The sequence below is a fragment of the Halobacillus sp. B23F22_5 genome (assembly GCF_043497085.1).
Classification (GTDB): Bacteria; Bacillota; Bacilli; order Bacillales; family Halobacillaceae; genus Thalassobacillus.
Genome location: NZ_JBIEKI010000002.1, coordinates 287,647 through 344,775, shown reverse-complemented (window position 1 = coordinate 344,775; position 57,129 = coordinate 287,647). Strand labels below are relative to the sequence as shown.

67 protein-coding genes (2 of these 67 cut by a window edge) are annotated in these 57,129 nt (G+C 41.7%); 6 read left to right on the top strand and 61 right to left on the bottom strand.

What is annotated here, in order from left to right:
- From dinG to ACGTN9_RS05095, 10 genes are all read right to left on the bottom strand, one after another.
- Positions 1-243 carry the 5' portion of an ATP-dependent DNA helicase DinG gene (gene dinG, locus ACGTN9_RS05140; protein WP_499591168.1) on the bottom strand. Its footprint begins 2,544 nt before the window's first position, so 243 of the gene's 2,787 nt are visible here — the first part of the coding sequence; its start codon is at positions 241-243; its stop codon lies off the left edge, out of view.
- Positions 244-1,101: 858 nt separating this feature from the next.
- Positions 1,102-1,491 (bottom strand): aspartate 1-decarboxylase, encoded by a 390-nt coding sequence (gene panD / locus ACGTN9_RS05135; RefSeq protein WP_499591166.1) that lies wholly within the window; start codon positions 1,489-1,491, stop codon positions 1,102-1,104.
- A 19-nt stretch (positions 1,492-1,510) separates the two neighbouring features.
- Positions 1,511-2,377 carry a pantoate--beta-alanine ligase gene (gene panC, locus ACGTN9_RS05130; protein ID WP_499591164.1) on the bottom strand — a complete coding sequence of 289 codons (867 nt, stop codon included), beginning with the start codon at positions 2,375-2,377 and terminating at the stop codon, positions 1,511-1,513.
- Positions 2,374-3,210, bottom strand: coding sequence for a 3-methyl-2-oxobutanoate hydroxymethyltransferase (gene panB, locus ACGTN9_RS05125; protein WP_499591162.1), 837 nt, complete (start codon positions 3,208-3,210; stop codon positions 2,374-2,376). The genes panC and panB overlap by 4 nt, the downstream gene beginning before the upstream one ends.
- Positions 3,197-4,198 carry a biotin--[acetyl-CoA-carboxylase] ligase gene (locus ACGTN9_RS05120; protein ID WP_499591159.1) on the bottom strand — a complete coding sequence of 334 codons (1,002 nt, stop codon included), beginning with the start codon at positions 4,196-4,198 and terminating at the stop codon, positions 3,197-3,199. Before ACGTN9_RS05120 ends, panB begins: the two co-directional genes overlap by 14 nt.
- Complete coding sequence (locus ACGTN9_RS05115; RefSeq protein ID WP_499591157.1) at positions 4,174-5,397, bottom strand: CCA tRNA nucleotidyltransferase; 1,224 nt, start codon at positions 5,395-5,397, stop codon at positions 4,174-4,176. Before ACGTN9_RS05115 ends, ACGTN9_RS05120 begins: the two co-directional genes overlap by 25 nt.
- Entirely contained in the window at positions 5,394-6,515 is a 1,122-nt protein-coding gene (gene bshA, locus ACGTN9_RS05110; protein ID WP_499591156.1) for an N-acetyl-alpha-D-glucosaminyl L-malate synthase BshA, read from the bottom strand. The genes ACGTN9_RS05115 and bshA overlap by 4 nt, the downstream gene beginning before the upstream one ends.
- A gap of 7 nt (positions 6,516-6,522) precedes the next feature.
- Positions 6,523-6,936: a methylglyoxal synthase gene (locus tag ACGTN9_RS05105; protein ID WP_499591154.1), complete on the bottom strand. Its 414-nt coding sequence runs from the start codon at positions 6,934-6,936 to the stop codon at positions 6,523-6,525.
- Positions 6,937-6,947: 11 nt separating this feature from the next.
- Positions 6,948-7,748 carry a 4-hydroxy-tetrahydrodipicolinate reductase gene (gene dapB, locus ACGTN9_RS05100; RefSeq protein WP_499591152.1) on the bottom strand — a complete coding sequence of 267 codons (801 nt, stop codon included), beginning with the start codon at positions 7,746-7,748 and terminating at the stop codon, positions 6,948-6,950.
- On the bottom strand, positions 7,735-8,064 hold the full coding sequence (locus ACGTN9_RS05095; RefSeq protein WP_499591303.1) for a nucleotide pyrophosphohydrolase: 330 nt from the start codon (positions 8,062-8,064) through the stop codon (positions 7,735-7,737). The genes dapB and ACGTN9_RS05095 overlap by 14 nt, the downstream gene beginning before the upstream one ends.
- 190 nt (positions 8,065-8,254) lie before the next feature.
- Between ACGTN9_RS05095 and ACGTN9_RS05090 the strand changes: the two genes are divergently transcribed.
- Positions 8,255-9,124, top strand: coding sequence for a YitT family protein (locus ACGTN9_RS05090; RefSeq protein WP_499591301.1), 870 nt, complete (start codon positions 8,255-8,257; stop codon positions 9,122-9,124).
- Positions 9,125-9,174: 50 nt separating this feature from the next.
- Here ACGTN9_RS05090 and ACGTN9_RS05085 read toward each other — a convergent pair whose 3' ends face one another.
- The 32 genes from ACGTN9_RS05085 to ACGTN9_RS04930 all read right to left on the bottom strand — a co-directional run bounded on the left by ACGTN9_RS05085 (position 9,175) and on the right by ACGTN9_RS04930 (position 36,679).
- Positions 9,175-9,858, bottom strand: a complete 684-nt coding sequence (locus ACGTN9_RS05085; RefSeq protein WP_093044696.1) for a zinc metallopeptidase — start codon at positions 9,856-9,858, stop codon at positions 9,175-9,177.
- Positions 9,859-9,923: 65 nt separating this feature from the next.
- Positions 9,924-10,670, bottom strand: a complete 747-nt coding sequence (locus ACGTN9_RS05080; RefSeq protein WP_499591150.1) for a sporulation protein YpjB — start codon at positions 10,668-10,670, stop codon at positions 9,924-9,926.
- Between the two features lie 62 nt (positions 10,671-10,732).
- Positions 10,733-11,320 (bottom strand): lipoprotein heptaprenylglyceryl N-acetyltransferase LhaT, encoded by a 588-nt coding sequence (gene lhaT / locus ACGTN9_RS05075; RefSeq protein ID WP_499591148.1) that lies wholly within the window; start codon positions 11,318-11,320, stop codon positions 10,733-10,735.
- An 88-nt stretch (positions 11,321-11,408) separates the two neighbouring features.
- A complete protein-coding gene (locus tag ACGTN9_RS05070; protein ID WP_499591146.1) occupies positions 11,409-12,224 on the bottom strand; it encodes a c-type cytochrome in 816 nt (271 codons plus the stop codon).
- Between the two features lie 32 nt (positions 12,225-12,256).
- Positions 12,257-12,931, bottom strand: coding sequence for a menaquinol-cytochrome c reductase cytochrome b subunit (qcrB, locus tag ACGTN9_RS05065; protein ID WP_093044692.1), 675 nt, complete (start codon positions 12,929-12,931; stop codon positions 12,257-12,259).
- 2 nt (positions 12,932-12,933) lie between these two features.
- Complete coding sequence (locus ACGTN9_RS05060; RefSeq protein ID WP_499591144.1) at positions 12,934-13,443, bottom strand: QcrA and Rieske domain-containing protein; 510 nt, start codon at positions 13,441-13,443, stop codon at positions 12,934-12,936.
- Between the two features lie 131 nt (positions 13,444-13,574).
- Entirely contained in the window at positions 13,575-14,030 is a 456-nt protein-coding gene (locus tag ACGTN9_RS05055) for a DUF2487 family protein (protein WP_499591142.1), read from the bottom strand.
- 85 nt (positions 14,031-14,115) lie between these two features.
- Positions 14,116-14,682, bottom strand: coding sequence for a ReoY family proteolytic degradation factor (locus ACGTN9_RS05050; RefSeq protein WP_499591140.1), 567 nt, complete (start codon positions 14,680-14,682; stop codon positions 14,116-14,118).
- 21 nt (positions 14,683-14,703) lie between these two features.
- A complete protein-coding gene (locus ACGTN9_RS05045; RefSeq protein ID WP_499591138.1) occupies positions 14,704-15,972 on the bottom strand; it encodes a tetratricopeptide repeat protein in 1,269 nt (422 codons plus the stop codon).
- A gap of 18 nt (positions 15,973-15,990) precedes the next feature.
- Positions 15,991-16,866 (bottom strand): hypothetical protein, encoded by an 876-nt coding sequence (locus ACGTN9_RS05040; RefSeq protein WP_499591136.1) that lies wholly within the window; start codon positions 16,864-16,866, stop codon positions 15,991-15,993.
- Positions 16,867-16,932: 66 nt separating this feature from the next.
- Entirely contained in the window at positions 16,933-18,222 is a 1,290-nt protein-coding gene (gene aroA / locus ACGTN9_RS05035) for a 3-phosphoshikimate 1-carboxyvinyltransferase (protein WP_499591134.1), read from the bottom strand.
- 12 nt (positions 18,223-18,234) lie between these two features.
- Positions 18,235-19,335 (bottom strand): prephenate dehydrogenase, encoded by a 1,101-nt coding sequence (locus ACGTN9_RS05030; protein WP_499591132.1) that lies wholly within the window; start codon positions 19,333-19,335, stop codon positions 18,235-18,237.
- Positions 19,332-20,438 carry a histidinol-phosphate transaminase gene (gene hisC, locus ACGTN9_RS05025; RefSeq protein ID WP_499591130.1) on the bottom strand — a complete coding sequence of 369 codons (1,107 nt, stop codon included), beginning with the start codon at positions 20,436-20,438 and terminating at the stop codon, positions 19,332-19,334. Before hisC ends, ACGTN9_RS05030 begins: the two co-directional genes overlap by 4 nt.
- Positions 20,435-20,815 carry a chorismate mutase gene (aroH, locus tag ACGTN9_RS05020; protein WP_499591128.1) on the bottom strand — a complete coding sequence of 127 codons (381 nt, stop codon included), beginning with the start codon at positions 20,813-20,815 and terminating at the stop codon, positions 20,435-20,437. Before aroH ends, hisC begins: the two co-directional genes overlap by 4 nt.
- Positions 20,815-21,891, bottom strand: a complete 1,077-nt coding sequence (gene aroB / locus ACGTN9_RS05015; protein ID WP_499591126.1) for a 3-dehydroquinate synthase — start codon at positions 21,889-21,891, stop codon at positions 20,815-20,817. Before aroB ends, aroH begins: the two co-directional genes overlap by 1 nt.
- A 1-nt stretch (position 21,892) precedes the next feature.
- Positions 21,893-23,059 (bottom strand): chorismate synthase, encoded by a 1,167-nt coding sequence (gene aroC / locus ACGTN9_RS05010; protein WP_499591124.1) that lies wholly within the window; start codon positions 23,057-23,059, stop codon positions 21,893-21,895.
- A gap of 213 nt (positions 23,060-23,272) precedes the next feature.
- On the bottom strand, positions 23,273-24,076 hold the full coding sequence (locus ACGTN9_RS05005) for a CheR family methyltransferase (protein ID WP_499591122.1): 804 nt from the start codon (positions 24,074-24,076) through the stop codon (positions 23,273-23,275).
- A gap of 650 nt (positions 24,077-24,726) precedes the next feature.
- Entirely contained in the window at positions 24,727-25,173 is a 447-nt protein-coding gene (gene ndk, locus ACGTN9_RS05000; protein WP_499591120.1) for a nucleoside-diphosphate kinase, read from the bottom strand.
- Between the two features lie 90 nt (positions 25,174-25,263).
- Positions 25,264-26,238 (bottom strand): heptaprenyl diphosphate synthase component II, encoded by a 975-nt coding sequence (hepT, locus tag ACGTN9_RS04995; RefSeq protein ID WP_499591118.1) that lies wholly within the window; start codon positions 26,236-26,238, stop codon positions 25,264-25,266.
- 16 nt (positions 26,239-26,254) lie between these two features.
- Positions 26,255-26,962 (bottom strand): demethylmenaquinone methyltransferase, encoded by a 708-nt coding sequence (locus tag ACGTN9_RS04990; protein WP_499591116.1) that lies wholly within the window; start codon positions 26,960-26,962, stop codon positions 26,255-26,257.
- A 2-nt stretch (positions 26,963-26,964) separates the two neighbouring features.
- Positions 26,965-27,759: a heptaprenyl diphosphate synthase component 1 gene (locus ACGTN9_RS04985; RefSeq protein ID WP_499591114.1), complete on the bottom strand. Its 795-nt coding sequence runs from the start codon at positions 27,757-27,759 to the stop codon at positions 26,965-26,967.
- A gap of 107 nt (positions 27,760-27,866) precedes the next feature.
- Positions 27,867-28,091, bottom strand: coding sequence for a trp RNA-binding attenuation protein MtrB (mtrB, locus tag ACGTN9_RS04980; protein ID WP_028783039.1), 225 nt, complete (start codon positions 28,089-28,091; stop codon positions 27,867-27,869).
- Between the two features lie 320 nt (positions 28,092-28,411).
- Positions 28,412-28,684: a non-specific DNA-binding protein Hbs gene (locus ACGTN9_RS04975; RefSeq protein ID WP_037985717.1), complete on the bottom strand. Its 273-nt coding sequence runs from the start codon at positions 28,682-28,684 to the stop codon at positions 28,412-28,414.
- A 379-nt stretch (positions 28,685-29,063) separates the two neighbouring features.
- Positions 29,064-30,542, bottom strand: coding sequence for a stage IV sporulation protein A (gene spoIVA / locus ACGTN9_RS04970; RefSeq protein ID WP_499591112.1), 1,479 nt, complete (start codon positions 30,540-30,542; stop codon positions 29,064-29,066).
- 186 nt (positions 30,543-30,728) lie between these two features.
- Entirely contained in the window at positions 30,729-31,448 is a 720-nt protein-coding gene (locus ACGTN9_RS04965) for a YphF family lipoprotein (protein ID WP_499591110.1), read from the bottom strand.
- A 23-nt stretch (positions 31,449-31,471) separates the two neighbouring features.
- A complete protein-coding gene (locus ACGTN9_RS04960; RefSeq protein WP_093044665.1) occupies positions 31,472-31,669 on the bottom strand; it encodes a DUF2768 domain-containing protein in 198 nt (65 codons plus the stop codon).
- 287 nt (positions 31,670-31,956) lie between these two features.
- Positions 31,957-32,217, bottom strand: coding sequence for a stage VI sporulation protein F (locus tag ACGTN9_RS04955; protein ID WP_499591108.1), 261 nt, complete (start codon positions 32,215-32,217; stop codon positions 31,957-31,959).
- Positions 32,218-32,294: 77 nt separating this feature from the next.
- Positions 32,295-33,329, bottom strand: a complete 1,035-nt coding sequence (locus tag ACGTN9_RS04950; RefSeq protein WP_499591106.1) for an NAD(P)H-dependent glycerol-3-phosphate dehydrogenase — start codon at positions 33,327-33,329, stop codon at positions 32,295-32,297.
- Between the two features lie 15 nt (positions 33,330-33,344).
- Positions 33,345-34,655, bottom strand: a complete 1,311-nt coding sequence (gene der, locus ACGTN9_RS04945; RefSeq protein ID WP_499591104.1) for a ribosome biogenesis GTPase Der — start codon at positions 34,653-34,655, stop codon at positions 33,345-33,347.
- Positions 34,656-34,998: 343 nt separating this feature from the next.
- The gene (locus tag ACGTN9_RS04940; RefSeq protein ID WP_499591102.1) at positions 34,999-35,190 is read right to left on the bottom strand and encodes a capping complex subunit for YIEGIA; all 192 of its coding nucleotides are present in this window, start codon (positions 35,188-35,190) and stop codon (positions 34,999-35,001) included.
- A complete protein-coding gene (locus tag ACGTN9_RS04935; protein ID WP_499591101.1) occupies positions 35,187-36,080 on the bottom strand; it encodes a YIEGIA family protein in 894 nt (297 codons plus the stop codon). The genes ACGTN9_RS04940 and ACGTN9_RS04935 overlap by 4 nt, the downstream gene beginning before the upstream one ends.
- Positions 36,077-36,679, bottom strand: a complete 603-nt coding sequence (locus ACGTN9_RS04930; protein ID WP_499591099.1) for a YphA family membrane protein — start codon at positions 36,677-36,679, stop codon at positions 36,077-36,079. Before ACGTN9_RS04930 ends, ACGTN9_RS04935 begins: the two co-directional genes overlap by 4 nt.
- Positions 36,680-36,786: 107 nt before the next feature.
- Between ACGTN9_RS04930 and ACGTN9_RS04925 the strand changes: the two genes are divergently transcribed.
- Positions 36,787-36,894: a YpzI family protein gene (locus ACGTN9_RS04925; RefSeq protein ID WP_499591097.1), complete on the top strand. Its 108-nt coding sequence runs from the start codon at positions 36,787-36,789 to the stop codon at positions 36,892-36,894.
- Positions 36,895-36,981: 87 nt separating this feature from the next.
- Here ACGTN9_RS04925 and fni read toward each other — a convergent pair whose 3' ends face one another.
- From fni to prsW, 9 genes are all read right to left on the bottom strand, one after another.
- Entirely contained in the window at positions 36,982-38,004 is a 1,023-nt protein-coding gene (fni, locus tag ACGTN9_RS04920) for a type 2 isopentenyl-diphosphate Delta-isomerase (protein WP_499591095.1), read from the bottom strand.
- A gap of 14 nt (positions 38,005-38,018) precedes the next feature.
- Positions 38,019-39,161, bottom strand: a complete 1,143-nt coding sequence (gene rpsA, locus ACGTN9_RS04915) for a 30S ribosomal protein S1 (protein ID WP_499591093.1) — start codon at positions 39,159-39,161, stop codon at positions 38,019-38,021.
- Between the two features lie 90 nt (positions 39,162-39,251).
- Positions 39,252-39,842 carry a lysophospholipid acyltransferase family protein gene (locus tag ACGTN9_RS04910; protein ID WP_499591091.1) on the bottom strand — a complete coding sequence of 197 codons (591 nt, stop codon included), beginning with the start codon at positions 39,840-39,842 and terminating at the stop codon, positions 39,252-39,254.
- A 12-nt stretch (positions 39,843-39,854) separates the two neighbouring features.
- A complete protein-coding gene (cmk, locus tag ACGTN9_RS04905; protein ID WP_499591089.1) occupies positions 39,855-40,526 on the bottom strand; it encodes a (d)CMP kinase in 672 nt (223 codons plus the stop codon).
- Positions 40,527-40,708: 182 nt separating this feature from the next.
- The gene (locus tag ACGTN9_RS04900; RefSeq protein WP_499591299.1) at positions 40,709-40,855 is read right to left on the bottom strand and encodes a hypothetical protein; all 147 of its coding nucleotides are present in this window, start codon (positions 40,853-40,855) and stop codon (positions 40,709-40,711) included.
- A gap of 60 nt (positions 40,856-40,915) precedes the next feature.
- Positions 40,916-41,581 carry a flagellar brake protein gene (locus ACGTN9_RS04895; RefSeq protein ID WP_499591087.1) on the bottom strand — a complete coding sequence of 222 codons (666 nt, stop codon included), beginning with the start codon at positions 41,579-41,581 and terminating at the stop codon, positions 40,916-40,918.
- A gap of 90 nt (positions 41,582-41,671) precedes the next feature.
- A complete protein-coding gene (gene ypeB, locus ACGTN9_RS04890; protein WP_499591085.1) occupies positions 41,672-43,015 on the bottom strand; it encodes a germination protein YpeB in 1,344 nt (447 codons plus the stop codon).
- A gap of 13 nt (positions 43,016-43,028) precedes the next feature.
- Positions 43,029-43,865 (bottom strand): spore cortex-lytic enzyme, encoded by an 837-nt coding sequence (gene sleB, locus ACGTN9_RS04885; protein ID WP_499591083.1) that lies wholly within the window; start codon positions 43,863-43,865, stop codon positions 43,029-43,031.
- A 563-nt stretch (positions 43,866-44,428) separates the two neighbouring features.
- A complete protein-coding gene (gene prsW / locus ACGTN9_RS04880) occupies positions 44,429-45,097 on the bottom strand; it encodes a glutamic-type intramembrane protease PrsW (protein ID WP_499591081.1) in 669 nt (222 codons plus the stop codon).
- Positions 45,098-45,183: 86 nt separating this feature from the next.
- Here prsW and ACGTN9_RS04875 point away from each other — a divergent pair, with 86 nt between their 5' ends.
- Entirely contained in the window at positions 45,184-46,155 is a 972-nt protein-coding gene (locus ACGTN9_RS04875; RefSeq protein ID WP_499591079.1) for an asparaginase, read from the top strand.
- Between the two features lie 82 nt (positions 46,156-46,237).
- Here ACGTN9_RS04875 and ACGTN9_RS04870 read toward each other — a convergent pair whose 3' ends face one another.
- The 7 genes from ACGTN9_RS04870 to ACGTN9_RS04840 all read right to left on the bottom strand — a co-directional run bounded on the left by ACGTN9_RS04870 (position 46,238) and on the right by ACGTN9_RS04840 (position 53,330).
- Positions 46,238-47,215 (bottom strand): YpdA family putative bacillithiol disulfide reductase, encoded by a 978-nt coding sequence (locus tag ACGTN9_RS04870; protein ID WP_499591077.1) that lies wholly within the window; start codon positions 47,213-47,215, stop codon positions 46,238-46,240.
- Positions 47,216-47,393: 178 nt separating this feature from the next.
- On the bottom strand, positions 47,394-48,665 hold the full coding sequence (locus ACGTN9_RS04865; RefSeq protein WP_499591075.1) for a Glu/Leu/Phe/Val family dehydrogenase: 1,272 nt from the start codon (positions 48,663-48,665) through the stop codon (positions 47,394-47,396).
- A 149-nt stretch (positions 48,666-48,814) separates the two neighbouring features.
- Positions 48,815-49,741, bottom strand: coding sequence for a D-alanine--D-alanine ligase (locus ACGTN9_RS04860; protein ID WP_499591297.1), 927 nt, complete (start codon positions 49,739-49,741; stop codon positions 48,815-48,817).
- Between the two features lie 249 nt (positions 49,742-49,990).
- On the bottom strand, positions 49,991-50,587 hold the full coding sequence (locus tag ACGTN9_RS04855) for a genetic competence negative regulator (protein WP_499591073.1): 597 nt from the start codon (positions 50,585-50,587) through the stop codon (positions 49,991-49,993).
- A gap of 136 nt (positions 50,588-50,723) precedes the next feature.
- Complete coding sequence (locus ACGTN9_RS04850; protein WP_499591071.1) at positions 50,724-51,626, bottom strand: MerR family transcriptional regulator; 903 nt, start codon at positions 51,624-51,626, stop codon at positions 50,724-50,726.
- Between the two features lie 97 nt (positions 51,627-51,723).
- A complete protein-coding gene (locus ACGTN9_RS04845) occupies positions 51,724-52,503 on the bottom strand; it encodes a metallophosphoesterase (RefSeq protein WP_499591069.1) in 780 nt (259 codons plus the stop codon).
- 161 nt (positions 52,504-52,664) lie between these two features.
- The gene (locus ACGTN9_RS04840; protein ID WP_499591067.1) at positions 52,665-53,330 is read right to left on the bottom strand and encodes a CBS domain-containing protein; all 666 of its coding nucleotides are present in this window, start codon (positions 53,328-53,330) and stop codon (positions 52,665-52,667) included.
- A 108-nt stretch (positions 53,331-53,438) separates the two neighbouring features.
- Here ACGTN9_RS04840 and ACGTN9_RS04835 point away from each other — a divergent pair, with 108 nt between their 5' ends.
- Genes ACGTN9_RS04835 through ACGTN9_RS04825 form a run of 3 tightly spaced genes read left to right on the top strand, consistent with a single transcriptional unit; the run spans position 53,439 to position 54,522 of the window.
- Entirely contained in the window at positions 53,439-53,663 is a 225-nt protein-coding gene (locus tag ACGTN9_RS04835) for a spore coat associated protein CotJA (RefSeq protein ID WP_499591295.1), read from the top strand.
- Entirely contained in the window at positions 53,663-53,923 is a 261-nt protein-coding gene (locus ACGTN9_RS04830; RefSeq protein ID WP_499591065.1) for a spore coat protein CotJB, read from the top strand. Before ACGTN9_RS04835 ends, ACGTN9_RS04830 begins: the two co-directional genes overlap by 1 nt.
- 29 nt (positions 53,924-53,952) lie before the next feature.
- A complete protein-coding gene (locus tag ACGTN9_RS04825; RefSeq protein ID WP_093044621.1) occupies positions 53,953-54,522 on the top strand; it encodes a manganese catalase family protein in 570 nt (189 codons plus the stop codon).
- 157 nt (positions 54,523-54,679) lie between these two features.
- Here the strand turns inward: ACGTN9_RS04825 and ACGTN9_RS04820 are convergent, their stop codons facing one another.
- The 3 genes in view from ACGTN9_RS04820 to ACGTN9_RS04810 are tightly spaced (each overlapping or abutting the next) and all read right to left on the bottom strand, a layout consistent with a single transcriptional unit that may run on beyond the window.
- The gene (locus tag ACGTN9_RS04820) at positions 54,680-55,261 is read right to left on the bottom strand and encodes a CPBP family intramembrane glutamic endopeptidase (protein ID WP_499591062.1); all 582 of its coding nucleotides are present in this window, start codon (positions 55,259-55,261) and stop codon (positions 54,680-54,682) included.
- On the bottom strand, positions 55,254-56,789 hold the full coding sequence (locus tag ACGTN9_RS04815; RefSeq protein WP_499591060.1) for a RecQ family ATP-dependent DNA helicase: 1,536 nt from the start codon (positions 56,787-56,789) through the stop codon (positions 55,254-55,256). Before ACGTN9_RS04815 ends, ACGTN9_RS04820 begins: the two co-directional genes overlap by 8 nt.
- A protein-coding gene (locus ACGTN9_RS04810; protein WP_499591058.1) for a YpbB family protein crosses the window boundary here: on the bottom strand, positions 56,786-57,129 show its end. The gene runs 721 nt beyond the window's last position; the window shows 344 of its 1,065 coding nt (coding positions 722-1,065); its start codon lies beyond the right edge, outside the window — the gene reads right to left on this strand; it ends in the stop codon at positions 56,786-56,788. Before ACGTN9_RS04810 ends, ACGTN9_RS04815 begins: the two co-directional genes overlap by 4 nt.

Below are 57,129 nucleotides of genomic sequence, written 5' to 3'. Positions count from 1 at the left end.
AAACATTCGGTAAATCTCTGGGGCAATTTCTGAAAAGAGAGGGGCATTTTCCACATGCTCATTTGTAATCCCGGTCAAGTTTGTAATAAACGGTGGAATATCTTGCTCTGGATAGACTAACGATGAGAACTCTTCCACTACTTCTCCATCTTCCCAGATTACGATCCCGACTTCGATGATTCGATCGTTTTTCAGTGGTGCGTTACCGGTGGTTTCTAAATCAACGACTGTAAATCTTGCCATCCCTTACCCCTCTTTTCATTCGTTTACATCCTTTATGTAAATAAGATTTCGCAATTATTTTTACACATAATCTGTTAATGTTGTTGTTGATTTTTTCATTAGCGGTGTATTCAACTATATGGCCGTTTAATGGAATACTCAGTTTCAAGGTAAAAGGGGCTCTTTACCATAAAAGAGTAAGGATTGGTTGGGAATCTACTCGCTTTCCAGCTTCATCGCCTAGACACTCGCGACATAAGCAGTCCATCAACGGGAAGAAAGAACACTTCCCTTTTGCTGTTCTGCTTATGCGTGTCGTGTCTCCCAAGGCGATTACGCATTTATTTCTTTCCTGCGGGGGACCTGGCAAGCTTCCTCGGGCTAAAGCCCTGCGGGATCTTGCCTAGCCCCTTCTCCCGCGGGAGTCTCGCAGTTCCCCAACCATCCCATCCGAAGGATGAGAGAAACGAACCCCTGCCATAATTGTATGTTTTCTACGATTGTTGAATAATAAAGCCAGTTATAAGCCATCCTTCGAAGTGCAGTTATCCATATATTTGAAGTGCGTTATAAGATGTTTCCGTATTCTCATAAACGCTAGGAGGGCCGGGAAATTGCGAGACTCCAATGGGAAGATAGTACATGGTGAGATCCCGCAAGGCGAAGCCTGAGGAAGCTCACGGTACGCCCATGGAAAGCGAGTGATTTCCCGGACCTCCAGAAGCTTTTAATCTTAACGGAAACAGTTTCTCTCGAAACTGAGTCTTCAAGTAAAGGGAGCTTAACTGTAAAGTCAACACTACTACAATAATAAAGGATTCCGCTTGGTTGTAAGCGAGAATCCCCTGTTTAGCGTTATTCGAAACAACCTGTCCTATACTAATTAGTGACTGCTGTCAACGGTGGTTCTTCTTCAATAACCTGTTTCACTTGATTATTTTCATCCATCAAGGCGATTTTTGGTTTGAAATCAGCTAACTCTTCCTGTGAAAGCATAGCATACGATACAATGATGATGACATCCTCCGGCTGTACCAGACGAGCCGCTGCCCCATTCAAACAAACAACACCGCTTCCCCGCTCGCCAGCAATTACATAAGTTTCGAGACGAGCTCCGTTATTATTGTTGACTATTTGAACTTTCTCATGAGGAAGGATTCCTACTTCTTCAATAATATCTTGATCAATCGTAATGCTCCCTACGTAATTCAAGTTTGCTTCCGTTACGCGGGCGCGATGAATTTTTGCTTTCATCATAGTCAGGTACATGGTGTCTCCTCCTATTATGTCATCCTATGGTTATTTCACCATTGCTGTCAAAAACCAAATTATCAATTAACCTGGCTTTTTCAAACTTTACAGCAGTGGCTAAAATCATTTTTCCTGCTGGTCTGTCGACAGGTTCTAAGTTTGGATAAGATAACAATTCAATATAATCTATTTTACCATGAGTATTGTTTTCAATAAATGTATTTACAGCAGTCTTTACGGATTGGATGTCTTTTTCACCATTTTTAATCATTTTTCGCCCTTTTTGTAACGCCTTCTGAATAGCAGGAGCTTCCTCCCGTTCATGCGGACTCAAATTAACATTCCTGCTGCTTTTTGCTAAACCATCCTTCTCTCTCACCGTTGGTACGGGAACGATCTCCACAGGAAAATTCAAATCATCAACCAACGCTTTCACTACAGCTACTTGTTGAGCATCTTTCATTCCAAAATAAGCTGCTGATGGCTGGCATAAGTGAAACAGCTTCGCTAACACTGTGACCACTCCGTCAAAATGACCAGGACGGCTTTTCCCACAAAGTACATTTGTCCTTTTGGTAACTGACAACTTAATCGCAGGTTCTGATGGATACATGCTCTTTACTGTAGGAAAAAATATAATATCTACACCAAGCCTTCGTGCTACTTCCCTGTCATGCTTTTCATCTCTTGGGTAATGATCTAAGTCTTCTCCTTCACCAAATTGCAGCGGATTGACAAAGATGCTTAAAACGACAATTTCGTTTTGCTTTTTAGCCTGACTGATAAGCTGTTCATGACCTTCATGTAAAAAGCCCATGGTAGGTACAAACCCAATCTTTTTACCCTGAACACGATAATTGCTGGTTTCTTTCTGTAATTCCTCAGGTGATTCGATGATTTTCATGATTCATCACCTTTACTATCCGGCAGACTTGAAGGGTCCATGGTAAACGTATGTGACTCCTTAGGAAAATCTCCGGTTTTAACTTCTTTTACATATTTTTCAATCGCACCTGTAAAAGTCCTGTTAGCATCCTCGTAGGTTTGGACGAATTTTGGCAGTCGATTCACGCCGTAGTTCATAATATCATGATAAACTAACACCTGACCATCACATGAGGCGCCTGCACCAATCCCGATTGTAGGAATGGTAAGTTGTTCAGTTATTAAAGCAGCCAGTTCCTTTGGCACACATTCCAGCACCAGCGCTATTGCTCCGCTTCTTTCAACCGCTAAAGCATCCTGTAATAACTGTTCTGCTGCTTCCTTTTGTTTGCCCTGGACTTTATAGCCTCCTAATACGTTAACCGATTGCGGAGTCAGTCCGAGATGTCCTACTATCGGTATACCGCCTTCTGTCAATCGCTCAATCGTAGGAAGCAGGCTGCCTGCTCCCTCTACCTTTAATGCCTGTGCCTGGGTTTCCTGATAAATTCTCATCGCATTCTTCAGAGAATCTTCAAGAGATATATGATAAGACATGAATGGCATGTCCACAACGACATAGGTGTCCCTCGCTCCACGAACTACAGCTTTCCCATGGTGAATCATATCATCCACTGTAACAGGGATAGTAGAATCATATCCCAAAACGACCATGCCTAAAGAATCACCTACTAAAATCATTTCAACTCCCGCTTGTTCCGCAATCTTGGCTGAAGGATAATCATAAGCTGTCACCATCGCAATTTTTTCATTAATCTTCTTCATATCCAGCATTCGTTTACGGGTTAGCATTGTAACCACCTTCTCCCCAGTGAATTTCAGCAGAATAAAGCTTTTCCTGAATTCCTTCTTCTGTGCGAGTTAATAATGCGCCATCAGCCTCAATCCCGACCAGTGTTGCCTGCCATGTCTTACGCATGGTAGAGATCGTAACTTCCTGTCCTAATCTGTAGCCATACTTTTCCCATTTGTTTTTTATGGGAAGGAAACCTTCTTGAATAAACTGTTCATATGTATTTTCGAAAGTCTCCAAAATCAGCTGGATCAGCCAGTTTATATCCCATGTTTTGCCGGATTCTTGCCGCAGGGAAGTAGCTTTGTGCCTGATATCTTCCGGCAGGCTGGATTCATCCTGATTGACATTGATGCCTATGCCCAACACGATATATTGAATCTGGTCCTGTTCTGCCTGCATTTCTGTCAATATTCCTGCAATTTTCTTGTGGTTGATCAATAGGTCATTCGGCCATTTTATTTGGGGGGATAGATCAGATATTGACGCTATCGCCTCTGCCAACACCACAGCGGTAAGCAAAGTGATTTGGGGGGCTTGGACAGGGGGAAGCTCCGGCTTCAGCAATAAGCTAAACCAAATGCCTTCATTTCTTTTTGAGTGCCAGGCTCGGGACATACGCCCTTTCCCTTTCACTTGCTCATCTGCTACGACCACGGTCCCATGCCCGTAACCTTCTTTTGCTAATTGATGAGCAATATCCTGAGTGGATGAAACCTGCTCATAGTGAAAGATGTCTCTGCCGATCCGACTGGTATTAAGTCCCCATTGCAATGTATTTTTCGTAACCTTGTCAGGATAGGCTACTATCCGATAGCCTTTTCGGGGAGCAGCTTCTATTTCATAACCGTCCTTCCCTAATTCCTTCATATGTTTCCAAACAGCGGTTCTGGATACGTTCAGCTGATCGGAAAGTTCTTGTCCTGAAAGGTAGGAGTCCCTGTTACTCTCTAAAATTTTTATCAGTCTCTGCCGGGTGGATTCCATTTGATCACCCACTCCTTTATTTCATTATAATCATTCTTTAGCTCTCTGGATACTACCTTCTCTTCAATGGTGCTGAGTAACTTTCCTATCCATGGACCTCTTGGTTTATTTGGAAATATCTCAAAAAGGTCTTTTGCCTGAAAAGCAAGCTCAATGCGATGATGGACTGCAAGTTGTTCCCTTATCATTTTGACATCATCATTTAACTGGGCAGCATCAGGCGAATAAAGTACCCCCGCTACTCTTGCAAACGGTTGGGTTAGATTTTCAGGGAGCTGGTACACTAGCCAATCATCCAATCCGTTATCCTGGTAATACTGAATTGCATTATGAATTGCTCTAGCGTCGTTCTTCACTTGTTTGGATAGCTTCCATTGCAGGGTCCATTCCTCTACAGTGAGCTCAGGAGCACAGTGTACAAAGTAACTGATGATTTCTGCAAAACCAGCAAAAGGATAGGGAATTATTTTCGCGTCATTAAACAAGTCAGCATAACGGCGGAAGATTGGAAAATACTGAAACAACCTGGCATCCTCGCAAATTTCGATCGCCTGAACAAGTTGATTGCCTTGAAACATTTTTTCAAACTCGATTGCTATTCGTTCTACAGCAATTTTTTCAAGCAACGGTCCTTGTTTTTGAACCGCTGCTCTTGTCTCTTCCTCGATCGTATATCCTAATTGACTGACAAACCGTACAGCCCGCATGATGCGCAATGGATCTTCTTCAAAGCGTTCATAAGGGTCTCCGACAGCTTGTATCTTTTTGCCTTGAATAGCCAGCTGGCCAAGAAATGGATCAATCAAATCCCCATTCTTATCTAAAGCAATCGCATTGATGGTAAAATCTCTCCTGGCCAAGTCCTTCTTTATATCCGTAACAAACTCCACCTTATCCGGATGACGATAGTCCTGATATCCTGACTCGGATCGAAATGTTGTAATTTCATAAGATTCACCATCGAAGCGAACAATTACGGTACCATGTTCTATACCTACAGGGATTACTTTATCAAAGATATCCATAATTTCTAATGGAGTAGCAGAGCTTGCCAAATCGACATCGCCGATTTCCCTGCCAATCAAGGCATCACGGACGGCCCCCCCGACAAAATAAGCCTGAAATCCATGACTTTCAATCCGCTTAATGACTGACAAAGCTTTTTGAAAAGCCGGGATATGTTTCATGTTCACTTTCATGATTCCAACACCTTATCATAAAGAGCTTCATATTTTTTCAATATTTGTTGTGAATGAAATTCTTCCTTTACTCTTTCTTCACTTTTCCTTGAAAATCTTTCCCACAAGGCATCATCCTTCAAAATTTTAATGCTCTTTTCACTGATATCCTCCACATCACCAACCTCTGATATATAACCGGTTTCACCATGTAAGATTACCTCTGGTATACCTCCAGCTTCTGTACCTATACATGGAACCCCACATGCCATCGCTTCAAGGAGCACCAGTCCAAAGCTCTCTTTCTCAGAAAGCAAAAGCTTCAGATCTGAAATAGACAACAACTCTGACACGTTTTCCTGTTTTCCTAAAAACAGAACATGATCCTGAAGGTTAAGATCCTTAACTAATTGATACGTGGTGGAAAATTCAGGTCCATCCCCGACGAGCATCAATTTAGCCGGTACTTCTTTCACAATTTTGCTGAAAGCATTAACAACATCCTGTACCCTTTTCACCTTACGGAAGTTAGAGATATGGATAATGACTTTTTCTTCATCTGCTATATGGTATTGTTTTTTCAAATCTTGATCCGAGTGGCGATAATACTCCCGTTCGTCCACAAAATTGTAGAGAACATCCATTTCCCTCTCAACTGAGAGCATCTCTTTGGTTTGTTCAGCTAGACTGCGTGACACTGCAGTAACCCGATCTGATTGCTCAATACCGAACTTAATAATATTTTTCATACTCGGATCAATTCCGAGCACCGTAATGTCTGTTCCGTGCAAAGTAGTGATGATTTTTACATCATGGTCAACCATTTGCTTAGCAAGGATGGCGCATATGGCATGGGGCATTGCATAATGGACATGAAGAATATCCAGCTTTTCTCTATTGATGACTTCTGCCATTTTATTTGCTAGTGCTAAATCATAAGGTGGATGGCTGAAAACCGGGTAATTGGTCACCTCTACCTCATGATAGAATATATTTGAATAAATGCGGTTAAGCCGGAAAGGCACCTGGGAGGTTATGAAATGAATTTCATGCCCTTCTTCTGCTAAAAGTTTACCAAGCTCTGTAGCGATTACCCCGGACCCTCCCACGGTGGGATAACAAGTAATGCCTATTTTCATCACACAATCACCCTTGCTTTTTTCTATCTTTTATAATTTTACGCCATTCAAGATCTCCTCGATCCAAAGCCCTTATTAAAATCTCGGCTCCGGCCATATTCGTCGCCAGTGGAATCTTATGTACATCACACAAGCGTAATAGAGCACTGATATCCGGTTCATGTGGCTGTGCTGTCAATGGATCACGGAAGAAAATGATGACATCCATCTCATTTTCTGCTATTTTAGCTCCGATTTGCTGGTCGCCCCCCAACGGTCCCGATTGGAAGCGGACAACCTTTAAGGAAGTCGCTTCTGCAATCCGTTGACCTGTGGTGCCAGTAGCAAATAACGTATGATTTTTTAAGATTTGCTCATAAGCGAACACGAACTGGAGCATCTCCGGCTTCTTTTCATCATGTGCAATCAAAGCTATATTCATTAGTCTCTCCCCTAATCTAATAAATTTTCCAAACCATACGCCAGGATGTCCATTTCCATGACACGCTCCACAGATAGTTTGACTCCTGTCATGAAAGAATCCCTGTTAATAGAATCATGTTTGATTGTCAATGTCTCACCTGAACCCCCAAACATGACCTCCTGATGTGCTACTAAGCCAGGAAGACGGACACTATGGATTTTCAGCCCTTCACTATCAGCACCCCGTGCGCCTTTCATCGTCTCTTTTTCATCCGGGTGACCTTGATGTTTAGCTTCTCTTTCTTCCTGAATTAACTCGGCGGTTTTAACCGCGGTACCGGATGGAGCATCCAGCTTCTGATCATGATGGCGTTCAATGATTTCTACATCTGGAAAATGCTTTGCTGCCCACTTAGAAAATTGCATCATCAACACAGCTCCAATGGCGAAATTCGGGGCGATTACAGCACCAAGTTGTTTCGTTTCAGCCATTTCAGTCAATTCATTTAACTGTTCTTTAGTGAAGCCTGTAGTACCTACAACAGGCCTTACGCCATTTTCTAACGCCAGCTTCGTATGCTTATATCCGAATTCAGGTGTTGTCAGGTCGATGAGTACATCCGCCTCTGCTTCATTTAAGCATACCTCAGGGTCTTCATAGATTTTTGCCTCAAAGTCAGGCAGACCCTCCAGGTCTTTCACATACTGTCCATCGAATTTACGGTCTATACAAGCAACTAGTTGCAAGTTATCTGATTGGTCAATCATGCGCAAAGCTGCGGAACCCATTTTACCTCTTGGTCCTGCTACGATTACCTTAATTGTTTTCATTCTGATTGCCCCTTTCTGTTACTCTGGTCCATCTGTTTTTATCTCGCGTTTCAATTTTGCTCATTGATCGATCGAAGGCTTCCGAAAGGTCGATATCTAACGAATTTGCAAAGCTTGTAAGCACAAACACTACATCTCCTAATTCCTCTTCCAGTGACTTTTCTGCTTCCGAACTTTTTTTTGGCTTCTCACCATAATAGTGATTGACTTCCCTGGCAAGCTCTCCAACTTCTTCCGACATCCTGGCCATCATGCTCAAAGGAGAAAAGTATCCTTCTTTGAACTGGGATATGTATCGATCGACGCGTTCTTGCATTTGTTTAGTCGTAATTGTATCACTCAAAACCGCTACCTCCCCGTTTGTAATCTATCTCTCTAAATGTTAGCCAAAACTGAAGCCTTTGACAAATTATTTAATCGAATCTTCCCGGTTATTGTCGCTTTCCTGTTATTTGATTATAATGAAAGACATGCATAAGAATTCATGAAAGGAGGACATCCGATTGATTTTCAGCTTAAAATATAAAAATATTTTCTTCATTCTGCTTGGTTCTGCTATCTTCTCCTTCGGTCTGGTCCATTTTAATATTCAAAACAACCTGGGGGAAGGTGGCTTTACGGGAATTACGCTTTTATTACTTTTCCTATTCAACTGGGACCCAGGATTGATGAACATCCTTTTAAATGTACCTGTATTAATTATTGGTTGGAAAATCCTAGGAAGAAATACTTTCTTTTATTCCCTTATCGGAATTTTCGCTGTCTCTATTTTCATTTGGCTCTTTCAAATCTATACCATCCATATCAACCTGCTAAATGATATGACACTAGCTGCCCTGTTTGCCGGTGTTTTTGTCGGTGTTGGGTTAGGGATTATTTTTAAGTTTGGGGGAACGACAGGAGGCGTAGATATCCTGGCCCGGCTGATCCATAAATATTGGGGCTGGTCGATGGGAAGAGCCATGTTTGTTTTTGACGCCGCTGTCATCTTTACTTCTATCATCACTTATCTGAATATGATCCAAGGAATGTATACCTTAGTTGCTGTCTACATAGCTGCCCGGGTTATCGACCTGATTCAGGAAGGTGCTTATGCTGCAAGAGGAGCTACTATCATTTCATCTCATAGTGAATCGATAGCAGAAAAAATCCTGAAAGAAATGGACCGTGGAGTGACTGTACTTGAAGGTCGGGGTTCGTTCACAGGAGAACGAAGGGATGTTTTATATTGCGTTGTTGGTAAAAATGAAATCGTCCGCTTAAAAAATGTAATCGATTCGATCGATCCACACGCATTTGTTGCAGTAACTTCTGTTCATGATGTGCTTGGCGAAGGTTTCACATTAGATGAAAACAAAAAACCAATAGAAAACTAAAACCCGGTTCCAATACCCTTGGAACCGGGTTTATTATTTCATCATATTAATCAATCTTCATTCATAGCGAAAAACATCAGAAGGAAACGAATTAATTCTGCTAAAGCAACTAATGCTGCCGCCACATAAGTCAGTGCAGCTGCGTTCAAAACCTTCTTGGTAGGACGCTCTTCATTATTTGTAATAACTCCTGTCGAAACCATCTGCGCCATGGCTCGATTGGAAGCATCAAATTCAACTGGAAGCGTGATCAGCTGGAACAATACAGCTGCCGCAAAGAATACAATCCCTAATAACAACAGACCGCTCATGTTTATTAAGATTCCACCAATTATTAAGAAGATGGAAATATTTGAACCGAAGCTTGCCACAGGCACCAACGCTGAACGCAAGCGTAAAAACGCATAGTCCTGAGCATCCTGAATGGCATGTCCAACCTCGTGTGCTGCAACTGCCGAAGCAGCCATCGAATGACCATGGTAGTTGTCAGAGGAAAGACGAACGACTTTCTTACGCGGGTCGTAATGATCGGACAACATGCCCCTGGTCTCTTCAATTGTGACATCATAAAGTCCATTATCATCTAAAATCTTTCTGGCTACTTGAGCGCCTGTCATATAGGAAGAAGTAGCAACTTTGGAATATTTTTTATACGTACTTTTCACTCGTGATTGTGCCCAAAGCGGAATTATCATCAAAAGGGCGACATAAATCAAATAGGATCCTAAACCCATTTCCATTCCTCCATCAAAGTTGTAATGTTACTATAGGTTAATATTAGTCAATTGTCAGAAAAAGGTCAACTGTTTGGTTTTCTTTTATGAAGTCGTGATGTTTTTTCTTTCTTCTCTGCTTGATACTTTCGAAAACCAACATAGGAAAGTGTCAGGATGATACAGCCACCAACGATAATTATCGTCCAAAGAAGAGCGTCCAGGCGAATTCCACCCTCATTCTGGCTTTCCTGCAGCATTTCTATAGAAAGGCTTAAGATACGTGCGATTTCTTCTGGATTTTCTGCTTCTGTCAAGAGCTTATAATGCTGATTGAACTGTTGGAAGAAACCATCCTCGTATGTCAGTGCTGCTGCCGGCAATACACTATCCCAAAATTGCCTGATTTCAGATAGAGCAACCGGTGAATCCGGTTCAATACTGTTATGATAACGTTCGATCCTGTTTACCAACTCGTCCTTTTCCTTACTGAAGAAACGAGGATCAGGGTGCACCAGTGCATCCAGCCATAACACCAACTCCAAATGACCATAAAGCACCGAATCTATGTCAGCCTGACTTCCCAGGGCACTCTTTTTCATCTCATTGTATTGATCCATTCGATCAGGATGATTTTCCTTCATATAGTTTTCCAATCTTTCCTCATTATAGCGAAGTAAATTATGGGAAAGAGTCAAATCGCCCTTTTTGACCGCTTCGTAATACTCGTCCAAAAATTGAGGAATGGTATTAGGGGCGGCAGCCTGCACTGGCGTTAAAAGAATACATGACAAAATAAATAATAGCCCTACGGTCGACGACTTACGTAACATGATGCCCACCTCTTCTCTAGGTTCTCTAACCATTTTATGAGAAGAGGGACAAGATTAGACCTTCAATAATCGTAGCTTTTCTTTAACCTCGGGCGGACAGCTAGCACGTATGCTAAACCAATACTGACGATGCTCAGCCAGAAAGTGAAATAACCAATTGGATTGAGATAATCCATCAAAGGCCCGTATATAGGCATTTGCTCAAAAACATAATCAATGACGTCATTATGCAGCGTCCATACTCCAGCTACAGCCACATGCCTTAATTTCATCTGATAAAAAGGTGCGTACAGCAACCCTTGAAGGGCCATCGCTCCATGGGAAATAATAAGCATATATCCTGTCCAATGCAGAGAACCTTCTACCATTAAAGTAAGGATATTCATCACCACTGCCCAAATCCCATATTTGAATAAGGTAACCATCGCAAGGCTTCCGACATACGGTGCTTTTTTCCCGAAAAACATAAGTAATAAAAAGATAGTGAAAAACAGACTTGCAGTAGGACTATCCGGAACAAATATCAAATAGATCGGCTCTGTCTGTTCCAATTGAAACCCATACCATATGTACCCATAAACAGAGCCAGCCAAATTAATCAAAAACAGCAACCAAATAAAGGTTCGATTGGTTAATATGTTGTAAAACAAAGACGCCACCTCAGTCCTGCTGGATAAATAATGTCCATGATATAAGACAAGCCGCGCTATCTATTAGCGCGGCTTGTTTCTGCTTCCTTTAATGATCTGATCCACCTTCGCTTCCGCCTTCTCCAGAGCCTTCTCCTTTGCCTGCGTTAGCAATGAATTTAGCCAGTTGCTCTAATTCTTTATCAGAACCTTTAAACATACCGGCAGGCATATTGCCGATACCTTCCTGAGCAATCTTTTTAATTTCATCTACAGATTTTTCCGTTTTGAGTAGAGATGGGTTGCTTCCTTGACCTTGCAAAGAATCCCCATGGCAACTCAAGCAGTTCTGTTCATAGACAGCATAACCAGGATCATCAGTATTAATCTTAGGGGTTTCTCCCTCTTCTTTAACACCGTATTGTTCTGAACGTTGCTCATAATCGACGTGAGAGACAGACTCATAAGTAAGCCAGAATGTTGCGATAAAACCTAGCAGCATCAGCCCAGTCGCAATCGGGCGTTTAGTAGGGTGGCGGTCCGGCCCTTTGTCTAAGAACGGAGCCAGCAGTAATGCACCAAATGCCAGTCCAGGCATAACAATCGCACCAAGCACGATATAGTTACCACCTGCAAATTCATATTTCAGAAATTGATATAAGAATAAGAAATACCAGTCCGGCAACGGAATATACGAAGCATTCGTCGGATCAGCCTGCTGTTCCAATGGTGATGGATGTGCAGCTGTTACAATTAGAAATCCGATTAAGAATACTGCCCCAACTAACCATTCCTTTAGAAGGAAGTTAGGCCAAAAGGCTTCCGTACGGCCCGGATATTCAGAATAGTCTTTAGGTATGTTCGGTTTACGTTCCGCCGGAATACGAGAATCTCCGACGAACTTCATGCCTTTACCCCTATGCACAGCGTTCCCTCCTTTTCACAAAAGCTGTCATCTTATAGTGGTCCAGAAATACCTTGCTTACGGATCATGATGAAGTGAGCCCCCATCAAACCGAATAATGCGGCAGGCAGGAAAAATACGTGAATAGCGAAGAAACGCGTCAACGTCTGCGCCCCGACTATACTCGGATCACCTGCTAGCAGCGTACGGATCTGATCTCCGATGAATGGGGTAGCTGCAGCAATTTCTAAACCAACTTGTGTAGCGAAATAAGCTTTGTTGTCCCAAGGTAAAAGGTAACCCGTGAAACCTAATCCCAGCATGACGAAGAATAGCAATACTCCGACAATCCAGTTCAATTCACGAGGCTTCTTATAGGCTCCCTGGAAAAATACACGTAAGGTATGTAGGAACAACATTACGATAACTAAACTGGCACCCCAATGGTGCATCCCACGGACAATTTGACCGTGTGCTACTTCTTTTTGCAAGTAGTAGACTGATTCCCACGCATTTTCAATGTCAGGGACATAATACATCGTCAAAAACATACCGGATAATACTTGGATGACTGTAACAAAAAATGTCAAACCGCCAAAACAATAAACAAATGCGGAGAAATGATGGGCGGGATTGACATGTTCAGGAACTTCATGGTCGGCGATATCACGCCATAAAGGGGTGATGTCCATCCTTTCGTCGACCCAATCATAAATCTTCTGTAACATGATTAAACCCCACTTCCTCTTGATTTGGCTTGGCCAAGATAAAGCATGCCTTCTTCCACTTTATGCTCATATAAAGGTAATGGAGCAGTCGGTGGAGTATTGGGGATGTTCACCCCGTTTTTCTTGTAACGGCCGCCGTGGCATGGACAATAGAATTCGTTTGGATATTCTTCATTCGAACCCCAGTCCACGGTGCAGCCCAAGTGCGTACAAATGGGAGAAAGGGCTACGATTTCGCCGTTCTCATCTTTGTAAACCCAGGCACTTTTTTCGACTTCTGATTCATACCAACCATCTTTCTGGTTGATTTTCCAGGTGAACCGCTTCGGTTCATTACTCAGTTCGCTTTCTTCCGCAACAGCTTTGAATTTACCTGCTGCTGATGGCTTCAATACTGGATCGATTGCGAAACGAACCATTGGAGCAAGCATTCCTGCTGCCATAAACCCGCCTACACCTGTCAATGAGTAGTTCAAGAATTGACGTCGGGATACTTGTTTTTTATCGCTCATATTTTTCCCCCCTCTATGCTGTAATCCATAGTTCATGGATATTTTACACACAGTTTACTAGGACATTACCATGATAGCGCAAACTAATAGTCCGGTCAATAAATTATCGCGTAAACGAAAAAAAATTGTAATCACCAATAAGATCTTATCATCTCTGCAATTTGGCTGACTTGTTCTTTGATGAACGATTGTACTTCTGAACTTTGCAGGTTACCGGATTGAAGTCCAGGCAGCCATACCACTTCCGCTTGTAATTCTTTACTTAACTTTCTCCAATTCATATCCAATGTGAATAAAAAAATGTGCTCAAATGGTAAATTGGATATTTGCCTGACCCATTGGTTGATACGGTCCACTTCTTCTTCGTGGCTGCCTGATATGTAGTAATATTCCGGCGCCAAAAGAATTCGACCTTTATACTCCTTCTCTACTTCACTCGCAAATAGCTTTAATAATTCTTTTTGAAAAGCTTGTTTTTTCATGAGCTCGTCCTTTTGTACATCAAAAGGTATCAAAGGAATAATCATCGTATCAATATATTCTTTGGATTCGGCGTATAGAGAAATATCATCCTGATTCCATCGCATTACTAATCACTATCCTTTCCAATATGTCCTATTTTACTAAAAAAGAAGCAAAATAAAAAACTGAATCTATAAAAAGATCCAGTTTTTATTTATCTGCTATTTCAGCCAATTCCTGTTTAACTTTTTGCAACAGCGTGGATACCCGGTTAAATGTCTGCTTATCGCCATTGTCCAGCGCTTCATCAATTTCTCGTTCTAACTGCTGCTTTTGATGTTCGAGCAAACTTATATCCAATAACCGACCTGCAAGCTTTTTATCTTTGGCTGTCAGATAGTGATTTAACGGCACATAGGGGTTTTCTTCCAAAACTGCTGCGTATCTGGCAGACTGATTGGCTTGGTCAAAATTCAACTGGATATATAATGGGGCATCCTGGTTAAGCCTGATATCGTGGAATGATTTCTCGGCATCCGTCGTCATCACTTTGTCTTTATAGAATCGGAACGGGGGAGCTTTCACGCCTTGAGCGCTGATAAGGATCCCTCTTGGGCAAAACTCGACTTCATCGACAAAATGGGCATGCTGCAAAATCGCTTCATGGTTGATCAAATAGTTCAAAATCCAGACACTTTCTCTTTTTTTCAATTGATAATGATTCAAAAACCACCGGACAAAATCTTTTTTATCTTGAACGGATATAGGTGTTTCCATTTACACCCCTCCCACATCGTATTACGTGATATCCTCTTCACGATTCTCCAAACGATGAACGAAATCCTCTATGTCACTGTCTGTAGGTTCAATAGTCAAATACTCCCTCAATATACGCCCGGCTTCTTGCATCCTCCCTTCTTCGACTAAGAAATAGCCATATTCTTTCAAAAATGCACTATCTTCTTTAAAGGAATTATATGCGACTTCATAGTGTTTTATAGCATCAGAATATTGTTCTTCTGTCTCATACGCTTTTGCAAGTTCCCAGTGGTAATTCGGGTCCACTTCGCCAAGGTCAAGCAAATGCTCTAAAAGATCGATGATAGCTTCGTAATCTTCATCTTTTTTATAATTCTCAATTAAGAATAAAATCGCTTCCTTATAACCTGGATCTAAACTGACGGCTTCTTTCATGGATTGATAGGCTTCTTCTTTCTTTCCTTGTCTATGGGCAAGCGTGCCAGCTAAGTGATAAAGCTCTTTATTGAATTCATCTTTTGCAAGACCGCTTTGCGTCATCTGATAAGCTTCTTCTATCATCCCTTCACTTTCATACACCTGAGCAAGCAAAGGATAAACAGATTGATAATAAGGGTCTCTTTCCACAAGATCCTCCCAGACCTTTATGGCTATATCATTGCGATTCGCCTGAAAAGCGACAAATCCATACCTGAATTTGACATCGGCATTTTCTTCCTCGACTTTTTGAAAATGAGCGAGTGACTGTTCAAAATCACCAGTCGCCGCATAGGCTTCTGCCAGTCTTGCTGCTACTTCGACATCCCCGATGACGGGTTCGCGGTTAAAAGCATTCTCATAGAAAGGGATGCTTTTATTGTATTCCCCATTAGAAAAGGAAAGTTCTCCTAATGCGAAATCAATGACCGCTTCATTTGGAGCCGCTTGTTTAGCTGCCAGCAGCTTTTGTTCAGCTACTTCAAATAACCCTTGCGATTGATATAGATCAGCAAGCTGCATCAATGAGGGCAGGTAGTCTTCATCTTCCGGTCCGAATTGATTTAAGAGATCAATCGCTTCCTCATCTTCTTCCAAATCAATATGAATTTCTGACAACATAATCTTCAATTCATTTTCTTTAGGGTAACGCTGACTTAATTCTTTGAGAATCATCTTCGCTTCTTCCAACATCCCCCATTGGATATACAACTCTGCGATGGTAAAACGCTCTTCTTCATCTGCTTCAGGCAAATAGGATTGTAATGTTTTCAATGCTTCATCAGTCCGGTTTGCTTCCATTAGCCGGACAGCTTGTTGTATTTCCTCCATATGGACATCCTTTCTCATCTATACAAAATGCATGGGTATTGAAACTTTTCTGTGCATTCCTGTTATCTTTTCATTTATAATCTGCTGATGTACCTGAACCACTTTCCCATCCTTGATAGTGATATCAGGAACAGACCCATGGTAACTGATTTCCGCTGGATCATCAATCAGTGTGGCTCCATTATGCAAATGCATGTTGAAATCCGCTTGTCCCCCAGGTACCAATTCTCCTTTATAAGGGTATATACCTGCCCTTCGGAGGTTTTGACTGGTTAGTGGATGATCCGTTACAGGGTCCTTCAAGGTAATCATATCACAATGCTCAACGATTTTATCCCACCCTGAATATATTTTTTGATGATCATCCTGCTGTTGAGAAACAAGGGGTGCAATGGGAATCCTGGAATAACTTTGAGCTTGAGCAAGCCATTCCCACGCCACATCCTTATATTCTTTATCATCTGTCGCATCGAATAAAATAAACGGAACCTTCTCCATGCCGAAGTATCGTACCATAGCGGGTGTCAACAAGCGAGGCGCAACGACAGGGGTGATCATATAATCCAGAGGCAGTCCAGCAAGCATCCTGCAAAAAGATTGATATTTTTCCTTGAATAGATGAGAAGTTTTGATCGGCAGCTGTACAATCAGTAAAGTACAGCCTCGTTTTAGGTAATCAAAGCTGAGCGTCATTTTTTCTGCAGATGGATATAAAGGGGATGCCACATCCACCATGACATATCCTGGAGTAATGTGGAATGCATCAACATTCAACTCCATCGGACGTGATGCAGCAAGGAACTTCCTAACAAAGCGATTGTCTTCGACCAGTACTTCTTTATTAATCCATTCATCTCTATGCCAAGTCCGTTGATAAAAATAGTAAGCTCCCATACTTGTCCACCTCCGACAGGCTTTTTATAAGGTATGAGAGCTTGACCAGTTGTATGATTAACTATGTTATTTTTTCAACGATTCCAAGTCTTTAAAAAATCCAGGATATGAAATATCGATACAATGTCCATTAGTCAACACCGTCTTTCCTTCTGCTATCAGTGATGCAATGGCAATCATCATACCAATCCGGTGGTCCATATAGGAATCTACCACGGTACCTTTCAATGAAGACTTACCCTGAATGATCATGCCGTCCTCTTTTTCTTCTACTTCTGCTCCGAAACTGGTAAGCACTTGTGCTACTGCAGCAATCCTGTCTGTTTCTTTGACACGTAATTCACCTGCATCCCCTATTATCGTTTTACCATTCGCTTGCGTAGCTACTAATGCAAGAATTGGCAGTTCGTCAATCAAAGAAGGAATGAGCTCACCTTCGATGTGAGCACCTGACAACTCTTTGTATTTTATTTCCACATTGCCGACAGGTTCTCCTCCTATTCTTCTGGTTTCTTTTACCAGGATATCTGCGCCCATCATTTCCAATGCTTTGATCAATCCAGTTCTTGTAGGATTTAACCCGACATCTTTGATAGTGATATGACTATCCGGGACAATAGCAGCTGCCGCCAGGAAGAACGCCGCAGAGGAAATATCACCAGGTACAGTCAAGTCAGCCGGTACAGGCTCCTGCCTCCCCTGGATGGTCACCTTCTTGTCCTCTACCGTCAACTCGACGCCAAATTGAGGAAGCATCTGCTCCGTATGATCTCTTGTTTTCACCTGTTCGATAACGGTCGTTTGACCGGAACTGAGCATACCCGCAAGCAATATGGCTGATTTGACTTGTGCGCTTTTGACCGGCATTTCATAGGTAATACCCTGCAGACTGGTACCATGGATCGCCAGAGGTAGATAGCTTCCTTCACTTCTGCCGTTTATCTTTGCGCCCATCTTTTGCAATGGTAGTACAATACGATCCATCGGCCGCTTCGCTAAAGAGTCATCGCCATAACACGTAGTAAATAAAGGAAGAGCAGCCAACACACCCGTCACAAGACGAGCCGTAGTGCCGGAATTCCCAAAATATACTGGTCGTTCTGCCTCTTTCAAAGAAGCTATACCTTCACTTTTTATCACCAGTTCGGTACTTGATTGTTCAATTTCCACTCCTAACTCCCGAAAAACCTGAATCGTTCGCATACAATCCTCACCTGCTAGAAAGTTAGAAACATGGGAGGTTCCCCTTGCTAAAGATGAAAAAATCACAGCACGATGGGAAATCGACTTGTCTCCGGGCACCGTCATTTCCGCAGCTATTGCATGGTCAAGAGGGGACAATGTAATTTCATTCACGGCTATTTCCTCCTAATCTTCGATCGTTACCTCATAATTGCGATCTTCTAGTACGCGTTTACTATCTTTTTGTTCTTTACTACTTTGAAAGCTTATCCGGAGTACTCCGGTTATCCCTTCCCGCACTTCAAGTATTTCAATATTTTTGATCGATATATCTTTGTCGGCCAGGTGTCCGATGACATGCAAAAGCGCACCAGGCTGATCATGAATATCCACATAAATATCATAAAATGACGGAATGGCTCCACGCTTTTTAACTGGCAAACCATCACGATATTGTTTCGCTTGCAGCAGATATTCTTCTGTAGCTTCACCGTTGCTCGCGCTTAACAAGGATTTAACCTGCTTCATTTCCCTGATCCAGTCTTCCAGCATGGAAATTAATATCGGTCTATTTTGCAGAAAGATATCTTTCCATAATATAGGATTGCTGGAGGCAATCCTCGTAATATCCCGGAAGCCTCCAGCAGCCAGGTCTTCTAAGTAAGGATGGGTCTCCTGCCAGTTACGCGCCTGATGTACGAGAGAAGAAGCAATCAGGTGAGGAAAATGGGAAATGACTGCTGTCATCTCATCGTGCTCCTCCGTAGAAAAAACTAAAAACCTTGCCTTGGTAGGTGCCAGTACTCCCTTAAGCTTTTCTACATCCTCAAGTACTGCATTCTCAGAGGGAGTGAGAACATAAATGGCATTTTCGAACAAGTGAGCTTTGGCTGCCTGTATCCCCTGTTTATGGGAGCCCGCCATCGGATGTCCTCCAATGAAGACGAGAGACTGATTAGTGATTTCTGATGACTGTTTCATCACATTACCTTTCACAGATGAAACATCGGTTACCAATAATTTTTTCCTCAAAGTCATGTCATTCAGCTGCTTGATGTACTGCAGTGTAATGGGGATCGGGGTAGCAAGAATCAGGATATCCGCCTGCTCGACACCAGTAATGAAATCCGTACAAATTTCATCGACAGCGCCTTTTTCCAACGCTATCTTATTCGTTTCCTCCTGGGTATCAAATCCAATAACGTGAAATTGCTGGCGGGACCCGATACTCATGGCCAACGATCCGCCAATCAACCCGAGTCCCGCTACCATTACTTTCTCTTTCACTTTTTCACACCTGTTTTATTAGAAGATAAAAAATGGCTGATTTCCTGCTGGATTTGCTCCATTACTTCCTTGCTGCCAATTGTCAGCCGGATACTGTTTGGTATCCCCAGCGCTTCCCCAGAACGCACGATGAATCCCTTACTTAGTAAGTGCTCAAATAATTCGTCACCACTTACAGGGAGGTTGATTAATAAAAAGTTCGCCTGTGAATCAAAATAGCCCAATTCCTGTTCATCACAGAAATCCATCATCGCTTTTCGGTTATCTTTGTTACGAGTAACGGACTCATTCAAAAATTTCTTATCTTCCAAAGCGATAATCGCTGCAGCCTGAGCGATAGTCGAAGTATTAAAAGGCTCCCGCGCTGGATCAAGCTGGTGGATGACCTCTGTACGAGCGATTCCATAACCAATTCTCAGACCGGCCAATCCGTAAGCTTTCGAGAACGTCCGTAAGACAATTAGGTTTGGATGTTTCTTCAACCCTGCCACCGCATCGTAATAATCGGAAGCATCCATGTATTCATAGTAAGCTTCGTCAACCACTACTAAGACATCATCGGGACAACGTTCCAGAAACTTTTCCATGTCAGGAGCGGCAATATGTGATCCTGTCGGGTTATTAGGGGTACAGAGCCATACGACCCGGGTATGGTCGTCTATGGCTTCCAGCATTCGATCTAAATCATGATAGCCATCAATTACAGGAACCTCACGAATTTCAGACCCTTCTATCAATGCATTGTGCTTATATTGAGGAAACGTAGGCGTAGCCATCACCGTATTTGTTCCTGCCTCTAAATACGTACGGCAAATGATCTGGACGATTTCATCTGAGCCATTTCCAAATATCAGCTGCGTTTCATTTACCTCCAGCTTGTCGCTCAGAATTCTTCGCAGTTCTGCGGCATAGCCGTCCGGATATTTTTCTAATCCTGAAATCAGACCAGGCAACTCCTTTTTAACCTGAGGAGAAAAGCCAAATGGGTTTTCATTGGAAGCTAACTTGACAATCTCTTTTAACCCATATTCCTTTTTTACTTCTTCAATCTGTTTTCCAGGTTTATATGGCTGCATTGTTTTCAAAATTTCTTTTGCTTTCATAACAATTCTCCTTTCGACTCTTGCAAATCAGGACGTAATTTTTTTGCTCCATAATGATAAATATGTTCCACTTGATCTTGATGGCGCTCGGTTTGTACGGTTACCATAACCCTAATGCATTTAGGAAGCGAATCAGGCACTTCGATTTCTCTCATGCACATCACAGGTACATATGTCCATCCTTTGATCTGACGAAGCGATTTTGCCGGAAAAGCTTGGTTCAAATCAACAGTGGCGGAAAATAAAACTGAAACAACATCTTCTGCTTCAACCTGATTGGCAGATATCAAATCAACCATCATTTCATAAGCACGCTCAATTATTTCTTCTTTATCATTGTTCTCTACTGTGGTTGCTCCTCTGATCCCCCTGATCATCAGCTCATCACCTCTTCTTGGAAATGATTTAATAAATTGGTCAGCTCCTGTTCTTGAAGTTCCATCATAGTCGGGTTTCCGAGTTTTTGTAATAACACCATATTCACAATTCCCGCTGATGATTTTTTATCTTTTTTCATACGTGCTATCAAACGACTGGAGTTTAAGGAATTTAAAGCATCAAGCGGGTATCCATGTTGTTCCAGCCAACCATATAACTCCGTGATAGGCATATCCCCACCCAACTTTTCTCTGCTCACATACATCGCAAACAATAAACCTATTGCCACAGCTTCGCCATGTGTCAAACTTCCATAGCCTGCTTCAGATTCTATAGCATGGCCAAGAGTATGGCCCAGATTCAAATATTTTCTGATACCTTTTTCCTTTTCATCCTGTTCTACAATTGCAGATTTGATTGCTATTCCTTGCAAGAGGTGTTCTATTAACACTCCCTCTTGAATCTCGCTGGTAAGTTTTCTCGAAATTACATCCTTAAATAATCCCGGATTATCCAAACAGCCATGTTTAATTATTTCTGCATAACCGGAGCGTATTTCGTGAAAAGGTAATGTGCGCAGTGTCTCAATGTCATAAATCACTTGCGTTGGACTATAAAAGCAGCCAATCAAATTCTTACCTTGTGTATGGTTAATGGCAACCTTGCCACCAACACTGCTGTCATGGGCAAGTATCGTCGTAGGGACTTGAATATAATCAATTCCGCGCATATAAGTAGCAGCAACAAAGCCTGCCAGATCCCCTACTACACCACCCCCGAGAGCAATGACCAGGGAATTGCGATCCAGACCATTTTCGATACATGCTGTCAGTAATTGTTCATACTGATTCATGCACTTGGATTGTTCACCCGCGGGAAAAATAGCTGTATCTACTTTTACTTCGGAGAATGACTGTTTGACGTCTTCAAGGTAAAGTGGAGCTACTTCACTGTCTGTAATGATAAAAACATGTCGATAACTGCCCTTAATAAGGCTGCCGATCGAATGGCGCAGCCCACTGCCGATTTGAACTTTATATAGGTGATTGCTGGCCTGTATCGATAATTCCTTCATATTAAAATCTCCTTACCTCTTCCCTGTAAGCATCCACTGCTTGTTTCATACGAGGAAAATAATCCCCTGGAAATTGCTCCATCATCGCACGTGCAAGCTCAAAAGCTACTACATGTTCCATCACTACACCTGCTGCTGGTACAGCGCATGAATCGGAACGTTCAATACTTGCAGCAAAAGGCTCTTTCGTATCAATGTCGACACTTTGGAGTGGTTTGTATAATGTAGGAATCGGCTTCATTACACCTTTCACAACCAAAGGCATACCAGTTGTCATGCCTCCTTCGAATCCTCCGAGACGATTTGTCTTCCGGTAATAGCCTTGTGATTCTTCCCAGGCAATTTCGTCATGTACCTTGCTGCCATTCCGTCTCGCCGCTTCAAAGCCGATGCCGAATTCCACCCCTTTGAAAGCATTGATGCTTACGACACTGCCGGCTATACGGCTGTCGAGTTTACGATCATATTGCACGTAGGATCCGACACCTGGTGGCATGCCTTCTACGTATACCTCTACTACCCCGCCTATGGAATCCCCTTCTTTTTTCGCCTGGTCGATCGCTTCCATCATTTCTTTTTCCGCATTTTTATCTAAAGTCCTTACTGGAGAAGCTTCCGCTATATCTACTCGTTCTTTTAAAGACAGGGATTCATCAAAGCTGCTCACAATACCTGCAATTTCACGAACATAAGCACCAATTGTAATGCCTAGCTCTTGAAGTAATACTTTAGCAACAGCCCCCGCTGCTACCCGGGCAGCTGTTTCACGCGCGGATGAACGTTCCAGTACATTACGCAGATCTCTGTGGCCGTATTTCATTCCGCCATTCAGATCAGCATGACCTGGCCGTGGACGGGAGATTGTCCGGCGGACTTCTTCATCTTCTGGAATAGGGCTTTCCCCCATTATATTTCTCCAGTGTTTGAAATCATCATTGTTGATGACAAGGGAGATAGGCGATCCCAGGGTATAGCCATGGCGGACACCTGCAGTTATTTCTACCAGATCTTTTTCAATTTGCATGCGACGCCCACGACCGTAGCCGCCCTGACGCCGTAGTAAAGATTCATTTATTTGGTCATTCAATAGTGGTAAATGAGAAGGTATTCCTTCAATTATTGTAGTAAGTTGTTTTCCGTGTGATTCTCCAGCAGTCAAATAGCGCATGGACGTCCCTCCATAGTATAAATTTTATGTTCTACTATATCATATCTTATCAAGCTTGTGTGTATTAAATTTTTTAATAGGTTAAAACATAAAAGCGTCAAAGCGTTAAATGGCTGTCATAGAGACAAAAATCCCGGTACATTTTTTTGTACCGGGAAGGGAAACTGATTATTCTGGATAACCGAGTTTAAACTGAAAAATCAAACATGAGATTTAACTGAGTCTTTGATAAAAGAATGAATCAAACGTATGTAGGCCGTATTGTTTCGGGCTGAAGATCTGCTCTGTGCTTCCTACGAAAAAAAATCCTTGTACACAAAGCGAACTTCTTATTTTCTGGTAAATCATCCTCTTAGCATCCTCTGTAAAATAAATAAGTACATTTCTACAGACAATCAAATCAAAATTCTTATCATAGGAATCTGATAGAAGGTTATGTTTTTTGAAGTGCACCGCCTGCTTAATGGAGTCGTCAATTTTATATAATCCATTTTCCAGTTTGAAATGTTTTTGCAGAACAGTGGCAGGTACTTCTTTTAAGGCTCTCTCAGGGTATACTCCTTTCCTTGCTCTGATCAGGGCATTTTCATCTAAGTCCGTAGCAAGGATCTCTACTCGATTTAAAGGTAAGTATTTACTTAAAAGGATAGCCAGTGTATAAGGCTCTTCCCCTGTTGAACAGGCAGCACTCCAAACTTTAATACTCCGTTTTGTTTGCAGCAGTTGTGGAACCACCTTTTTCTCAAATACTTCCCAGCGGGCAGGATTACGAAAAAATTCGGACACATTGATGGTCATGCGATCGAGGAATTCCTCCATTACATCCTGATCCCTGGCCAGGACATTAAAATATTCTTCAAAATCATTATATCCGCGTTTGTTACGCAAAGAGATTAAACGGCGTTTCATCTGGGCTTCTTTATAAAGAGACAAATCGATTCCTGTTTTACTCTTGATTGCAGTAATGAATTTGCTATATTCCTCGCTCATGGCTTCTTCCCTTTCCCCGACTTTCATTCTACGCTCTTTTAAACGTTGTAGTTAATTTTGCATAAAAGGCTTATTCCACAATAGGACCGAAAAGTCGAAGACTTGATTTCGAGATATTTCGTGTCCGTTACCGAGTCAGGAGTAAGGGCGGCTGGGAAACGATTCGCTTTCCTGTGGGGGAGCTGGCAAGCCTCCTCGGTCGTTTCACGACCTGTGGGGTCTCGCCTAGCCCCTTCTCCCACGGGAGTCTCACCGTTTCCCCGCCACCCTATCCTATTTTAGATAAACGGACCGCTACATAAAGATGAAGGTTTCTTCATGGTCCACTAAAAGCCCTTTTAAATCAGCTTTTGTTATAGGAAGATAGGCTAAATACTGATATTTCCGTTACTCTCATTAATGCACGGAGGTCCGGGAAATTGCGAGACTCTATGGGATGAACATGATCGGTGAGATCCCGCAAGGCGAAGCCTGAGGAAGCTCACCACATGCCCATGGAAAGCGAGTGATTTCCCGGACCTCCAGAGATTCTCAACCGTAACTGAAACAGTTTCTCTCGAAACTGAGTCTTCAAGTAAAGAGAGCTTATATGTAAAATCAACATGTAGATTTTCAGAAACTCATTCTATAAAGGAAAAACCGCTCTCAAATCCAGAGAACGGTTTTTGACAAGCAGATTAATAAACCCAGTTTTGATCGTTCTTATCGTACGATAGCACTTTTTCTTCCTCGAAAAACAGTCCGATTTCACGCTCAGCACTTTCCGGAGAATCAGAACCATGAATGACGTTTTTACCGACAGTCACACCGAAGTCACCGCGGATCGTACCAGGAAGTGCTTCTTGTGGTTTCGTGCTACCCATCATTTGACGTGCAGTAGCAATCACATTTTCACCTTCCCAAACCATTGCGAAAACTGGTCCGGAAGTGATGAAATCCACCAATTCACCAAAGAAAGGCTTGTCCTTATGTTCCCCATAATGCTTTTCTGCAAGTTCCGTTGGGATAATCATCAATTTTGCACCAGCAAGCTTGAAACCTTTATTCTCGAAACGAGAAACGATTTCTCCTACTAGATTACGTTGTACTCCATCTGGTTTAACCATTAAAAATGTCTTTTCCATGATAACACCTCATCAATTATGTATTTGTGTAAGCGCTTAAAAATAGTACCGAAGAAAATTTTAACAGATTCTCTCTCTGGTGGCAATCTGTTAAGACTTTCTTTTTCCGATATATTTTGCGATCCCACGTAAAGTCTGCTTCGCACGGCCTGGTGGAAGCACCTCCAGTGCCTGGTAGGCTTTTTGTAAATAGCGTTCACTGACTATTAATGACCGGTCAATGGCATCACTAGCTTTGATTTTACGGATGACAGGAGCCAGATCTTCAGCTGTCAAGTTCTCTGTATCACCCTGGAACAATTCATCGAGTTCAGCAGCAATGACGTTATTCTCCATGGCATATAGGACCGGCAATGTAATGTTACCTTGCAATAGATCACTTCCGGCCGGCTTACCTAATTCTTCCTCTGAAGCAGTAAAATCCAGCACATCATCAATGATCTGGTAGGACATCCCTACAAAATAACCATACCTGTACAACGCTCTTTCATACTGACGCGGCGCCTGGGAAGCGATTGCTCCAAGCTGACAACTGGCAGCGATCAATAGAGCCGTTTTCCGTTTGATTCTTAGCAGATAGTCACGCAGATTCTGTTCTAATCGGTATTTATCTTTTACCTGCTCTATTTCCCCAAGACATAATTCCACCATTGTCTTCGCAAGCACTTGATGTGCTCTTGGATCTTCCAGTGCAGATAGTGATTCCAACGATCTTGCAAATATGTAATCGCCTGTATACATGGCAATACGGTTATCCCACTTCGCCTTTATCGTCGGCTGACCCCTTCTAAGCTCAGCATTATCGACGACATCATCGTGTACCAGTGAGGCCATATGAATCAGCTCCAACGATACGGCTACTGCTTCCATACGATCCAGTTGATAGTTTCCAAACTTCCCGCCCAATAAAACAAAAACAGGACGGATCCGTTTCCCTCCTGCAGCTAATAATTGGGTGGACGCCTCACGTAAAACGGGATGCTGTGCTTGTATCGTATTGTTGATTGAATCTTCGATTTTTGCTAAATCCTGTTTTAAAAAAGAATAGATCATAGCTAACTTCATGGTGCCCACCCTTATGTTATGATAATTTCTCTCCCATATGCATCGCAGCGACACCGCCGGTATATGACTTCACTTTGACATTGCGCAATCCAGCTTTCTCAAACATCTGCTTCAATTCTTCTTTACCTGGAAAGTCTTTGGCAGATTCATGCAGCCAGCTATACTCCTGATAGCTTTTAGCAAATAATTTACCGAATGCAGGCATGATATATTTGAAGTAAGTATAATAAGCTTGCCTGAATCCTGGCATAGTGGGCTGGGATGTTTCAAGGCAAATGACTTTACCGCCAGGTTTCACTACTCTAGTCATCTCTTTCAACACTTGAAGATAATCTGGTACATTCCGTAACCCGAAACCGATGGTTACATAATCGAAACTGTTATCTTCAAATGGGAGATCCATTGCATTGCCATGCTCAAACTCCATCTGACTTAATCCAGATGCCATTTTCTTTTTGATACCGACTGAAAGCATATTATGACTGAAGTCAAGGCCTATGACTTTGCCTTCCTGTCCTACTTCCTCTGCCAATGCTACTGTCCAGTCACCTGTACCGCAGCAAACATCCAGCGCCTGGTCCCCAGGTTTTACATTCATTCTATTCATAACATCTTTACGCCAGGCTTTATGCCGTTGAAAAGAAATAACTGAATTCATCACATCATAACGCTGGTAGATTTTTTCAAATACATGATGCACGCGTTCTTCCTTTGTCTGTTGCATCTTTATCCCTCTTCTGCAAATTGTTTCGTATATTGGTGATCGCTCAATGTCGTGTGGACGTACGATTTCAACAGATTGAAATGTAATGGCAGCTGCGAAAGCGTCAATTCCAGACGATTAATATTTTTTTGAATCATATTCTCTACAGTGGTCATGATTTGTGCATAATTGGTGTTAGTCGTCGGACTTTTAAGCAGCAAGTCAAACAACGGCGAAAAACCATTCTGTTGGATGTTTTTCTTTTCATCCAATAATTTTTTAGTCAGCAGCCATTCTCCCGCAACATCATTGATGCCTGCCCGCTGTACATAAGAAGCCACGCGCTGAATCAATAATGACTCTATATCACGAAGGCCATTCATGAATTCCTGAAAGGAATCCACATCTTTATAATACAATTCCATTTTTTGCTCGTTGATATCTTTAATTGCCGAGGCTAATGTATGAATCATTGGTATATCATCTAATTGTGATAGCAGGTAATAATACATCCCACTATAATAATCTCCCGCCAATACGGTCAGCTGCCTGTTTCGTACAGTTTCCTGTTCTTCATCTTCGTCTGTCAACGTGACTAGGTCATGGGTATCGAGAGCTACTTGAACAAGCATGGTCGTGATGATGTATTGTTCTTTTTTTACATCCGGCAAATTAGTGTCATCCATGATAGACGCCAACAGTACTAACTTGTCCTCATCGATGACAGGTTCTGGAATAAACTTTGTTAAAAAAGGATGGCGAACTTTAGCGATTATTTTTTGTTTTAATGTGTGCAGTTCAAGTTCTTCTTTACTCACCTGGATCACCTGAGTCCTTTCTGAAAGACGTTTACAACACATGTATTATAGCATATTTTATTTAGGATTGCCTGTGTTATGTATGAGCAGCAGGAAACATTGATTCGTTACTCTGTTTCGTTCGTCACTTCTCCATGACTGGTCTGTATTAGAGCTTTCCCTCGTATTTTAACCGCAGAGGTATGTTCAGTGAACTGGGCGATCATCACTTCATCCTTGTCCAGCTTTTCTGAATGATGGAAACGGGTATCTGTCCCTCTTGTTAAACCGATAACATTCACGCCGTCTTCCAATGCTTTTATGACAAAAAAATCGTTGCCTTTCAAATCCATATCCATCCACTCCCCTTATTCTGTAAATTTAATATCGCTTACATTGCAAGGAATGTCAATCATGCCGTTTTGCAGTAACAGTACTATTGTGAGTCTTTTAAGCGTAGATAATACCAGCCAAAGCGTATAAGCGCCTTGTAGTGACTCACCATGGTGCTTTTCACCATAGAAGAGGGTTGACTCCCAAGACTCACCAGGGTTAGGCGCAGCTGGAGGCAGATCACTAGTACATACTCAAATGTTATCATTTAATAATGTCTTACCACATGAAAAAAAGGGTGCGCAAATGGCACCCTTTTCCACTTGCCCTATGTAGGAGATTACTTAACAGCATCCTTAAGGGCTTTACCTGGTTTAAATGCTGGGACTTTGCTGGCAGAAATTTCGATTTCTTCACCAGTTTGCGGGTTACGGCCTTTACGGGCAGCACGCTCGCGTACTTCAAAGTTCCCGAAACCAATCAATTGTACTTTGTCACCATCTTTTAGTGAATCCATGATTGATTCAAATACAGAATCAACTGCTTTTGTAGCATCTTTTTTAGAAAGATCAGCTTTTTCAGAAACAGTGTTGATTAGATCTGTCTTGTTCATGATATTCACCTCCTCTCGGGCGATAATCCATTCACAAGGCTTTCCTTATCGGAAGCCCTGGAACATTTAATTAGAACAAGCGGTCATCATTGATTTGATGACATGCCTTATATTAAACGAGATTTCAGTGAAATTCAATAGAGAGTTGCACTAAAACCGCTTAATACCGCAATTTCTGTCGGTTCTGCACCGCTACGGTACAAGAAGCGTACCATATTCAAAATCAGGATGCAAGAAACGCGCAACCATTGGTATGTCAAGGTTTATGCGGTTTTTAATAAAGGCTCTCTACGGTATTACGACATGTTGATTCCTTTCTCCTGCAAAAATGAAAAAAAATATTTTAAAGCACATAAAAAAACGGCCCTTTTGAGAGCCGTTATAGTATGATTGCGATCATTCCGCCTGAACCTTCGTTGATGATTCTTTCCAAGGTTTCTTTTAATTTGTATCTTGCATTTTCCGGCATCAATGATAATTTGGCCTGGATACCTTCTCGCACGATCGAGCTGAGCGACCGGCCAAAAATGTCGGAATTCCAAATCGACAATGGATCTTCCTCAAAGTCTTGCATCAAGTACCTAACCAGTTCTTCACTTTGTTTTTCGGTACCAATAATCGGGGAAAACTCAGAGTGCACATCGACTTTTACCATGTGTATCGATGGTGCGACTGCCTTCAGTCTCACACCGAAACGTGAACCTTGCCGGATGATTTCAGGTTCCTCAAGTGCCATATCATGTAATGTAGGAGCCGCAATCCCGTACCCGGTCTGTTTCACCATATTCAACGCTTCAGCTACCTGGTCATACTCTCTTTTAGCGTGAGAAAAGTCCTGCATGATTTGCAGCAAGTGATCCTTACCCCGAATCTCTTCACCGACAATCTCTTTTAATACTACATCATATAATTGGTCAGGAGCCTGTAAGTCAATTTCAGCTACCCCTTCACCCAGCTCCATGCCTGATAAATTCGCCCTCGAAATATATTCATAGTCATCGAAGTTTCCTACGACACGGCTGACATCACGGAGACGCTTAATATCTTGAACCGTTTCTTCAATCGCGGATTGGAAGTTATTCCGAAGCCAGTGCCCTTCTTCCAAGACCATTACCCAGCTTGGGAGGTTGACGTTTACTTCGAGCACAGGGAACTCATAAAGTGCTTCCCTCAGGACACTATTGACATCCTCTTCCCTCATCCCTTCTACAGACAAAGCGAGTACGGGAATATCATATTTCTCACTAAGTTGATCCCGGAGGATTTCTGTGTCCTTATGGTAGGGCTGGACTGAATTGACAATCATAATAAATGGTTTCCCGACTTCCTTCATTTCCTCGACAATTCGCTCTTCTGCTTCTACATAATCACTTCGTTCAATTTCACCGATTGTTCCATCAGTGGTAACCACTACGCCAATTGTGGAATGATCCTGAATGACTTTTCTTGTTCCGATTTCAGCTGCCTCATGGAAAGGGATTGCCTCTTCATACCAAGGAGTATTGATCATCCGAGGTCCATTTTCATCTTCGTACCCTACCGCTCCACTAACTGCATATCCGACGCAATCAACCAGCCTGACATTAACATCTAATCCTTCTTCTACTTCTACCGAAACCGCCTGGTTAGGTACAAACTTCGGTTCCGTCGTCATGATGGTTTTTCCAGCTGCGCTTTGTGGGAGTTCATCCATTGCCCGCTCCCGATCAGCTTCATTAGCCATTTGCGGTAGAACCACCAATTCCATGAATTTCTTGATGAAGGTTGATTTACCTGTACGGACCGCCCCGACAACACCCAGATAAATATCTCCATTCGTCCGTTTGGAAATATCTTTGAAAATATCGACTTTTTCCAAAAGATCCCCTCCTGATCTGCCTCGACTCATAAAACTTATACGAGCTATGACATTATGATTCTATGTCGTTGTCCTAATAGAATATGACTGATTTTTTGCGTTTTTACATTGAGAGACAAAAAAAGCATAAGAAACTGGCAATATGAATCCTTCCAGTCTCTTATGCTTATGAAATGAACGTGTCCACTATGCCTCTGACATGAAAATTGGTTCGCCATTCTCTATGGTATAGGCAGGAGAATAAACGGGTACGAATGGAGAATGATTCACTAGAAGATAGCGGATATCATCCCCATTTTCAAAGGAATGCTCTTCGTTCTGCAAAAAGTTGTACAGGTCTTTCCGATAGTCAACAACCAGCTCCCCGTTTCCCTTGATATAAACTGGCAAGGGTTCCTGACTATACGGACTTGTAACCGTCAGTGGGGCGTCTAACCCAAGTTTTTTATAATCCAAATCATATATACCTTGAGCTACCTGGGATTTGTATGGCGGGTACTGGTTATTCTGGAGATAACGATTGATCTCGTAACGCAAAGACCGGAGTTCTTCAGTAATACGCAAATCTATTAATTTCACCGTCGGATCTTCTTCGGGATGTATTAATACATACTGGTAGACTCCCCCGTTTTCGAATGCATTTCCTGGTATATCTGAAATCAGGCTTTTTTCTTTCAGCTTCTTGAAATCAATTACATATTTTTGAAAAATGGGAGTGTCTTCATTTTTTGTTTTAATTGGCAGCAAACCATTTTCTTGCTCCCGATAGCTATCAATTGCTCGTTGAATATTTTCCAGTTGCACTTCATTTGGTATATTGTTTTTTGATAAACGGTTCTCAGGATATAGACATCCTGTAAGCAGGAACAATACCAATAAACCAGCCAATGCTATTTTGATTTTCATGCTTTAACCTCCCTTGCCAGATGTCATCCGGTAGGTCCACTGAAAACAATGTAAAATATTATAAGACCTGACAGGATCATGAATATGTAGGCAAATGCAGCGACAATTCCTGCAACAATCCCTTTCAGTTTATAACGGCTCAACATGATGAGTCCGATTGCTAGAAACATAAAAATTATTCCGGCAAAGGATATATACATATTCAACATAGACAGTGACATGCTTTTTCCTCCTATTGACAATCTCTGTTCTTCACCTCAGGTATTATATCATAGTGCTTGTCCGAATCCAGTAAATACGCATAAGAAAGGAGACTGTATCAAAGCGATGATGTGAAATTCTCTTTCTATACCGGTTTTTGTTTAATAGACCAGCTTATTCCACATCATGTACCTTGTTACAGCCCCGTGACTAAATAATCCCCAATGGCAGCTCAAATAGAATGGTTGCTGCGAGTTATCTTATGCAGTTGATGGTATGCCCGTATCCTCACGCGCCCAACCACAGTTTATTTTTTAAATAATTGATTCAAACTGTTCATATCAAGCGGCATATTTTGATTAATTATCGCCTTTACGATTTTATCCTCTTTCTCTTTCGAAACTGGTCGATTAGCCATCCTGGATAATTGTCTGACTAAATTACGGATCGTCTTTTCATCAGACAGGTCTGCATTCTTGACAGAATCCGCTACTTTGAAGATTTCATCTGGCGATACATTCGATTTCTTTTGAATTTGATCGAATAGATTTCTTTGAAAATCACTCACTAAATGTCCCTCCTCGTGCATAACATTCAACATATCATATGCACGATAAAAAGGAGTGTGAGGCATTACAAAAAGGTTTATGAACGTTCGCCCAATAAATTGCTCAAATCTTCCATTTCATGGCGACGACCTCTTGTCATCAACTGATCGACGACATCTTTGGGCTTTGCACCTTCAAATAAGATGCTATAAAGTCCATTGGTAATTGGCATTTCAACAGATTGTTCTTTAGAAAACTGGTAAGCTGCTTTGGTGGTTCTGACCCCTTCGACCACCATTCCCATCTTATCCAATACTTCTTCCAAATCATTTCCTTTACCTAACAGGTTTCCGGCACGCCAATTCCTGCTATGAGGACTGGTGCAGGTTACAATTAGGTCTCCAACACCTGATAACCCCGCGAATGTCAGCGGATTAGCACCCATAGATGTACCAAGCCTTGTGATTTCCGCCAATCCCCGGGTGATTAATGCAGCTTTGGCATTATCGCCATAACCCAGTCCATCAGAAATCCCGGCACCTAGTGCAATAATATTTTTCAGGGCACCGCCTAACTCGACACCTACCAGGTCAGGAGAGGTGTACACACGGAATTTTTCATTGATGAACAAGTCTTGGACGAGCTCTGCCTGTTCCAAATTTCCTGACGATACAGTCACTGTTGTCGGTTGACGCAAGCTGACTTCCTCTGCATGACTCGGACCTGACAGGACTACAATTGCATTGTACAGCTCTTCCGGCAGTTCTTCTGCAATCACTTCTGAAACACGTTTATAAGTAGAAGGTTCAATACCTTTGGAGGCATGGGTGATGGTGACAGGATGATCGATCACCTGTTTCAGTTCCTGACAGACTTCACGCATAGCCTTTGTCGGCACCACCAGAATAATGTGGGACACGTCTTGAACTGCTTCTTTCAAGTCATGATAAGCTGTTATTGCTTCTGGCAGCGTAATCCCTTTCAGATACTTTTCATTGGTATGAGCATTATTTATTTCTTCTGCCTGCTCCTGTCGATGTGTCCACAATCTAACATCATGGTCATTATCAGCCAGTACAAGCGCTAAGGCGCTCCCCCAGCTTCCTGCACCTATTACAGCAATTTTTTCCATCCTTCTACCCCTTTCTTAATTTCGTTTTCTAGCAAATATTTTTATTGGGGTTCCTTCAAAACCGAAAGCTTCCCTGATTCGATTTTCTAAGAAACGCTCATAAGAGAAGTGCATCAATTCTGGTTCATTGACAAATACCACAAAGCTCGGTGGCTTCACAGATACCTGGGCAGCATAAAATACTTTCAGCCGCTGCCCTTTTACTGTCGGAGCCGGATTCATTGCCAACGCATCCATAATCACTTCGTTCAAAACATTGGTCTGGACACGTTTCGCATGATTTTCACTCGCTTTCAGCACTTGAGGAAGGAGCGTATGAATACGTTTTTTTGTTTTTGCAGATAAGAATACAATTGGAGCATAATCCAAATATTGAAAATGGGCACGGACCTTTTGTTCAAACTCTTTCATCGTTTTCTCATCTGTTTCTACTGTATCCCATTTGTTCACTACAATGATGACCGCTTTTCCTGCTTCATGTGCGTAACCGGCAATCTTTTTATCCTGCTCGATGATACCTTCTTCTGCATCAATCAAGGCAAGTACTACATCCGAGCGTTCAATCGCTTTCAAAGCTCGCAGGATACTATATTTCTCTGTTGTTTCATAAATTTTTCCCTTTTTTCTCATTCCAGCGGTATCGATAATGACAAAGTCCCTATCTTCTTTTGTAAACGGGGTATCTATCGCATCGCGAGTTGTACCGGCTATATCACTTACTATGACCCGCTCTTGTCCAAGCAGCGCATTTACTAAAGAGGATTTACCGACATTAGGCCTTCCAATCAAACTGAAGCGAATCGTTAAATCATCTTCCTCTTCAAAACTTTTCTCAGGAAAATGACTTACAACCGCGTCCAGCATGTCCCCTAAGCCTAATCCGTGAGTACCGGAGATCGGGAACGGCTCACCAAATCCAAGGGAGTAAAACTCATATATATTTTCCCTCATTTCCGGGTTGTCGACTTTATTGACAGCAAGCACCACCGGCTTATTTGATTTGTAGAGGATTTTTGCTACTTCATCATCAGCACCGGTGATTCCATCCCGGCCATTTACCATGAATATAATGACATCTGCCTCGTCAATAGCTACCTGAGCCTGTTCACGCATTTGCACCAGCAACGGCTCATCCCCTATTTCAATTCCACCTGTATCGATGATATTGAAGGTAGTATTAAGCCATTCCCCTTGTGCATATATACGATCACGAGTTACTCCAGGGATATCTTCTACAATAGAGATTCTTTCTCCGACTAAACGGTTGAATATCGTTGATTTACCTACATTTGGTCTGCCTACAATGGCTACGACTGATTTTCTCATGAAAGGTACATCCTTTCTGCCTGGCATATTTATTATTTTTCATACAGTTGTAAAGTCAGAAAAGTAAAAAAACTGTTCCATCAGCCAGAATGCTTTCATTTTCATTCCGCCTATCGCCGAACAGCAGCTTCTTTTTTTAAATAGCTATTATAAAGCATTAAAAAAAAGGGGGCCCATCAAGTAATGAACAACCATACTTAAAAGTGAAGCATGGCGGAGTCATCCTTGTATTTGAGTCACCCCCCCTGACTGACTTTTCATTTAACATTGGTATGTAAAGCACCGCTTTCCATACTTTATACGTAACTATTCTAGCAAACAAGTTGTCTGGAAACAATCTTTTTCAGTGTTTGACAATAATATAGAGATCTTTACTGAGTGCATGAGCGATTCCGTCAATGATCGCTTCCAAGTTAGCCGCTACCATTTCCAGCTCTTCACGGGTATCACAGTAGAAAATTGGCATGCCGCCTCCAACCCTTTCTCTTGATTGGTCAGTTGTGATGGCAGCTAAGATAGCTTTTTCCATTTTCATTGTTTCTTACCCTCCATTTCTGGACGCGGCTCGGAAGGCATCCGAATAGCATTTTCTAAAACAGGGACTGCCCCGATTGTTTTTATCGCGCGGTCGAGGTCCTTATCCTGAGGAAGAATGAAAACACCAATCCTGCCATCATCCAAATCCCGCTTGATCAGAGGTACCAGCGCTGGCGTACCCGAATCCCTAAAAACCCCCAAAGTTACCGAGACATCATGAAGGATTGCCTGCCTTTGGCCGAGATTGGCTATAGTGGAACGGACATTAAAATTCTTAGGCTCTAAAACGAACCCCATTCCGTAACGTAAGATCTCTTCCTGTCTTTCCGGTAAACCAATGTTCATGATATAAATGTTATCGACATATAAACCAGCCCCTTCAAAATGCGGCTCGACATAGTTGATATGAACGATATCTTTTAAAGTTGATCCACTCATCAACTTCTTGGAAAGGAAGTACAAGATGATGGCTGTAACGAGTGCCGCCCATATATTGAATGTTAAATAAGCAAGGGTTGATAACAGCGAGGTTATGATAACTATATAATTACGTCCCTCAAAAGCTACTGCGATTCCTTCAATATAAGTATTTCCTCTTGGGACTAACTCATATTCGTCTAATTCCGTCATGGTGTTCCGCTCCATATTCCTTACCTCGCGGAATTGAGACGCTGCAAGTGTAAGAAAAGTGACTGCGGTAAATTCTTTTTCCATTATAGACGGCACAGCAAGTGTGCCAAGCGAAGCAGCAATGAACCCTAAAGAAATATGAATGATTTTCCCGTGCAAGTATGTTGGGTATTGACGGTAATCAGTTCTGAGCATCATCAGCCTCAACCCTGTACCGACTATTATGCCGAATAAAATTGGATAGGTATATTCATTCATGAATCAAATCGCTCCGTTCTCATCTTTATTTGGTTTGCTGCCAGTGCAACTTTTTTCTTAGCCACCTGCAAGCCATGGATCAGAAGAAAAATGCACACGCCTTTCATGATGAAGGTAAGTTCACTCGCACTGCCAATCACCTGGACAATTCCATATAGATAAAGAATATAAGAACTAATGAAACTCCCGGTGGAAGCAAAAAAGACAAACATTAATATCCGGTTCCGCAACCCGCTGTCCAGTAACTTAATCATTAATATAGAAAGCAAAATTAAAATGATTTCAGCAGGAAATAATGACCAGACAGGGTTCAGAAAGATGAATAACTGGATGCTCGCAAGCATGATGCTGTATAAAAGCATATATACCATTTGCAATGCTCTTATCCCGATCCTCATTAAGGCCCACAAAGTGCCACTCCACATTAGTATAAAAGCCCATGAAAAAGCTACATCATGGAGTATGGCAAAGCTGTCAGACAGAAAAATGTATGCTAGCAGCCCAATGGAAAAGATCGGTCTCCAATCATTATTATTATAAAAAAACACCACACATATCCAAGTCACCCAGCTGAACCAATAAAAAGCAGCCACATCCATTTGCTTTACATCCCTTCTTTTTTACATTATGGATGACTGGAGACCTATTTAAACCTCATAGAGAAAATTAAAACCGGGAATACTACTAGCCATGAGGAGGGATGAAAATGGGTAAAGATCGTCAGGAAAAGAAATTACGGAAAGAAAGACGTGTAGAATCTGACCGAGACGTCAGAACTCCCAAAAAAGGTACAACTTCTGTTGAATCTAAATGACAAAAAAGCTGTCCCAAAGAGAAAATCTCTTCCAGGGACAGCTTTTTTACTATGATAATATTCTAATGGTGATGGATAACCAAGACGCTAAATACGTTGTTCTATCCATTCTTTTGTTTTTCCTGTTAAAACATATGCCTTTCCTTCTAATTCTTTCGGACTGCGAGCATTCAACATCATCATGGCAACTTTCAATTCATGGTGAATCGCATTGATTCGCTCCACTACAGCTACTTTTCCATGTTGAACCATTACTTGCAGTAAACCACCTGCCATGCCAAACATTCGCGCTCCTAAAATCAAGGCTTTAGCTCCGTCAAGACCATTTCGAACTCCTCCAGAAGCGAATGTATGGGACTCCGGGTATCGATTTCGGACTTCGAGGATAGAAATCGGGGTAGGAATTCCCCAATTTTCAAAAACCACCAGGGGGTCCTCCCTTCTTTTGTTTTCGACCTTAGAGAAGTTTGTGCCCCCACGCCCGGCCACATCAATATAGCGGACCCCAATGTCCTTCAACTCTGACGCTGTTTCCATCGAAATACCGTATCCTACTTCTTTTATGATAACCGGTACAGAGAGACCAGATACTATCTGCTCGATATTATGTAAACGCGAGCTGAAATCCCTGTCTCCTTCTGGCATAATCAATTCCTGGAGAGTATTCAAATGAATCTGCAAAGCGTTTGCTTCCAGCATTTCTACTGCCCGCTCCGCATGTTCAAGTGTTGCTTCACTGCCTAAATTAGCAAAAATAACACCCTCCGGGTTCGCTTTTCGTACTACTTGATAACTCTTCTTTTCTTCGGGGTTTTTCAATGCAGACATCTGCGATCCAACTGCCATAGCGATACCTGTTTCAGCAGCAGCTTCTGCCAGTCCTCTATTGATTTCTTCTGTCTTTTCTCCGCCGCCACCCGTCATGGCATTGACAAAAAGAGGCGAACTTAATAAAAGTTCGCCTGCTTCCGTGTTCAATTCCACTTCATTCCAGTCTAAAGTAGATATACTTTGATGTACAATTTCTATATCATCAAAATGATTGATTTGTTCTCTGGAATGACTGAGTGCATGGCGGATATGATCGATTTTACGTTTTTCTCTCGACATATCCTTCTCACCAATCAGTTTTTATATTTATCCAGCTTATCTCCAATCATGTCTCCTAATTGGAAACCAGAATGGTCGTCTTCCTTTTCATACTGCTTCAATTCCTGACGGTCTTCATCACGCTCAAGCTCTTTGATACTTAATGACAGACGCTTAGCTTGTTCATCGACATCAAGAACTTTCACTTTCACATCCTGCCCGACGTCGAGCACTTCATCCGGAGTGCCAATATGACGGCTTGCAATTTGGGAAATATGAACCAGGCCTTCCACTCCAGGGAACACTTCGACGAATGCTCCGAAGTTCACCAGGCGTTTGACCGTCCCTTCAAGAACTGCCCCACGCTCCACACGTTGTTCCAGATCATGCCAAGGTCCTGGCTGGGTTTCTTTATAAGAAAGGGAGATACGCTCGTTATCTCTGTCCACAGAAAGAACCTTCACTTCAATCTTTTGGCCTTCCTCTACCACATCAGAAGCCTTTTCCACATGTTCATGTGAAAGCTGAGAAATATGAACCAGGCCATCGATTCCACCTAGATTGACGAATGCACCAAAATCAGTGATTCGCTGTACAGTGCCTTCGATTACTTGTCCTTCTTCCAGTGAGTTCAGGACTTCTTGTTTCTTAGTAGACTCTTCTGCTTCCACCACGGCACGGTGTGACAAGATAACGCGGTTTTGTTCGCGATCGAGCTCTACTACTTTTAATGTCAAAGGTTTTCCTTTATATTCATCAAAATTTTCTACATAATAGGTTTCAACCAAAGAAGCAGGAATGAAGCCACGCAGGCCGACGTCTACTACAAGTCCGCCTTTAACGATGTCTTTTACTTCCGCTTCAAATACTTCTCCGCTTTCATACTTCTGTTCCAGCTCTTCCCATGCTTTATCCGCATCTACCGCACGTTTGGAAAGTACGATTTCATCATCTTCTACTTTCTTAACTTGAAGTTTGATTTCATCGCCTTCACTAACTACATCTGATGCTTTCTCTACATGAAGGCTGGAGAGTTCACTAATTGGAACAATCCCCTCTACTTTATAGCCGACATCAACAAGAACTTGTTTTTCTTCCACTTTCACTACCTTTCCTGTCACGATGTCACCAGTAGAGAATTCTTGCATTCCTGTAACTTCTTGATTCATTTCATCCATACCAAGCTACCTCCTTCAAAATCCGACACTACTTCACTTCAGAATGTCCTTTTGTCTAACTTCTAATATTTATAAGAATTTGTCAAGTAATTAACCGTTCATTTTTGGGTTTTTTGCTAATTTTTCGATTTCTTTCATTATCATATCAGTAGTTTCTCGAGCTGTAGCTTTATTTTCACGATAACTGGACATATCAATTGGCTCTCCATATACTACCCACAAACGTTTGAAAGGTTTATACGGACCAATGATCGCACATGGTACGATCCATGCTTCAGAACGGAGTGCAAAAAAACCTGCGCCTGCTAACCCCTGTCCTACCTCACCAGTTTTACTCCTCGTCCCTTCTGGAAAAAGACCCAGGGTTTCATTTCCCTCGAGAATCTTCAATCCGCCCCTCAATGCATTCCGGTCTTTCATCCCACGCTTGACTGGAAATGCATGGACTTTATGAAGTATTTTCCCGAAAAATTTGTTTTTGAAAAGTTCTTCTTTGGCCATAAAATGAATGTTCCTTCCACTGGTTATACCAACCACTGGCGGATCTAAATTGGATATATGGTTGGAACAGATAATCACTGGACCTTCTTTTGGTATATTATTTTTGCCAATGACCTTGATGCGGTAGAGCGGGTATAAAATAACTGTGAATAAAAACTTCCCCACCTTATAAAGATTCATATCACTTACTCCTTAACCATTATTTTTAACTACGGCAATGATTTGTTCGACCACTTCATCGATACTCAATGAGGTAGTATCTATTTCCACTGCATCATCTGCTTTTAGAAGCGGGGCTACTTCACGCTTTGAATCGATTTCATCGCGTCTTCTGATTTCATCCCTCAACTCTTCTAAATTAGAAGGAAAACCTTTTTCCAGGTTCTCTTTATGTCTTCTTTCAGCACGCTCTTCCACAGATGCAATCATGAAGATCTTTACTTCAGCATCCGGGATTACATGTGTGCCAATGTCTCTTCCATCCATTACAACTCCGCGTTTGTTTGCAAGCTGCTGCTGGCGCTGCACCATTTCTTCTCGCACTTTTCTATGTTTTGCCACGATCGATACCTGATTCGTAACTTCCTGTGTACGAATCGCCTGGGTAACATCTTCCTCGTTGACATATACATGCTGTCCGTCTTGTTCCATTTTCAAAAGAATGTCACAATCCATTAATAGCTGATGTATTCTTGCTTCATCCTCCAGGTCGAGTCCTTTTTGTAACGCGCACCATGTCAGAGCCCTGTACATCGCTCCAGTATCAATATATATATACCCCAGTTGATGAGCGACTTTTTTAGCAACAGTGCTCTTACCAGCAGCGGCAGGCCCATCTATCGCAATCGCTAATTGATTCCCCAAATCCTTCACCACTTTCCAACAGTTATGCTCTCCGGCTGCAAGGAAAAAAGACGCCTTTCTGCTTCAAGAAAGCGCGCCCTTCCTATTTATCTCCCTGCAACCTGTCTTTTAGTTGTTTTTTTACGCTTCTTTATTAGTTAGACTATTTACTTTCTACCTCAAAATCATAACATATACCTTGCTTAAAAATCTATCAAATTTGTCTGTTCACTACTGCGGAATACACCTAAATAATCATGAACCGGCTGCCAGTTCCATACTATTTCCGTATGCAGTAAAAGATATTGCGAAATAATAAGCAGCGCCCCGTGCAGCAGAAGTAATGTCATGATTATTCTTTCCACTCGCTTCATACTTTTTCATTCCTTATTATGAGTTATTAGAAAAATCTATTGTATACCTCTTTTCCGCATATATAACTGACGTTCGAAACAAAATTGGATAATGGTTTGCCTTTGGTTATCCGGGATACTGCTAAATTCAATGGATGCAATATCCCTCTCCACCCCTTTATTTTTAAAAATGCGGACCACTGTCCCTTTTGCTTCAATATATCGTATATCCCCGGAATTCATTGGGAATACAAGCATCAAATCCAGATTCTCCTGATGCTTAAGCTGGTGGCTTTCTGGCAAAACGATGGCAGCGCCGCCACCGCTAATGTCCATCGTAATCGTTGTGAAGGGGGGGCCAACCGACTGATTGCTATGTACAGCGACATCAACAGCTGTTTCAATACGTACGTATTTTCTTCTTTGAACCCTTATGATCTCGTTGTCTCCAGGGAAATAGAATACCAGCACTGGAATCTTTAACTTCTTTCGGGCAAACACAGAGGTTTCAAACAGGTAAACGGATTTATCTTTACCGACAAAACTTAACTTAAATTGGGTGCCTTCAAGAAAAATCCCTGTCTTACGGGTCTTTTCACCGACAGGATAAGCAAGAAAGAGGTAATCACCTTTTTTATCGACAATTTTACTTTTAAATAATTCCTGAGGATCACGATCTGTATGTATTAATTCAAGTGTGACAGGAGTTCCTATTTCTACCACGTAAACCCTTCTTTCTGACTAGGATTTTTGTCTATAGTAATTATCTCAAATTATTTTAAAAATGGAAAGGTGGAGTATCCACCTTTCCTGTTAAACTGCCCGTGAAAATTTGATTTCCGTAGCCTTCAACCGCTCTACTTTTTCTTCTGTACCATCTTCCGCATTGATGAAAATTCGATAGGTATTATTACCTAATGTACCTAGGAATTCATACGTCAATACCTCTTCTGCCAAATCATTTTCAATGATCGCCATATGTTGCTCCTGAATTTTCACTTGCGGATTAACACTTGACCTGGCTTCTTCTTCCGAAATGGCAGGTTCTTTAATTTCCCGTTTCTGATGGTTCATGAAATAATCTTTTGCAGACATTCCCAACATATCCCCATTATCCAAAGCGATCTTCATCTGAATAGCATCCGGATAAATTCTTACCCCATCTTGAGTGGCGACAAATGAATAAACTCCTTCTTTTTCATACTGGCTGCTTTGAATCAGTTCGTGATCTGGAAATTCAAAGGACTTTAAATATTCATTAGCCTTTAGAGCTCCTTCATGGAGACTGATTTTTGCCTCCTGCACAGGTCTTTCGACCATTACTGTCAATGGGTGACCGCCTTTCTCAGCAAGATCAGCATAGCCATTTTTATCACCCTGTTGATAGGAGGCCATATAAGTTTGGACATCTGCACCTTTACCTGATTTAGTTATATTCAGCTTCTGTTCGTCTTTAATATTGAAAATTTCTTTAGCTATCTTCCCGGCTTCCTGTTCGGTGATATTCTCACCTTCCAGACCTTTGAATTCATGATTCTCATCGGCTATTCCGATAATATTGCTGCCATTATTCTCTTCTCCAAAACCTGCAACGCTTTTTTCTACAGTTTCAAACCCATCAATAATCGTATTGTCGCCCTGTGAATCATTTGTAGCTAATGCGAGCTGGACATCCATCCAACGAAGATTTTCTTCTAATACAGTATGTTGTACTTTACGAAGTTCATCTTTAATCGTCCCGCTTTGTTTATACAGTTTTTCTAACATTTTTACTTCTTCATCAGAAAGCGGTTCCTTATTCAAGTCCCTAATTGCTGTCTTATAGCTGAAGTCACCGATATCATGTAAAAATTCTTCTGTTTTATTGAAAGGGAGCAACGTCAATGGCAGCTGTCCCACATCGGTCTGCGCTTCTGATGTCAACCTCCATATTTGAGCGAGCTCCGGTGAAAGGCGTTTTTGTGTATTCATAGCCAAAACATTCCCGATTTTATCATGAAGTAAATCTGTATGATAGGTAAGGTCATGAAATGCCCGCTGGTAACTGTTTTCTGCCTGGATCAATACCGCATTTTTATCCTGATGTTCTTTATAGCCCCATACCCCTGTTCCTACTACACCAATAACTAATAACGTAATCAATATCCATCTTTTCATCTAATCTCACCACCTATTTCGCAAAAATATGTTTACCGATTTTTTTGATTTGAGGTCTGCTCCATATCCACCCAGAAGTGGCTGTGTCAGGGTTGAAATAATAAATCGCTTCACTGGATGGATCCCATCCATTTATCGCATCCATGACTGCCCGCTTGGCCGTCTCATTGGGGGTAAGCCATATTTGACCATCAGCGACAGCTGTAAAAGCCCTAGGTTCAAAAATTACACCTGCTACTGTATTAGGGAAAGTTGAGCTGTTGACACGATTTAAAATTACGGCCGCCACTGCTACCTGTCCGACGTAAGGTTCTCCTCGCGCTTCTCCATAAACAGCATTAGCCATCAATTGAATATCATTTTGGGAGAAACCATTTGGAACATTTACTGCAGTATTACTAGGCCCTTCAGCTTGTTGCTGATTCCCCTGTTGATTTTGCTTTTGCGGCTTTTTTTTGACTTGTTGTTCTTTAGGCACACCGCCATAATAGGAAAAATCCTTTCCTTGCCTAATCTGTTCTTTTACAAAACCTTCATCATACTTGGTGGCATTCACTAGTTTTTGTTTTGTTGTCTGGCCTGCCAAGCCATCAATTTCCATACCGAACTCATATTGAAAGTTTCGCAGAGCCCAGTAAGTTCCCCAACCAAAAACACCATCAATCTTTCCATTGTAAAAACCTAGATACTGTAGCCTTGCTTGCAGCTCAATAACGTCATCTCCCACAGCCCCCTGCTGAATCACTTGATTGGAAAAAGCCTCTGCTGGTTCGCTTGGAAAGGCTGTTACTAATCCTCCTGCCAACAATACCGATAAAGCTGTATAAAAAATCGACCGCTTTATGATCATTACTTGTTCTCGCCTCCTGGACTCATTTATTCATTAATGCTATTGATATCTTTTGAATCTAATCAGGATTTATGCATTAAAATAACGCTGGTGCTAACATCTTACATATCTGCCAGACAACAGACGCTTGTTAGAATTAATATGTGACATGAGTTTCGAATTCAAAAACCATGCCTGTTGAGGAGGCCACTGAAAAAGTCCTTTCTTAATTTAAAGGAGCTGTTAAAGTTTGTTGTTGATTCTCACGAATCGCTTGTCGGTGGATGCTTGCCGCGGGCGTCACCACCGACCGCTCATCGTGGCATCAACAAGGCCCACCTAAAAAAGTGATTTTCTCCAAGAGTTATTCGGTTAGCCTGAAATTAGAAGAGCATACAAAGCAACTCGCCTTTCAAACCAGCGATACCTTCAATGAAAGGACAAATCTCTTGAAATTAGACGAAAAGCGGTCTGTATGGAAATTAAATTCCAAACAGACCGCTTTTTTAACATTCTATCTTTCATAGATCTTCAGTTTTTCAGTGGCCTCCTGTTGAGTACATGGTTTTTCGGGAAGTTATTCTTTATTCAGCTTTAGTATGGACATTTGGATAATTGTGATTAGCCAGATTGATCTTCCGTATTCCGATATACCAAAGTACCGCCATAAAAGGAATCATAAGATAAATCCAGGCACTTGCGGTTGTGGAAAGAATCATATCATATAATCCATGTAAACCGACCGGTATCAATAAAGCAAGCAAGAGGCACATTTTTTTATGAGATGTGTTAAACTTAGCTTTTCCAATATAGTAGCCCATTAATATGCCGAACAATGCATGAGAGGATACAGGGAATATTGCCCTCCCCCAAGCATATTGGGCACCGTTCGCTAAGAGGTAGATGATATTTTCCACCGTTGCGAAACCAAGGCTGATTGCCACCCCATAGATGATACCATCATAAGGATGGTCGAATTCTCTATGCTGATAAACAGCAAATAAAAAAATAAACCATTTTAAAAATTCCTCAAGCAACCCTGCTAAGATAAATGATCGGGAATAGGGAGATTGCAAGAGTCCTTCAACATTAAACGCATATTGTATGAACATGATCGGAAATACTAGGAGCGCTCCTAGCATGAAAGTACGAAATATCAATGGGAGCGGCTCTAATTCTATCCGTTTATTGAAATAAATGAACGTCATAATGGCTGCCACAGGGGCAAGGGCCAGTGTAAGAAGGGATATCATCGATTGCTCCTCACTTTCCATCCAGGTGATTTAATCGTATCATGGAAAGGAAAGAAACGGAACATTAGAAAAAGCAGGTGATAACTATGAAACGGATTATGATAATCCATACAGGCGGAACTATTTCGATGAAAGAAGATAAAGCTACAGGAGAAGTCAATACAGACGGCCGTCATCCCTTACAGGAACTGAATGATATGCTGGGTAATGTAGCGGAGATCGAGGACGAGGTGCTATTCTATATCCCCTCTCCCCATATGACCCCTATACACATGCTGCAACTAGGAAGAAGAATACATGAAAAGCTTGCTTCTAAGAATATTGATGGGATAGTCATTACCCACGGTACAGACACCTTAGAAGAAACAGCTTACTTTTTAGATTTATTTCTTCAGACTAGAAGACCGGTGGTTATGACAGGAGCTATGCGCTCCAGTAATGAAATCGGCGCCGATGGCCTTTATAACCTTTTGACTGCTATCCGTGTCGCCACCTGTGACGAGGCTCAGGACAAAGGTGTGCTGGTGGTGATGAACGATGAAATTCATACCTCTAAAAATGTCACGAAAACTTCTACCAGTAATGTAGCGACATTCCAAAGTCCACAATACGGTCCTATTGGCATAACCACAAAACGCGATGTCTTTTTTCATCATAAGCTGAGCAGGCGGGATTCTTATCCAATTCAGCAGATAAGTAAAAATGTCGCTCTGGTTAAAGCCTACGCCGGTATGGACGGTTCGATGTTCGATGCTTTACGCGAGACGAATATTGACGGTCTGGTCATTGAAGCTCTCGGGCAAGGAAACCTCCCTCCAGCGACAGTAGACTCTATAAAAAAACTGTTGAACATGAATATTCCGATTGTCCTTGTGTCCCGGTGCTACCAGGGTATCGTCCAGGATACCTATGCGTATGAAGGCGGTGGCAGAAAATTAAGAGAAGCTGGAATCATTTTCGCTAATGGATTAACTGGCCCTAAGGCAAGAATCAAACTAATGGTCGCTCTCGAGATGACGAATAACCCAACTGAACTTGCACCCATGTTTGATTACTGATTAAAGGCTTTTTCAGGTGCTGTTAAACGATCACCAAAATGAAAGAAGCGGCTGGTTTTTACATGAAAGCCAGCCGCTTCTCCTATTTTTTAGCTGCAATCGCTTCAGCTATCTGTTCCCCATGATGCCGCCCGTTTTCAATGAATATTTCATTGTTGTTATAGCCGGCTGCAATAACACCTGCGATATAAATGCCAGGTACATTTGTTTCCATGGTCGTTTCATCAAATGACGGTCGTCCTGTCTTTTCATCCATGTCGACGCCCATTTTCGTAAGGAAACTATGATCCGGCTGGTACCCTGTCATTGCAAAAACGAAATCGTTAGCTATTCTGTACTCTTCGCCTTCACAAGTATAAATGACTTCCGTTTTTGTTATCTCTTTCACCTCAGCGCAGAATTCCATTGCTACAATTTCTTTATTAACTAGCGCTTCGAACTCAGGGAGTATCCAAGGTTTGATGCTTTTGGAATAATCTTCGCCACGGTAAAGTACTGTCACATTCGCGCCTGCCTTTACAAGTTCCAGTGCGGCATCGACAGCTGAATTTTTCCCTCCGATTACGACGACATCTTTTTCATAATAAGGATGTGCTTCTTTAAAATAGTGCATCACTTTATCTAATTCTTCTCCATCAATACCCATCATGTTCGGCTGGTCGTAATAACCGGTGGCAATTATGATATCTTTCGCCTTATACGTCACTTGTTCTCCCGAATTCTTTTTTGTATGAATGGTAAAAGTATCGCCTGTTTTTTGAACCTCGGTCACTCTTTCATATGCGTTGACTCGCAACTGCTTGCGTTGGGCTACTGCTCTATAATAAGCAAGGGCTTGATTCCTTACAGGTTTTTGTCGTTCTGTAATGAATGGTACTCCGCCAATTTCCAGCTTTTCACTGGAGCTGAAAAAGGTTTGGTGAGTGGGATAATTGTAGATGGAATTGACGACGTTCCCTTTTTCTATCAAAAGTGGTTCTATACCTCTTTCTTTAAGTTCAATAGCAGCACTCATCCCACAAGGCCCTGCTCCGACTATGATCACTTCTTCTTGTTGCACGACTCTCTCACTCCTTCAAGCACTAAGAAAACTGAAGAGACTTTTCGACCGAGCTCTCCAGCCACAGTTATACATTTTTAAAAAATATATACTTTGATTATGACTCCTTCAAGCACTTTATCGCAATAAAATATCTCCTACCAATAACATGATAGGAGATATCGAACTCAGAATCAACTTATACCCATCCACGAAAGCGGGAAGCTTCCGCCATCTTACGGACACCCACCATATAAGCGGCTAACCGCATATCGACACGTCTCGTCTGGGATGTATTGTAAACATTGTTAAAGCCTTTGATCATCACTTTATATAGTTTCTCTTCTACTTCTTCTTCAGTCCAATAATAGCCTTGATTATTCTGAACCCATTCAAAGTAGGAAACAGTAACACCACCGGCTGATGCCAGAACATCCGGTACTAAGAGAATTCCACGATCGGATAAAATCTTAGTAGCTTCTAATGTTGTCGGACCATTGGCTGCTTCCACAACAATTGGTGTTTTGATGTTATAAGCATTATCTTCGGTGATCTGATTCTCAATCGCTGCCGGGACAAGGATATCCCCTTCCAATTCAAGCAATTCCTGATTGGTAATCGTATTTTTAAATAAGTTAGTAACCGTACCGAAGCTGTCACGGCGATCCAATAAGTAGTCGATGTCCAGTCCTTCCGGGTCATGCAGGCCGCCATAAGCATCTGAAATACCGATTACTTTCGCACCTTTGTCGTGCATGAACTTAGCCAGAAAGCTTCCTGCGTTACCAAATCCTTGAACAATGACGCGGGCACCCTTCAGATCGATTCCTTTCTTTTTACATGCTTCTTCAATGCAGATAGTTACACCTTTGGCGGTCGCAGACTCACGCCCGTGAGATCCGCCCAGCACAATCGGTTTACCAGTAATGAAGCCCGGGTTGTTAAATTCATCGATCCGGCTGTATTCGTCCATCATCCAAGCCATAATTTGAGAGTTGGTGAATACATCTGGCGCTGGAATATCTTTTGTGGGGCCAACAATTTGACTGATTGAACGGACATAACCTCTACTTACCCCTTCCAACTCCCGGAAAGACATTTCACGAGGGTCACATACGATTCCGCCTTTTCCCCCGCCATAAGGAAGATCCACGATTCCTGCTTTCAGACTCATCCAAATAGACAGTGCTTTTACTTCTTTTTCACTGACATTCGGGTGGAAACGGACTCCACCTTTAGTCGGTCCTACAGCATCATTATGTTGCGCTCTAAATCCGGTGAAAATCTTGATAGAACCATCATCCATCCTGACAGGGATTCGCACCGTCATCATCCGGACGGGTTCTTTCAACAATTCATACACTTCACCTGGATACCCCAATTTATCTAAAGCTTTCCTAATTACAGACTGGGTGGATTTCAATACATCCAACTTATCATTTGCAGCATCTGCTGGCTTATCGGCTACCATCAGTTTACCTCCTATATCGATCCATTCACTGTCATTATCAACTATGCTTTCAGTGATTAGTATACACTTTCATTACGAATATGCAAGCAACAAAATCAAGACAAAAATTGGCTATCCAATAACCATGAAAGCGGTTAAGACTCATGCTATCATTTCTTGATGGAAAGCTCAACAAATCGCTCGACCATTTCCTCATAACTCCAGCCGATTTTCTTAGCTGAGTCAGGAAAGAGACTGGTAGGTGTCATACCTGGCAATGTGTTCACTTCAAGTATGACTGCCTCATTTTCATTCGTTACAATAAAATCGACCCGGGAGTAGACATCGCAGCCTAATAATTGATGGGCCAGGACAGCGTGCTTTTGCAGCTTATCAGTCATCTCTTCAGGTAATTGAGCAGGGACAATGTGTTCACTGCCACCTGGTTGATATTTAGATTCGAAATCATAGTAATCACTTTTTGGGATGATTTCAATAACTGGAAGAGCTTTTTCCTCTCCTTGTTTACCCACTACTGGAACTGTCACTTCTCTTCCGGCAATATAGTCTTCCACAAGGATTGTATCATCAGATTGACTTGCATTTTCCACCCCTTCTTCAATTTGAGCGATATCTTTCACAATCGTCAAACCTAATGTGGAGCCTTCTTGGTTTGGTTTGATGACAAAAGGCGGCTTGAAATCCTTCTTGACTGCTTCTGAAATTTCAGATGGAGCATTAGATCTTACCTGGTAGGTTTTACTTCTTGCCGTAGCAATTCCATATTGACTGAAGATCTGCTTTGACTTGGCCTTATCCATTGCAAGAGCTGAAGCCAGTACTCCTGATCCTACATAGGGAATTTCCAGCATATCAAGTAAGCCTTGAATTTTTCCATCTTCCCCATATCGTCCGTGAAGCCCGATAAATACTAAATCTACATTCAAATTAAGTATTTCACTCAAACGTTCCGGGTGAAAATCAATATCAATCACTTCATGTCCATTTTTTTTCAGTGCATTTATAATTCCTTTACCGGTGGATAAAGATACTTCTCTTTCACCTGAAGTTCCACCATATAAAACAGCTATTTTCAACATATACACTCCCATCAACGGTTACCTTCTTAACATACATATTCCCTACAATATTAACATGTTCATTAGAAACGTTCTATTTATTCTTTTGTAAAAATGAAATGGTGAGGCAATTATTCTTTTACTAACCTGAACCGGTTGCCTGCTATATAGCAATGGAACCAAAAAAGTTACCGTCCAATTAAAATTTCAACCTTAATATTAATCAAGTCAAAGAAAAAATGAACGGTAGTATTGATCCGTTCATTTTTATTCGAGTGTGTTTTTTATGAAATAATTATAAACTTGCTTTGCGGCTTGGTTTTCCATTACGATTTTCCCGTATTCGCACAGTCGGTGGGAAGTCACAATACTTGGTGTACCGAATTCAGACATCAATGCAATGATTTGCTCTCTGTTGAGCTCCTGAATGTCCTCTTCTTCTAATTTCATATAATAATAATCCTGATAATGTACAATGCTTCCACCATCCACACCTAAATTATACAAACGACGAGAGACTTGTATGACATCCTCAAACTCCAGGAATGAAAAAATCAACTCTTTACTTTCATCCAATGTAACTTTCATTTCGATATAGTCTTCATCCTCATCCTGATAATCACGGTCGGTCTGAGTCACTACGATGAACATACCTTGCGCTTGTAAAAGATAAACCTGTACAAGCAAAGTACCATCCAGTTCAAAACCCAGTTCATCACTGGCTTCATACATCATATCACTGAATAATTGGTGCACGCGGGGTAAATCATGCCACAAATCTTCCTTAGTCAACCCTCTTTCAATCAAATCGTCGAAGGTAAGGAATATTTTGAATTTATCGTTGGACATTCTCTCCAAACGCATCCCATCGCCCCCTGAAAGCTATCGGTTTATCTTTATCTTATGCTATTATTCAACTTTTGGTGCTCTTTTATGCTGCTTTTGTACGTCCAATCTGCGGTACGTATCTATCTAAATTAAAGGCAGGATATGTGGTTAGTTAATGTTGATCCAGCCAGTTCAACCAATCCTCTTTCGTGGTCCCTACTACATAACGACCGGCTTTTCTCTTTTCCTCTGCAGGCAGCTGGTCAAAAGCATAACCACCAAGCCCTATTTTCAAATCAGGATAAGCTCCCTGTAAACTCTCCGCCATCCTGATGGAGGCAGGCACATTCTTTTTTAATGTTGCTGATAGAAATAAATAAGCTGGATCCACATCTTCTATAATTCTATTCATATCCCCTTCAGCAATACTTTGACCAAGATAGACGACTTCATAACCCTGTCGTTTCAAGAACAAAGCAAATATCAACAAACCAAGTTCATGCTGCTCATTCGGCCCGCATACCAGTACTGCTTTAGGCAGATAGGGAGCAGCCGGGATCGACAACAGCAACATACCCAGTCTGGACCTGAGAAAGTTGCTTGCAAAATGTTCATGGGCACTTGTTATTTCATTTTCCTCCCACTGGATTCCTATTTTAATCAATAGTGGACTAATGATATCAATAGCCACCATCTCTGGGGTATACAAGCTGAAAGCATGATCAAGATGCTTCTGTGCATTTTTCTCATCAAAAGACAGCAAGGCATCTGACAATTGCTGTGATATTTTTGATAATTCCGTATCATGGGCATTCTCTTGTACATCATTAGAAATGTCATGATGATTATTTTCATATAAAGATACCGCTTGAGAAATGGTAAAGCCCTGATCCACTTTTGCAATTAACCATTTTAAAGTACGTACATGATGTTCTGTGTAAAGCCGATGCCCGGCATTATTCCGGACGGGACGGATGATTTGGTACCGTCGCTCCCACGCTCGCAATGTACCGGGTTGGACACCGAGGATGTTAGATACAGCTTTTATGTTGTATTTACCATTATCCGCTGACATAAGCCTACCTCCATCTGCGCTGTTTTTTTCAATTATATCCGAGTGAGGAAGGCTGTGCAAAAATTGTATACTGACTTTATAACCTTTGCACAAAAAGTCACTTATCGTTAACTGTAATAATATGGCATTCAGCTCTTGTCCCTAACCTGAAAGGAATTAAACGGGTGCCATATCCTTCACTTATAAAAACAGGCGTCTTGTCAATATTTTTCATACCGCCGCGCTGTCTTAATCCGAAACCCATGAAACGGATCTGACCGCCGTGGGTGTGACCACTAAGTACGAGGTCCACTTCCCTTTTCTGTTCCAAAGGTAAGTAATGGAACATAGCCGGATCATGAATGACTAATAGTTTGCACTCACTTCGTGCATCCATAAAAGCAAATTTACTATTCTCCTCATGATGTTGATACGTATCGACACCGAGCAAACTGAAAGTATCACCAGAATCGGACGTGAAATCAACCGCAGTGTTTCCAAGGATATGGACACCCTCGTCTAATAGTGTTGCGTCTAAATCATGGTAATCCCCTTCATAATCATTATTTCCCCAAACAAAATAAATCGGTGCTTTCAACAATTTCAATCGTTTGATATTTGCTCGCACCTTATCCATAGATACGCCACGTTCAATCAAGTCTCCTCCGATTACTACAAGGTCAACGGGGGTTGTAATAGATTCCAGCGTGCCTCTTTTAACAACTCTTTTGTGAAGGTCGGATATAAAGAAAATACGAACTCCCTGGAAGGATGAAGGGAATCTGTCCAGTTGGATGGTGCGTTCATCAAGGAAATCTGTATAGGCTTTGCGATACATATAAAAAAGCAAGGCTACAGCTGCTATCAGTAGAAGTAATCCGGTGTAAACGTATATCATCCTTAACTTCACGCTCCTGTTAAATTAATAGACAGTAAGCTGCCTAAAATGGATGATACTATCATATCCATTAGAAGAGTATTGTACCATTTATGCATACCATAAAGAAAAAAATCCCCCTTCCTGACCAGATTATGTCGGGAAGGGGGAAAAAAGAAGAGTTAAACTTCTTTTATATCCAAAACTCTGAAGCCTGTTTTCTCAAGCTTTTTGGTGAACTTATCGATATTATCGTTCGGATCCACTTTCAGGACGATGCGCCTGGCCAGTTTATCTGTTTCGTCAAACGTAGCTAAAGAAATTACATTTTCATGATATTGCTTTAGGATATCACCTAAGCGCTCGATTCTGCCTTCCGATTCCTCAGAAGTAAATGCAATACGAATCCCTTTCCGTTTCACACCAAATGCACTTTCGAATTGCTCCAATACATCCGCGCGAGTAACCAGCCCCAGGAATTTCTTATCTTCACTTACCACTGCAATGACAGAATACCCTGTAAACACTGGTAATGTTCTCTCAAACACTTCATCTTCTTTTATATAGAGATCTTCCTTCTCCACTAAATCACCTGCCGAGGATTCGGTAAGATAAACTTCTTTTGGTTGATCACTCTCAAAGTATCGTTTATAAATAATTTCTTTAGATAACATTCCAATAAAAAAGCTCCCATCCAGTACAGGCACAGCCTGAATATCATGTTGCTCCAATAAGGAAATAACCGATTTTAAGTCTGCGCCCATTTGGACAGTTAAACATTCATGCGGGGGCTTCATCATACTTTTCACAAACATCATCATCACTCCAACATATAGATTGACTTTCATAATTAAACATTCGACTTAGTAGGACAAATTTCCTTCTTTAATCTTGGTATAGGACAGACCTCCATGCTCATACAATTGCAATAGTCTTTGTTAAGGAAGGTGATAAAAATGTATACCCAGCAGAAATGCTATCGCCCATTTTACGGACCAATGGATCCTTGCCCTCCAATTGAAGTTAAATGCTTCTCTACCCCGCCTCATCTATATATGCCATTCCAGCCGCCGGGTTTGCAGCAATTCAATCCACGGGTTGCATTGAGAAAAGGAACGTTATGGCCGGCTCTGTTTGATCCATATCCAAAGCCGAAACCTTATAGAGAGGAGGGGAAATGATGGCGACCATCCCTCCAGAATATTATCACCAAATGGAAGCCATCCAGGCTGTCGATTTTGTATTGGTGGAATTGACATTATATTTGGACACTCATCCCAACGACAGGGAAGCCATTGAACAATTCAACGCTTGCGCCAAAGAAAGCCGGAGATTAAAGAAAAATTTTGAACAACAATTCGTTCCATTGATGCAATACGGGAAAAGTTATTCAGGTTATCCCTGGCAATGGGATGATACTCCATGGCCATGGCAGGTGTAGACAATCTTAAGCGGAGGTGATTCTTTGTCATGTGGTATTACGAAAAGAAACTTCAATACCCGGTAAAGGTCAGCAGCTGTAACCCCCGGCTGGCAAAATTCCTTATTGAGCAATATGGAGGTGCTGACGGGGAATTGGCCGCTGCTTTACGTTATTTAAATCAACGCTACTCGATACCTGATAAGGTTATCGGTTTACTTACGGATATCGGTACGGAAGAATTTGCTCATCTGGAAATGATTGCTACGATGGTGTATAAGCTTACAAAAGACGCTACACCAGAACAGATGAAAGAAGCAGGCCTTGGAGCCCATTACGCTAACCACGATAACGCTTTGTTCTACCAAAATGCGGCTGGCGACGCTTGGACGGCAACCTATATACAAGCAAAAGGCGACCCGATTGCCGATCTTTATGAAGATATTGCCGCAGAAGAAAAAGCACGTGCTACTTACCAGTGGCTGATCAACATGTCAGATGACCCTGACATAAATGATAGCTTAGCATTCTTACGGGAACGTGAGATTGTCCACTCCTTGCGGTTTAGGGAAGCCGTTGAAATTCTTAAAGAGGAAAGAGATAAACAGAAATTCTTTTAAAACTTTTCAATATCACTCCAAAACATAAGAAGACCTGCGGTGAGCGCAGGTCTTTTCTTTATTGATGAGCGGAGGTGAATGTACAAGTAAATTTGTAGGATTGATAGAAATTTGAAATACTATTGCTTCATTGACATACGCAAGGGCTGACATTCCTTCAACTCATCTTGTAACGAATATAGAGAGCCAGTAATAAATCAATGACAAAATGGGCTGTCATGGTGGTAAGGAGATTACCCGTGATCTCATACATATAGCCAATAAAAAAACTGACAAATAACACCGATATTAATAATACAAACTTTTTCAAATAGCGTATATGCATCACAGCAAATATCACACTGGCGATGGTATAGCCGAATTCTGCATGCAGCACTCCCCGGAACAGCATTTCTTCGCTGATTGCTACCAGCAATGTAATACCGATGATCCCAGGCAACGACCGGTTCTTGAATACCTTTATATTTATCCCGCCATCATCATAATATTTTGCCGGGACAAACTTCATTAATATCAAGTCGATTGCCACTACGATCAAACCAGGAAGTATGCCGTACATAAGAACTTCCCTCATAGAAGGATGTATCTGAGTTAGCCAGCCGTTCCAAAAAGAATCAAATAGCAGCCAGCTTCCGATAATGCTTAAACTTAAAATGATCAATTGGGTTAAAACGAGATGAAAGGTAACTTCTTTATCTGACATGGTGTTTATCAGCTCGGATTGCTTCCGTTTATTCATGTTGGTCCCCCTGCAAAAAAATCTCTCTCAACCGCTCATGCCAGTCTTGTGGGAAAGTGACAGTCTCCTTCTGACCAAATGTGAAATTACGCCAGTCGAAGCCACAAAAATCGCAACAGGGAACCTCAGGCGTTTTTACAGATTTTTGGAAAGGTTGATATAGCCCGTTTCTCCGGCATGCTTGACTATGGATCCAACTCATCAGCTCCGAAAATTTGCCCATTTTATATTTATATCTGTTTTCCACTTGGTTTGTCAGAAATGTATAAAACTCTTTCCATTTATCCCGGTTAAAGACGATAGCCTGCTGATTCAGAAGCTGGTGCTGATGGCAATGGTATTTAATGAACCTCCATTGTGTTTCTGTCAATTCCAGTTCTTCTTGGACAAGTTCATCAGCTGGAAGCTTTGCTCCAGCCTGGTAAAGGTTAAATAAATAATTCAATGTTTTCTGTACATCTGCTGCTTCGGGAAGTTCACTTTGTATCAGCTTTTTGGGAAGGTAGTCATCTGAAGGGGAATAATACACCACACTTATACTATGTGCTCCATCCCGGCCGGCTCTACCTACTTCTTGAATAAAAGATTCCGTTTGGGTCGGCAGATGAAAATGGATGACATACCGTATATTTTTTTTATTTATCCCCATTCCAAAAGCACTGGTACAACAAATGATATCCAGTTGATCATTCATGAATTGTTGTTGGATCAATAAGCGGTCAGACTGCTCCATTCCTCCATGGTAGAAAGCAACTCTTTTATCAGATAAATGTTTGGACAGCTCGTCAGATGCCCTTTCGGCCCATTGTCTGCTTGAGAAATATATCATTGTTGGAGCATGCTGGTATTTTAACAGATGTTCTATTTTCATCAATTTTTCATTTGGATGTTCCACATACTCGATTGCAAAACTTATATTTTCCTTATCCATCGGATATATATGAGATTCGCCATGCGTCATTCCCAGCTGGCTGATGATATCCTCTTGTACTTCTGGTGTAGCTGTTCCACTTAAAGCTAACACTGCAGGTCTATTGAATAGTTCTATCACATTTGCCAGTTTCAAATAATCTGTCCGGAATTCATGGCCCCATTGTGAAATGCAATGGGCTTCATCCACCACGAATAATGAAATATGTAAAGCCTGTAACTGCTCTACTACTATATTATTTTGTAACATTTCCGGTGATACGTAAATTAGCTTGTAATGGGCGAGCTGACTTAACAGTTGCTTTTTCTGAACCGGGGATAGAAAACTGTTGATCGCCGTAACCCTTTTGTACCCTGCCGCTTTTAATGCTTTGACCTGATCTACCATCAAAGAAACCAATGGGGATACCACAATGGTCACCCCTTCAGACAATATCGCCGGCAATTGATAACAAATAGATTTACCAGAACCTGTTGGCAAAATGCCTAACACGTCCTTGCCATTCATGACATCTGAAATAATTTCCTTTTGACCTGTTTTAAAGGCATCGAAGCCAAAATAATGTTTCAGTTCTATTTCCAGCGATCGATTGTTCATACTTTTGCCTCGCTTTTCTGATGCTGCATTCTTGCTTGTACAAGCCTGATAAAGAAATAATTATATTCACCTTGGAGGGCATCATAGATATTTTTTAATTTATTGGTTTGTTGTTCTTCAATCACTTGAGAAATTTCTGCTATTTCTTGCTCACTGACGAACAAGTAAACAGGAAAATCCGATTGGACTAAAGCCATTTCGACCACGTGATCGTGGATAGTACTCATTTTCAATCGGCGTATCTCGCTAATTGTCTCCAGGTCCATACCCTGTTTAATAAGTGAATAAGTTTTTTGTGCTGAGTTTGTTATTAAACGATTGTTTTCTGATTCTTCGATAA

Bases quoted from the DNA above. Each gene is read 5' to 3' on its own strand.
- ACGTN9_RS04950 (WP_499591106.1), bottom strand. From the start codon at position 33,329: ATGGAAAAAATTGCTGTAATAGGTGCAGGAAGCTGGGGGAGCGCCTTA.
- ACGTN9_RS04930 (WP_499591099.1), bottom strand. From the start codon at position 36,679: ATGGATGTGGCTGCTTTTTATTGGTTCAGCTGGGTGACTTGGATATGT.
- ACGTN9_RS04820 (WP_499591062.1), bottom strand. From the start codon at position 55,261: ATGAATAAACGGAAGCAATCCGAGCTGATAAACACCATGTCAGATAAA.
- mtrB (WP_028783039.1), bottom strand. From the start codon at position 28,091: ATGGATTTGAAAGGCAACGATTTTTTTGTCATAAAAGCATTGGAAGAC.
- dapB (WP_499591152.1), bottom strand. From the start codon at position 7,748: ATGAAAACAATTAAGGTAATCGTAGCAGGACCAAGAGGTAAAATGGGT.
- panD (WP_499591166.1), bottom strand. From the start codon at position 1,491: ATGTACCTGACTATGATGAAAGCAAAAATTCATCGCGCCCGCGTAACG.
- ACGTN9_RS05085 (WP_093044696.1), bottom strand. From the start codon at position 9,858: ATGGGTTTAGGATCCTATTTGATTTATGTCGCCCTTTTGATGATAATT.
- der (WP_499591104.1), bottom strand. From the start codon at position 34,655: ATGAGAAAATCAGTCGTAGCCATTGTAGGCAGACCAAATGTAGGTAAA.
- ACGTN9_RS04830 (WP_499591065.1), top strand. From the start codon at position 53,663: ATGGCGACCATCCCTCCAGAATATTATCACCAAATGGAAGCCATCCAG.
- ypeB (WP_499591085.1), bottom strand. From the start codon at position 43,015: ATGAAAAGATGGATATTGATTACGTTATTAGTTATTGGTGTAGTAGGA.
- ACGTN9_RS04910 (WP_499591091.1), bottom strand. From the start codon at position 39,842: ATGAATCTTTATAAGGTGGGGAAGTTTTTATTCACAGTTATTTTATAC.
- rpsA (WP_499591093.1), bottom strand. From the start codon at position 39,161: ATGGATGAAATGAATCAAGAAGTTACAGGAATGCAAGAATTCTCTACT.
- ACGTN9_RS04935 (WP_499591101.1), bottom strand. From the start codon at position 36,080: ATGAATGAATATACCTATCCAATTTTATTCGGCATAATAGTCGGTACA.
- ACGTN9_RS05115 (WP_499591157.1), bottom strand. From the start codon at position 5,397: ATGAAAGTGAACATGAAACATATCCCGGCTTTTCAAAAAGCTTTGTCA.
- ACGTN9_RS05005 (WP_499591122.1), bottom strand. From the start codon at position 24,076: ATGAAAGTCGGGGAAAGGGAAGAAGCCATGAGCGAGGAATATAGCAAA.
- ACGTN9_RS05080 (WP_499591150.1), bottom strand. From the start codon at position 10,670: ATGTTACGTAAGTCGTCGACCGTAGGGCTATTATTTATTTTGTCATGT.
- aroC (WP_499591124.1), bottom strand. From the start codon at position 23,059: ATGCGCTATTTGACTGCTGGAGAATCACACGGAAAACAACTTACTACA.
- sleB (WP_499591083.1), bottom strand. From the start codon at position 43,865: ATGATCATAAAGCGGTCGATTTTTTATACAGCTTTATCGGTATTGTTG.
- prsW (WP_499591081.1), bottom strand. From the start codon at position 45,097: ATGATATCCCTTCTTACACTGGCCCTTGCCCCTGTGGCAGCCATTATG.
- ACGTN9_RS04965 (WP_499591110.1), bottom strand. From the start codon at position 31,448: ATGAAAATCAAAATAGCATTGGCTGGTTTATTGGTATTGTTCCTGCTT.
- ACGTN9_RS05055 (WP_499591142.1), bottom strand. From the start codon at position 14,030: ATGCGATGGAATCAGGATGATATTTCTCTATACGCCGAATCCAAAGAA.
- ACGTN9_RS04960 (WP_093044665.1), bottom strand. From the start codon at position 31,669: ATGTCACTGTCTATGTTGAATATGTATATATCCTTTGCCGGAATAATT.
- hisC (WP_499591130.1), bottom strand. From the start codon at position 20,438: ATGAAAGCAAAAGAAATTTTGAAAACAATGCAGCCATATAAACCTGGA.
- ACGTN9_RS04925 (WP_499591097.1), top strand. From the start codon at position 36,787: ATGGGTAAAGATCGTCAGGAAAAGAAATTACGGAAAGAAAGACGTGTA.
- ACGTN9_RS04865 (WP_499591075.1), bottom strand. From the start codon at position 48,665: ATGGTAGCCGATAAGCCAGCAGATGCTGCAAATGATAAGTTGGATGTA.
- ACGTN9_RS05040 (WP_499591136.1), bottom strand. From the start codon at position 16,866: ATGGGAGCTTACTATTTTTATCAACGGACTTGGCATAGAGATGAATGG.
- ACGTN9_RS05050 (WP_499591140.1), bottom strand. From the start codon at position 14,682: ATGGAAACACCTATATCCGTTCAAGATAAAAAAGATTTTGTCCGGTGG.
- ACGTN9_RS05105 (WP_499591154.1), bottom strand. From the start codon at position 6,936: ATGAATATAGCTTTGATTGCACATGATGAAAAGAAGCCGGAGATGCTC.
- aroB (WP_499591126.1), bottom strand. From the start codon at position 21,891: ATGAAGGAATTATCGATACAGGCCAGCAATCACCTATATAAAGTTCAA.
- ACGTN9_RS04835 (WP_499591295.1), top strand. From the start codon at position 53,439: ATGTATACCCAGCAGAAATGCTATCGCCCATTTTACGGACCAATGGAT.
- ACGTN9_RS05120 (WP_499591159.1), bottom strand. From the start codon at position 4,198: ATGGAATCCACCCGGCAGAGACTGATAAAAATTTTAGAGAGTAACAGG.
- ACGTN9_RS04840 (WP_499591067.1), bottom strand. From the start codon at position 53,330: ATGAAAGTCAATCTATATGTTGGAGTGATGATGATGTTTGTGAAAAGT.
- ACGTN9_RS04825 (WP_093044621.1), top strand. From the start codon at position 53,953: ATGTGGTATTACGAAAAGAAACTTCAATACCCGGTAAAGGTCAGCAGC.
- panC (WP_499591164.1), bottom strand. From the start codon at position 2,377: ATGAAAATCATCGAATCACCTGAGGAATTACAGAAAGAAACCAGCAAT.
- panB (WP_499591162.1), bottom strand. From the start codon at position 3,210: ATGCTAACCCGTAAACGAATGCTGGATATGAAGAAGATTAATGAAAAA.
- ACGTN9_RS04855 (WP_499591073.1), bottom strand. From the start codon at position 50,587: ATGCGTTTGGAGAGAATGTCCAACGATAAATTCAAAATATTCCTTACC.
- ACGTN9_RS04850 (WP_499591071.1), bottom strand. From the start codon at position 51,626: ATGTCAGCGGATAATGGTAAATACAACATAAAAGCTGTATCTAACATC.
- ACGTN9_RS04990 (WP_499591116.1), bottom strand. From the start codon at position 26,962: ATGCAACAGACAAAGGAAGAACGCGTGCATCATGTATTTGAAAAAATC.
- fni (WP_499591095.1), bottom strand. From the start codon at position 38,004: ATGTCGAGAGAAAAACGTAAAATCGATCATATCCGCCATGCACTCAGT.
- ACGTN9_RS04975 (WP_037985717.1), bottom strand. From the start codon at position 28,684: ATGAACAAGACAGATCTAATCAACACTGTTTCTGAAAAAGCTGATCTT.
- bshA (WP_499591156.1), bottom strand. From the start codon at position 6,515: ATGAAAATAGGCATTACTTGTTATCCCACCGTGGGAGGGTCCGGGGTA.
- aroH (WP_499591128.1), bottom strand. From the start codon at position 20,815: ATGATCAGGGGGATCAGAGGAGCAACCACAGTAGAGAACAATGATAAA.
- hepT (WP_499591118.1), bottom strand. From the start codon at position 26,238: ATGAAGTTAGCTATGATCTATTCTTTTTTAAAACAGGATTTAGCAAAA.
- ACGTN9_RS04900 (WP_499591299.1), bottom strand. From the start codon at position 40,855: ATGACATTACTTCTGCTGCACGGGGCGCTGCTTATTATTTCGCAATAT.
- ACGTN9_RS04845 (WP_499591069.1), bottom strand. From the start codon at position 52,503: ATGATATACGTTTACACCGGATTACTTCTACTGATAGCAGCTGTAGCC.
- ACGTN9_RS04815 (WP_499591060.1), bottom strand. From the start codon at position 56,789: ATGAACAATCGATCGCTGGAAATAGAACTGAAACATTATTTTGGCTTC.
- ACGTN9_RS04875 (WP_499591079.1), top strand. From the start codon at position 45,184: ATGAAACGGATTATGATAATCCATACAGGCGGAACTATTTCGATGAAA.
- ACGTN9_RS04940 (WP_499591102.1), bottom strand. From the start codon at position 35,190: ATGAAAATGGAAAAAGCTATCTTAGCTGCCATCACAACTGACCAATCA.
- ndk (WP_499591120.1), bottom strand. From the start codon at position 25,173: ATGGAAAAGACATTTTTAATGGTTAAACCAGATGGAGTACAACGTAAT.
- ACGTN9_RS05060 (WP_499591144.1), bottom strand. From the start codon at position 13,443: ATGAGCGATAAAAAACAAGTATCCCGACGTCAATTCTTGAACTACTCA.
- ACGTN9_RS05045 (WP_499591138.1), bottom strand. From the start codon at position 15,972: ATGGAGGAAATACAACAAGCTGTCCGGCTAATGGAAGCAAACCGGACT.
- ACGTN9_RS05095 (WP_499591303.1), bottom strand. From the start codon at position 8,064: ATGCAAGAACGCGTCGATCGATACATATCCCAGTTCAAAGAAGGATAC.
- qcrB (WP_093044692.1), bottom strand. From the start codon at position 12,931: ATGTTACAGAAGATTTATGATTGGGTCGACGAAAGGATGGACATCACC.